The sequence below is a fragment of the Nitrosopumilus sp. genome (assembly GCA_029862745.1).
GTDB lineage: Archaea > Thermoproteota > Nitrososphaeria > Nitrososphaerales > Nitrosopumilaceae > Nitrosopumilus.
This window is the reverse complement of sequence record JAOTWS010000002.1, coordinates 114391-172061: the sequence shown is the minus strand read 5'-3', so window position 1 is coordinate 172061 and position 57671 is coordinate 114391. Positions and strand designations below refer to the sequence as shown.

At 31.0% G+C, this 57671-nt stretch carries 63 protein-coding genes and 1 tRNA gene (2 of these 64 only partly in view); 31 read left to right on the top strand and 33 right to left on the bottom strand.

Going from position 1 to position 57671, the window contains the following annotated elements; translation table 11 throughout:
* Positions 1-225 carry the final stretch of a sirohydrochlorin cobaltochelatase gene (locus OEM44_02885; protein ID MDH3515747.1) on the top strand. 528 nt of this gene lie to the left of the window's left edge, so 225 of the gene's 753 nt are visible here — the last part of the coding sequence; the start codon falls outside the window, past its left edge; the stop codon is at positions 223-225.
* On the top strand, positions 215-856 hold the full coding sequence (locus tag OEM44_02880; protein ID MDH3515746.1) for a precorrin-8X methylmutase: 642 nt from the start codon (positions 215-217) through the stop codon (positions 854-856). The genes OEM44_02885 and OEM44_02880 overlap by 11 nt, the downstream gene beginning before the upstream one ends.
* Here OEM44_02880 and OEM44_02875 read toward each other — a convergent pair.
* Positions 845-2200 (bottom strand): cobyrinate a,c-diamide synthase, encoded by a 1356-nt coding sequence (locus tag OEM44_02875; GenBank protein ID MDH3515745.1) that lies wholly within the window; start codon positions 2198-2200, stop codon positions 845-847. The genes OEM44_02880 and OEM44_02875 overlap by 12 nt on opposite strands.
* Positions 2201-2288: 88 nt before the next feature.
* Between OEM44_02875 and cobO the strand changes: the two genes are divergently transcribed.
* The 3 genes from cobO to OEM44_02860 are packed head-to-tail and all read left to right on the top strand — an operon-like array spanning position 2289 to position 3817.
* A complete protein-coding gene (gene cobO / locus OEM44_02870; protein ID MDH3515744.1) occupies positions 2289-2822 on the top strand; it encodes a cob(I)yrinic acid a,c-diamide adenosyltransferase in 534 nt (177 codons plus the stop codon).
* Between the two features lie 40 nt (positions 2823-2862).
* The gene (locus OEM44_02865; protein ID MDH3515743.1) at positions 2863-3660 is read left to right on the top strand and encodes a S1 RNA-binding domain-containing protein; all 798 of its coding nucleotides are present in this window, start codon (positions 2863-2865) and stop codon (positions 3658-3660) included.
* 1 nt (position 3661) lies between these two features.
* Positions 3662-3817, top strand: coding sequence for an RNA-protein complex protein Nop10 (locus tag OEM44_02860; GenBank protein MDH3515742.1), 156 nt, complete (start codon positions 3662-3664; stop codon positions 3815-3817).
* Between the two features lie 385 nt (positions 3818-4202).
* Here OEM44_02860 and OEM44_02855 read toward each other — a convergent pair whose 3' ends face one another.
* The 5 genes from OEM44_02855 to OEM44_02835 all read right to left on the bottom strand — a co-directional run bounded on the left by OEM44_02855 (position 4203) and on the right by OEM44_02835 (position 7108).
* Positions 4203-4658, bottom strand: a complete 456-nt coding sequence (locus OEM44_02855; protein ID MDH3515741.1) for a YbhB/YbcL family Raf kinase inhibitor-like protein — start codon at positions 4656-4658, stop codon at positions 4203-4205.
* A gap of 37 nt (positions 4659-4695) precedes the next feature.
* Entirely contained in the window at positions 4696-5064 is a 369-nt protein-coding gene (locus OEM44_02850) for a twitching motility protein PilT (protein ID MDH3515740.1), read from the bottom strand.
* Entirely contained in the window at positions 5057-6319 is a 1263-nt protein-coding gene (locus OEM44_02845; protein MDH3515739.1) for a translation initiation factor IF-2 subunit gamma, read from the bottom strand. The genes OEM44_02850 and OEM44_02845 overlap by 8 nt, the downstream gene beginning before the upstream one ends.
* Before the next feature lie 31 nt (positions 6320-6350).
* Positions 6351-6737 (bottom strand): 30S ribosomal protein S6e, encoded by a 387-nt coding sequence (locus OEM44_02840; GenBank protein MDH3515738.1) that lies wholly within the window; start codon positions 6735-6737, stop codon positions 6351-6353.
* A 197-nt stretch (positions 6738-6934) separates the two neighbouring features.
* Positions 6935-7108, bottom strand: a complete 174-nt coding sequence (locus OEM44_02835) for a zinc-ribbon domain-containing protein (GenBank protein MDH3515737.1) — start codon at positions 7106-7108, stop codon at positions 6935-6937.
* 52 nt (positions 7109-7160) lie between these two features.
* On the opposite strand from OEM44_02835, the gene OEM44_02830 reads away from it, so the two are divergent.
* Positions 7161-7234, top strand: a tRNA-Gly gene (locus OEM44_02830).
* Here OEM44_02830 and OEM44_02825 read toward each other — a convergent pair.
* The 5 genes from OEM44_02825 to OEM44_02805 are packed head-to-tail and all read right to left on the bottom strand — an operon-like array spanning position 7235 to position 13823.
* Positions 7235-8197, bottom strand: a complete 963-nt coding sequence (locus tag OEM44_02825) for a tetratricopeptide repeat protein (protein ID MDH3515736.1) — start codon at positions 8195-8197, stop codon at positions 7235-7237. It abuts the tRNA gene before it with no gap.
* 33 nt (positions 8198-8230) lie between these two features.
* Complete coding sequence (locus OEM44_02820; GenBank protein MDH3515735.1) at positions 8231-8773, bottom strand: gamma-glutamyl-gamma-aminobutyrate hydrolase family protein; 543 nt, start codon at positions 8771-8773, stop codon at positions 8231-8233.
* The gene (locus OEM44_02815; GenBank protein ID MDH3515734.1) at positions 8774-11629 is read right to left on the bottom strand and encodes a UPF0182 family protein; all 2856 of its coding nucleotides are present in this window, start codon (positions 11627-11629) and stop codon (positions 8774-8776) included.
* 47 nt (positions 11630-11676) lie between these two features.
* A complete protein-coding gene (locus OEM44_02810) occupies positions 11677-12798 on the bottom strand; it encodes a DNA primase (protein ID MDH3515733.1) in 1122 nt (373 codons plus the stop codon).
* Positions 12795-13823: a DNA primase gene (locus OEM44_02805; GenBank protein MDH3515732.1), complete on the bottom strand. Its 1029-nt coding sequence runs from the start codon at positions 13821-13823 to the stop codon at positions 12795-12797. Before OEM44_02805 ends, OEM44_02810 begins: the two co-directional genes overlap by 4 nt.
* Before the next feature lie 86 nt (positions 13824-13909).
* Here OEM44_02805 and OEM44_02800 point away from each other — a divergent pair, with 86 nt between their 5' ends.
* Both OEM44_02800 and glyS read left to right on the top strand, forming a co-directional pair.
* Complete coding sequence (locus OEM44_02800) at positions 13910-14749, top strand: deoxyribonuclease IV (GenBank protein MDH3515731.1); 840 nt, start codon at positions 13910-13912, stop codon at positions 14747-14749.
* Between the two features lie 11 nt (positions 14750-14760).
* Positions 14761-16239: a glycine--tRNA ligase gene (gene glyS, locus OEM44_02795; GenBank protein ID MDH3515730.1), complete on the top strand. Its 1479-nt coding sequence runs from the start codon at positions 14761-14763 to the stop codon at positions 16237-16239.
* Between the two features lie 283 nt (positions 16240-16522).
* Here glyS and rqcH read toward each other — a convergent pair whose 3' ends face one another.
* Positions 16523-18454 carry a ribosome rescue protein RqcH gene (gene rqcH, locus OEM44_02790; protein MDH3515729.1) on the bottom strand — a complete coding sequence of 644 codons (1932 nt, stop codon included), beginning with the start codon at positions 18452-18454 and terminating at the stop codon, positions 16523-16525.
* A 103-nt stretch (positions 18455-18557) separates the two neighbouring features.
* Here rqcH and OEM44_02785 point away from each other — a divergent pair, with 103 nt between their 5' ends.
* From OEM44_02785 to cobM, 4 genes are read left to right on the top strand one after another with little or no spacing between them, the layout of a single operon-like run.
* Entirely contained in the window at positions 18558-19034 is a 477-nt protein-coding gene (locus OEM44_02785) for a serpentine receptor Srsx (protein MDH3515728.1), read from the top strand.
* Between the two features lie 28 nt (positions 19035-19062).
* On the top strand, positions 19063-19653 hold the full coding sequence (gene cbiT / locus OEM44_02780; GenBank protein MDH3515727.1) for a precorrin-6Y C5,15-methyltransferase (decarboxylating) subunit CbiT: 591 nt from the start codon (positions 19063-19065) through the stop codon (positions 19651-19653).
* Positions 19654-19689: 36 nt separating this feature from the next.
* Positions 19690-20412, top strand: a complete 723-nt coding sequence (cobI, locus tag OEM44_02775; GenBank protein ID MDH3515726.1) for a precorrin-2 C(20)-methyltransferase — start codon at positions 19690-19692, stop codon at positions 20410-20412.
* The gene (gene cobM, locus OEM44_02770) at positions 20405-21163 is read left to right on the top strand and encodes a precorrin-4 C(11)-methyltransferase (GenBank protein MDH3515725.1); all 759 of its coding nucleotides are present in this window, start codon (positions 20405-20407) and stop codon (positions 21161-21163) included. Before cobI ends, cobM begins: the two co-directional genes overlap by 8 nt.
* Here the strand turns inward: cobM and OEM44_02765 are convergent.
* A complete protein-coding gene (locus OEM44_02765) occupies positions 21156-21920 on the bottom strand; it encodes a glutamate racemase (protein MDH3515724.1) in 765 nt (254 codons plus the stop codon). The two genes, cobM and OEM44_02765, sit on opposite strands and share 8 nt — an antisense overlap.
* Before the next feature lie 105 nt (positions 21921-22025).
* Between OEM44_02765 and OEM44_02760 the strand changes: the two genes are divergently transcribed.
* Positions 22026-22673, top strand: a complete 648-nt coding sequence (locus tag OEM44_02760; protein ID MDH3515723.1) for a Snf7 family protein — start codon at positions 22026-22028, stop codon at positions 22671-22673.
* A gap of 233 nt (positions 22674-22906) precedes the next feature.
* On the opposite strand, the gene OEM44_02755 is transcribed toward OEM44_02760, so the two are convergent.
* Positions 22907-24088 (bottom strand): glycosyltransferase family 2 protein, encoded by a 1182-nt coding sequence (locus OEM44_02755; protein MDH3515722.1) that lies wholly within the window; start codon positions 24086-24088, stop codon positions 22907-22909.
* 651 nt (positions 24089-24739) lie between these two features.
* A complete protein-coding gene (locus OEM44_02750) occupies positions 24740-25390 on the bottom strand; it encodes an endonuclease III (GenBank protein MDH3515721.1) in 651 nt (216 codons plus the stop codon).
* Positions 25391-25444: 54 nt separating this feature from the next.
* On the opposite strand from OEM44_02750, the gene OEM44_02745 reads away from it, so the two are divergent.
* Together OEM44_02745 and OEM44_02740 are read left to right on the top strand one after the other, a co-directional pair.
* The gene (locus OEM44_02745; protein ID MDH3515720.1) at positions 25445-26599 is read left to right on the top strand and encodes an aconitase X catalytic domain-containing protein; all 1155 of its coding nucleotides are present in this window, start codon (positions 25445-25447) and stop codon (positions 26597-26599) included.
* Positions 26596-26988 carry a DUF126 domain-containing protein gene (locus OEM44_02740; protein MDH3515719.1) on the top strand — a complete coding sequence of 131 codons (393 nt, stop codon included), beginning with the start codon at positions 26596-26598 and terminating at the stop codon, positions 26986-26988. Before OEM44_02745 ends, OEM44_02740 begins: the two co-directional genes overlap by 4 nt.
* An 8-nt stretch (positions 26989-26996) precedes the next feature.
* Here OEM44_02740 and OEM44_02735 read toward each other — a convergent pair whose 3' ends face one another.
* From OEM44_02735 to OEM44_02725, 3 genes are read right to left on the bottom strand one after another with little or no spacing between them, the layout of a single operon-like run.
* Positions 26997-27665: a hypothetical protein gene (locus OEM44_02735; GenBank protein ID MDH3515718.1), complete on the bottom strand. Its 669-nt coding sequence runs from the start codon at positions 27663-27665 to the stop codon at positions 26997-26999.
* 30 nt (positions 27666-27695) lie between these two features.
* Positions 27696-28838 (bottom strand): sulfate adenylyltransferase, encoded by a 1143-nt coding sequence (gene sat / locus OEM44_02730; GenBank protein ID MDH3515717.1) that lies wholly within the window; start codon positions 28836-28838, stop codon positions 27696-27698.
* Positions 28839-28852: 14 nt separating this feature from the next.
* Complete coding sequence (locus OEM44_02725; protein ID MDH3515716.1) at positions 28853-29566, bottom strand: phosphoadenylyl-sulfate reductase; 714 nt, start codon at positions 29564-29566, stop codon at positions 28853-28855.
* 83 nt (positions 29567-29649) lie between these two features.
* Between OEM44_02725 and OEM44_02720 the strand changes: the two genes are divergently transcribed.
* From OEM44_02720 to OEM44_02705, 4 genes are read left to right on the top strand one after another with little or no spacing between them, the layout of a single operon-like run.
* Positions 29650-30762, top strand: coding sequence for a THUMP domain-containing protein (locus tag OEM44_02720; protein ID MDH3515715.1), 1113 nt, complete (start codon positions 29650-29652; stop codon positions 30760-30762).
* Positions 30763-30793: 31 nt separating this feature from the next.
* Complete coding sequence (locus OEM44_02715; protein MDH3515714.1) at positions 30794-32029, top strand: glycosyltransferase; 1236 nt, start codon at positions 30794-30796, stop codon at positions 32027-32029.
* 44 nt (positions 32030-32073) lie between these two features.
* The gene (locus tag OEM44_02710; protein MDH3515713.1) at positions 32074-32493 is read left to right on the top strand and encodes a hypothetical protein; all 420 of its coding nucleotides are present in this window, start codon (positions 32074-32076) and stop codon (positions 32491-32493) included.
* 14 nt (positions 32494-32507) lie between these two features.
* On the top strand, positions 32508-32909 hold the full coding sequence (locus OEM44_02705) for a hypothetical protein (protein ID MDH3515712.1): 402 nt from the start codon (positions 32508-32510) through the stop codon (positions 32907-32909).
* A 7-nt stretch (positions 32910-32916) separates the two neighbouring features.
* Here the strand turns inward: OEM44_02705 and OEM44_02700 are convergent, their stop codons facing one another.
* Both OEM44_02700 and OEM44_02695 read right to left on the bottom strand, forming a co-directional pair.
* Positions 32917-33711: an SDR family NAD(P)-dependent oxidoreductase gene (locus OEM44_02700; GenBank protein MDH3515711.1), complete on the bottom strand. Its 795-nt coding sequence runs from the start codon at positions 33709-33711 to the stop codon at positions 32917-32919.
* A gap of 35 nt (positions 33712-33746) precedes the next feature.
* On the bottom strand, positions 33747-34763 hold the full coding sequence (locus OEM44_02695; GenBank protein ID MDH3515710.1) for a flippase-like domain-containing protein: 1017 nt from the start codon (positions 34761-34763) through the stop codon (positions 33747-33749).
* A gap of 351 nt (positions 34764-35114) precedes the next feature.
* Between OEM44_02695 and OEM44_02690 the strand changes: the two genes are divergently transcribed.
* The 3 genes from OEM44_02690 to OEM44_02680 are packed head-to-tail and all read left to right on the top strand — an operon-like array spanning position 35115 to position 37486.
* Complete coding sequence (locus OEM44_02690; GenBank protein MDH3515709.1) at positions 35115-35873, top strand: ATP/GTP-binding protein; 759 nt, start codon at positions 35115-35117, stop codon at positions 35871-35873.
* Positions 35874-36812 (top strand): homoserine kinase, encoded by a 939-nt coding sequence (locus OEM44_02685; protein MDH3515708.1) that lies wholly within the window; start codon positions 35874-35876, stop codon positions 36810-36812.
* On the top strand, positions 36812-37486 hold the full coding sequence (locus OEM44_02680) for a 7-cyano-7-deazaguanine synthase (protein MDH3515707.1): 675 nt from the start codon (positions 36812-36814) through the stop codon (positions 37484-37486). The genes OEM44_02685 and OEM44_02680 overlap by 1 nt, the downstream gene beginning before the upstream one ends.
* A gap of 2 nt (positions 37487-37488) precedes the next feature.
* Here the strand turns inward: OEM44_02680 and OEM44_02675 are convergent, their stop codons facing one another.
* From OEM44_02675 to OEM44_02645, 7 genes are all read right to left on the bottom strand, one after another.
* Positions 37489-37740 (bottom strand): hypothetical protein, encoded by a 252-nt coding sequence (locus OEM44_02675; protein MDH3515706.1) that lies wholly within the window; start codon positions 37738-37740, stop codon positions 37489-37491.
* A gap of 43 nt (positions 37741-37783) precedes the next feature.
* Complete coding sequence (gene folE / locus OEM44_02670) at positions 37784-38341, bottom strand: GTP cyclohydrolase I FolE (protein MDH3515705.1); 558 nt, start codon at positions 38339-38341, stop codon at positions 37784-37786.
* Between the two features lie 64 nt (positions 38342-38405).
* Positions 38406-39119, bottom strand: a complete 714-nt coding sequence (locus OEM44_02665; GenBank protein MDH3515704.1) for a 7-carboxy-7-deazaguanine synthase QueE — start codon at positions 39117-39119, stop codon at positions 38406-38408.
* A 40-nt stretch (positions 39120-39159) separates the two neighbouring features.
* A complete protein-coding gene (locus tag OEM44_02660) occupies positions 39160-39354 on the bottom strand; it encodes a ceramidase (protein MDH3515703.1) in 195 nt (64 codons plus the stop codon).
* A 45-nt stretch (positions 39355-39399) separates the two neighbouring features.
* On the bottom strand, positions 39400-40398 hold the full coding sequence (locus OEM44_02655) for a hypothetical protein (protein MDH3515702.1): 999 nt from the start codon (positions 40396-40398) through the stop codon (positions 39400-39402).
* On the bottom strand, positions 40395-41456 hold the full coding sequence (locus OEM44_02650) for a MarR family transcriptional regulator (GenBank protein ID MDH3515701.1): 1062 nt from the start codon (positions 41454-41456) through the stop codon (positions 40395-40397). The genes OEM44_02655 and OEM44_02650 overlap by 4 nt, the downstream gene beginning before the upstream one ends.
* A gap of 4 nt (positions 41457-41460) precedes the next feature.
* On the bottom strand, positions 41461-41748 hold the full coding sequence (locus OEM44_02645; GenBank protein MDH3515700.1) for a MarR family transcriptional regulator: 288 nt from the start codon (positions 41746-41748) through the stop codon (positions 41461-41463).
* 976 nt (positions 41749-42724) lie between these two features.
* Between OEM44_02645 and OEM44_02640 the strand changes: the two genes are divergently transcribed.
* Positions 42725-43189 (top strand): transcriptional regulator, encoded by a 465-nt coding sequence (locus OEM44_02640; GenBank protein MDH3515699.1) that lies wholly within the window; start codon positions 42725-42727, stop codon positions 43187-43189.
* 12 nt (positions 43190-43201) lie between these two features.
* Here OEM44_02640 and OEM44_02635 read toward each other — a convergent pair whose 3' ends face one another.
* Positions 43202-43843 carry a Snf7 family protein gene (locus tag OEM44_02635; GenBank protein ID MDH3515698.1) on the bottom strand — a complete coding sequence of 214 codons (642 nt, stop codon included), beginning with the start codon at positions 43841-43843 and terminating at the stop codon, positions 43202-43204.
* Positions 43844-44047: 204 nt separating this feature from the next.
* Between OEM44_02635 and OEM44_02630 the strand changes: the two genes are divergently transcribed.
* On the top strand, positions 44048-44347 hold the full coding sequence (locus OEM44_02630) for a 4Fe-4S binding protein (GenBank protein MDH3515697.1): 300 nt from the start codon (positions 44048-44050) through the stop codon (positions 44345-44347).
* 36 nt (positions 44348-44383) lie between these two features.
* Here the strand turns inward: OEM44_02630 and OEM44_02625 are convergent, their stop codons facing one another.
* Entirely contained in the window at positions 44384-45376 is a 993-nt protein-coding gene (locus OEM44_02625) for a plastocyanin/azurin family copper-binding protein (GenBank protein ID MDH3515696.1), read from the bottom strand.
* A gap of 184 nt (positions 45377-45560) precedes the next feature.
* Between OEM44_02625 and OEM44_02620 the strand changes: the two genes are divergently transcribed.
* A complete protein-coding gene (locus OEM44_02620; protein ID MDH3515695.1) occupies positions 45561-47291 on the top strand; it encodes a HAMP domain-containing protein in 1731 nt (576 codons plus the stop codon).
* A gap of 55 nt (positions 47292-47346) precedes the next feature.
* Here the strand turns inward: OEM44_02620 and OEM44_02615 are convergent, their stop codons facing one another.
* On the bottom strand, positions 47347-48501 hold the full coding sequence (locus OEM44_02615) for a J domain-containing protein (GenBank protein ID MDH3515694.1): 1155 nt from the start codon (positions 48499-48501) through the stop codon (positions 47347-47349).
* A gap of 304 nt (positions 48502-48805) precedes the next feature.
* On the opposite strand from OEM44_02615, the gene OEM44_02610 reads away from it, so the two are divergent.
* The 4 genes from OEM44_02610 (at position 48806) to OEM44_02595 (ending at position 51594) form a co-directional block, all read left to right on the top strand.
* Complete coding sequence (locus OEM44_02610; protein MDH3515693.1) at positions 48806-48943, top strand: hypothetical protein; 138 nt, start codon at positions 48806-48808, stop codon at positions 48941-48943.
* Between the two features lie 260 nt (positions 48944-49203).
* Positions 49204-49602 (top strand): CBS domain-containing protein, encoded by a 399-nt coding sequence (locus OEM44_02605; protein MDH3515692.1) that lies wholly within the window; start codon positions 49204-49206, stop codon positions 49600-49602.
* Complete coding sequence (locus OEM44_02600) at positions 49599-50282, top strand: VIT1/CCC1 transporter family protein (protein ID MDH3515691.1); 684 nt, start codon at positions 49599-49601, stop codon at positions 50280-50282. Before OEM44_02605 ends, OEM44_02600 begins: the two co-directional genes overlap by 4 nt.
* Before the next feature lie 13 nt (positions 50283-50295).
* Positions 50296-51594: an amino acid permease gene (locus OEM44_02595; protein MDH3515690.1), complete on the top strand. Its 1299-nt coding sequence runs from the start codon at positions 50296-50298 to the stop codon at positions 51592-51594.
* Positions 51595-51811: 217 nt separating this feature from the next.
* Here the strand turns inward: OEM44_02595 and OEM44_02590 are convergent, their stop codons facing one another.
* The 3 genes from OEM44_02590 to OEM44_02580 all read right to left on the bottom strand — a co-directional run bounded on the left by OEM44_02590 (position 51812) and on the right by OEM44_02580 (position 55399).
* Positions 51812-52444, bottom strand: a complete 633-nt coding sequence (locus OEM44_02590) for a hypothetical protein (protein MDH3515689.1) — start codon at positions 52442-52444, stop codon at positions 51812-51814.
* A gap of 72 nt (positions 52445-52516) precedes the next feature.
* Positions 52517-53962 (bottom strand): type I glutamate--ammonia ligase, encoded by a 1446-nt coding sequence (glnA, locus tag OEM44_02585; protein MDH3515688.1) that lies wholly within the window; start codon positions 53960-53962, stop codon positions 52517-52519.
* A gap of 72 nt (positions 53963-54034) precedes the next feature.
* Positions 54035-55399 (bottom strand): lysine 2,3-aminomutase, encoded by a 1365-nt coding sequence (locus OEM44_02580; protein ID MDH3515687.1) that lies wholly within the window; start codon positions 55397-55399, stop codon positions 54035-54037.
* A 133-nt stretch (positions 55400-55532) separates the two neighbouring features.
* On the opposite strand from OEM44_02580, the gene OEM44_02575 reads away from it, so the two are divergent.
* Positions 55533-57332 carry a mechanosensitive ion channel gene (locus OEM44_02575; protein MDH3515686.1) on the top strand — a complete coding sequence of 600 codons (1800 nt, stop codon included), beginning with the start codon at positions 55533-55535 and terminating at the stop codon, positions 57330-57332.
* A 42-nt stretch (positions 57333-57374) separates the two neighbouring features.
* On the top strand, positions 57375-57671 hold the 5' portion of the coding sequence (locus OEM44_02570; protein MDH3515685.1) for a ribose-phosphate pyrophosphokinase. Its footprint extends 579 nt past the window's final position; the window shows 297 of its 876 coding nt (coding positions 1-297); it begins with the start codon at positions 57375-57377; its stop codon lies beyond the right edge, outside the window.

Genomic DNA, 57671 nt, shown 5'->3' with positions numbered 1-57671 from the left:
AAAGGTATACAAAAATGTGAAAAGGATAATCCAAAAGTACTAGTTATTGTTTTTTATTTTCTTCATGAAGGAGCACACGTAAAAAATGATATAAATAATGATTTGATACCAGCACTAAAAAATTCTAATATAGAAAAAACTTTCATTACCAAACATTTAGGAACTGATAAAAAAATGATAGATTTGATATCAGAGAGAGCAAGAGAGGTAGAAAATGCAAACTAAAAAAGGTCAATCAATTGAAGATGCCAGTATGCAAATGATTGAAGATGAAATTGGTACACATCAATATAATGAAAAGGAATGGCCAATTGTGAGAAGAGTAATTCATTCAACAGCAGACTTTGATTTTGCAAATAAAAATAAAATTATTTTTCACAAGGATGCAATTCAAAGTGGCATGGATGCTTTAAGAAATGGCTGCAGTATAGTAGTTGATGTTAATGGAGTGATTGGAGGCCTGAATAAGCAAAATCTTAAAGATTTTAAAAACAACATAGTTTGCAATATATCCAATCCAGAAATAATGGAATTAGCAAAAAAAGAAGGGAAGACACGCTCCCAGGTATCCATGAGAGTAGCTAAATCAAATATTGATGGAGGTATAGTAGCTATTGGCAATGCCCCTACTGCTCTTCAAGAAGTAATTCAGATGGTGAAGGAAGATATTATCAGACCTGCATTAATAATTGGAATTCCAGTGGGATTCATCTGTGCTGCTGAATCAAAAGAGCAATTATCAAAGTTAGAAGGTGCTCCATTTATTACAAATATTGGTAGAAAAGGTGGTAGCTCATCAGCTTCTGCCATAATCAATGCAATTTTTAAATTAATTAGAGCAGAATCAGCTTCGTGAATAGTCTATACAATTTTTAACAAAAACTTGCGCATAATTTGAACTATCAAAATAGAGATGACCATAAGAAGCAAGTGTGTTGTGTACTAGCATCCCGTCTTGATGTTTTTTTATTCCCTCACCAATTTCTAAATCATACACAAATTTTGAATCAGATGAAATGGAATCTAATTGTGAATAATGAAATTCATGACCCTGAAAATTATGTAATTTGTCTGAGATGGGGTTTTTTTGAGTGATCTTTCCTTTAGTATAATTAAGTCTCATTTTCTTTGTCATTTTGGTTTCAGCATCAAATAAACCAACCATTTTGTGATTTTTGTTATCTGAAATAATAGATTTTGTTAGATACATCAATCCACCACATTCGGCATATATTGGAAGATTGTCTTCAGCCATTTTTTTAATTATTTTTTTCATAGTGATATTTTTTTCAAGTAAATTACTTAAAACTTCAGGAAATCCTCCTCCAATATAGAGTCCATCACATTTTGGTATTTTTTTATCATTAACAGGGCTAAAGAATTTTAGATTTGCTCCTTCACGTTGTAGTGCTTCAAGATTATCTTGATAATAGAAATTGAACGAAGTGTCACGAGCAACTGCAATTGTAGTTTTCTGTTTTTTGTGTATGTGTTTTGATTTTTGTGGTAAAGTGATTGGATTTTTTATAATTTTGATAATTTGATCCACATCTAAACATTTTGAAATTATTTTTGATATTTTTCTAATTTGATTTTTTAGTGTGTTATTATCTAGTGTGGATATCAACCCTAAATGACGTGATTCCAAATTTAGGATTGGATTTTTTGAAATAATGCCAATTATTGGAATTTTAGTTTTTTCTAGCGCAGATTTACATAAAAATTCATGCTTCTTGCTACTTATTTTGTTAAGAATAATTCCAGCAATGCGTGAATTTCGATGAAATTTTTGAAACCCAAGTGCAGTTGCAGCAATAGAACGAGCTGTTTTACTTGCATCCAAAACCAAGAGTACAGGAGATTTTGTAATTGAAGCTACATGATGAGTACTAGCATAATTTGAATTTCCACTAAAACCATCGTAGTAACCCATCACGCCCTCAATTACAGATACACTTGATTTTGAATTTACAATAAAACTATTCAAAACTTGATTTTTTCCCATTAGCCAAACATCTAAGTTATATGTTTCACGTTTTGAGATACTTGAAAGATAACTTGGATCAATGTAATCAGGACCTACTTTAAATGGTTGTACTGAGTAACCTCGTTTTTGTAAAGCATGAATAATAGAACATGTGATGGATGTTTTTCCAACTCCACTTGTAGTGCCTGCTAATACAATCCTAGGAATTTGCAATTCGTATGACTAGAATCATTTTTTATTTAAATTGATACTTTTTTAAAAAATACCGAATGTTTTTACCCATATCCTTTGAATGCTGACTATGGAAAAGTATGGATTAACTATTGTATATACAGGAAAAGGTAAGGGGAAAACAACTGCAGCATTAGGAATTGCATTACGAGCAACAGGTTATGGGAAAAAAATTTGCATGATTCAATTCATTAAAGGTTCATGGCACTATGGTGAAATGGATTCTTCTAAAAGACTTGAGCCTGAATTTGAGATGATTGCTGTAGGCAAAGGATTTGTTGGAATAATTGATGACAAAAGTCCAAAAGGAGATCATGAAAAAATTGCAAAAGAGGCAGTTAGAATCAGTAATGAAAAAATTCAATCAGGAAAATACGATATAGTAATTTTAGATGAGATTAATTATGCAGTAAATCTTGGATTGATTGCAGTAGAGGATGTTCTTAACATAATCAAATCAAAACCACAATCAATGGATTTAGTATTAACAGGAAACTATGCCACAAACAAAGTAATTGAAATAGCGGATCTAGTAACTGAAATGAAAGAGATTAAACATCCATTTCAGCATGGCATAAAAGCTAAGAAGGGAATTGATTTCTAACCAGCAACATTAAATTACGCATGAATAAGTTTTAGAAGAAATGTCTACTGAAATTCAAGAAATGCCTGAACAGGGTGAAATTGTTCTAGCTACAGTTACAAAGGTAATGGATCATGGGGCATATGTCACATTAGATGAATACGGCGGTATTCAAGGATTTTTACATATCTCAGAGATTGCTCCAGGTTGGATTAGATCAGTAAGTAGATTTGTCAGAGATGGTGAGAAAAAAGTTCTCCTTGTTAAAAAAGTAAATTCTCAACGAGGAGATATTGATTTATCATTAAAACAAGTATCAAAAGATCAGAAAAAACAAAAGCTGAAGGAAGTTAAGAAATTTGAAAAAGGTAAAACAATATTACAAAATGTTAAAGAAAAAGCAAAATTAACAGATGAAGAAATTGAAAAATTGGAAGATAGTATATATTCAAAGTTTGATTCAGTTTACGATGCATTTATAGAAATTGGAAGAAATGGAATTGAATCTGTAAAAGAATTAAAGATTGCAAAAAAAACAGTAACAGTAATTGAAGAAATTTGCTCAAAAATTAAACTTCCATCAGTTGAAATTAGAGGCATTATGGAAATCACAAGTGAAAAATCAGATGGAGTTGAAATTATTAAAAAAATATTACTAGATATATTAAAAAAAGATTCTACTATAGATATCACATATTTGGGTGCACCAAAATATAGATTGTCAATTACTTCAGAGAATTTCAAATCTGCTGAAAAATCATTAAAACCAATTATTGAAGAAATTCAAACAAATATAGAAAAGAAAAAAGGTTCATTCAAATTTACTAGAGAAGAATCAAAGAAAACAAGAGATAATTAAGATGAGATTCCTATTAAGAAAATGTTCAAAGTATAATCATTATACTTTAAAAGAAAAGTGCCCCAAGTGTGGGGAAGAGACGATTTCAGTACACCCTGCTAAATTTTCACCAGATGACAAATACATGCGATATAGATTAGCTGAGAGATACAATTAGAAATTTAATTTAATGGATTGTTCCCATTACAGAGAATTTAATATCTTTTGCATATACAACTGATAATATTGATTGTCAATATTAACAACTGTATCTGACCTGAACAAAAACTACTACATAATCAGCATATATTTCATCAAGAGCGTTACTTCTCAGATAGTTAAATAAAGGATTAGACTGATTTAGTGCCTAACCGGTAAGATTTGATTGAGAAGTAATTAAAAAAAATTGTAAAAGAATTCCTATGATTAAGATATGTTAAAACTTTAAATCAAATTTTCCAATAGAAAGTAAACTAGATTTTGAATTCAATATTTTTCATCAATTATATTTACTTTTTACTCTATCAAAAAATCTAATATTTTATTTCAAAAGCAAAATAAGATTATGGAGCATATCTTCCTTCAAGTTTTGTTTTAGCTAGAATATGATTATCCATAGATCTTTCAACATCTGCTTTAGTTGATCCTTTTTGTAGAGAAATTTCATGATCTAGAGCATAAAGTTTGAAAACGTAAGTATGTTCTTTGTCTGGTGGAGCAGGACCTCCATAACCAATTTCTCCAAAATCAGTTTTGCCTTCAATTGAATCAATTGGAATAGAATTTTCTAGAATTTCTTTAGTATTAGGAGAGATATTCCACAAAACCCAATGAACCCAAACTTTTCCGACAGCTCCCATTGCATCTGGATCATCCATGATCAAAACCAATGATTTTGTTCCTTCTGGAATTCCACTGATTTTAAGATGGGGACTATTATTTCCATGTTTATAACCATGCTTTTTAGGAATTATTTCTCCATTTTCAAATGATTTACTTTCTAAAGATAGAGATTTCATATGAAAAGCATTAAGAATCCCATGAAGTTAAATATTTCTAAGATTCTAAAACTATTGTATCATTTGAAAATGACAGTATTGAATTACCATATTCCTTAATCTGTTTTTTTAATTCTTTATCCATAGTAGCAACAATAACTTTATTGTTAGATACATAATCAAGTAATTCTTTATCAGCAAATGTGCCAAATATGGGAATGATTTTAAAATTTTTTATATAATTTAAAGTTGATTGGATGTCTTGATTTTTTTTTGGATTGGTTGCTAATTTAGATAATTCATTTTTTACAACCTGTGGCACTACAAAAGTGATCTGACCTATTTCAACATCTAAATTATCAATATTTTTGATTCTTCTAGTTGCTAGATGAATAAGAAAATTAGTATCACAGATTACTTCAACCAACTATTCCTGCACCAATTAGTCTCCATCTTTCAGCAATTCTTCTACTGATGGCAACATTCCCTCCTTCAAAGATGCATGCAGGCCTTCTAAGTTCAATTTCAATATTTTTCGATTTTACTTTGTTAACCTTACCTAATATTGGTGCAGTTCCAATGTTTAATCGAAGTAATTCTCCTGACTGAATTGGCTGAACTTTAATGTCTTCAGTTGCACCTACTGCAGAATCAAAAAGATTAACTTCTAATTTTAGATCTGTGGAGTTTTCAGGGAGTGTTCCAGGTTTACCAATAACTGAGCCGATAAATGAATCACTCCTAGTCATAGACGGATCTAATTTTGTTCCAATAGCTACTAGACCGCCAGGCTTTATAGATTCCACGATTCCCGCAGCTGTTCCTAATGAAGTGATTTCTGTTAGTAACGGTTCATATGATTTTTTTCTCTCATTCATAATACCAGGTTTTATTTCAATTTCATCTCCAACATTAAAAATTCCTTGAATAAGACTTCCCCCAATTACTCCACCTTTGATATCTTTTAGTTTTATTCCAGGCTTATTCACATCAAAAGAACGTAGAACATGCATTACAGTATCTGCTTTTTCATCTCTATCTGGAGTTTTGATTGTTGATTCTATTGAACCAATTAATGCATCAATATTTAATCCAGATTGTGCAGAGATTGGAATAATAGGTGCTTTTGCAGCATAAGTCCCTTTAACAAATTTTGTAATATCTTGATAATTTGTTAGAGCTTCATCATAAGAAAGTAAGTCAACCTTATTTTGAACTATAACTATTTGTTGAATTCCAAGAGTTTGAAGAGCTAAAAGATGTTCTTTGGTTTGAGGTTTGGGAACTTTTTCATTTGTTGCTACTAGTAATAATGCACCATCCATAAGAGCAGATCCTGAAAGCATGTTTGCCATCAAACTTTCATGCCCTGGACTATCTACAAAACTCACTACTCTAGATAATTCACTTTCTTTTCCACAATTATTACACTTTGGAGTTGTTGAATAACCTAAAGGTTCTTCACATTTTTTACATTTGTAAAAAGCTGCATCTGAGTAACCAACACGAATTGTAATTCCACGTTTTAATTCTTGACTGTGTACACTTGTCCATGAACCAGTTAGAGCTTGAATCAGAGTTGTTTTTCCATGATCTACATGACCAGCAGTACCAATGTTAACACATGGTTGATAACCATATTTTTTAATATACCAATCAGGAAGTGTTTCTCGCCAATGCATGAATCAAAATTTACAATCGGTATATGTTAAGTTATTCTTTTTTATCTTCTGTTTTTTCTTCAGTATTTTCAACTGGTAATTCTCCATCAAATTTACAATTTACTTGATAGATTTCTTCGGATAGAGTATTTCCACGCATTAATTTTCTTTTTCTTTGTCCAGTATCTGCATTTTGTAAACCTACACCTTTAGAAAGTAAAACTTGTTTTCTTGCAGCACCATGAATATCATTTCTCATTGGTACTCCAGACTTATCACTACCACCAGTAAGTTTTAATTTTCCAGACAATCCTACAATTGCAGCATCAGTTTCATTTCCTAACTGTAATCCCAATAATGCATTAGCATCACTATCTTTGAGTTCTTTTGAAACTGATTTCCCTTTAATGTCGGAGATTGTAAGTTTGAAGTTTGCCAATTATTCCAAAAAAAAGTTGAAGGACTAATTAACCTTTGGACATTATTTTTAAATCAAGATTATCAAATATAGGCATGGTAGAGGATATCAAATGTCCACGATGTAATAACAAAATGGTTGATATGCAAGCATGTCATATGTTTTGTCCCAATTGTGGAGCTCATTTAGATTGCTCAGATAAAGGGAATTATTGGTGATTAGATTCCGGGTCTATCAGGAATGTATTCAGATGACATATTGATTGCATGATCTTTCATTATTTCAAGATATGAATCATAGTCTGATTCGAAGTTACAGTGAGGGCATTTTACCACAGTAATATCATCATCTAATTTTGCAACCTTTTCACATTCAGGACATCTTGCATCCATGTAATAATACAGCAATCAAGATATTTAATCATAGTCAATGAATATTTTCTAGGCGGAGTTTGTCTAGACTGGTAAGATGTCAGCTTCCCAAGCTGAAGGTCGCGGGTTCAAATCCCGCACTCCGCATTATAATTCACGTATTGCTTGCTCTATTATTCCTCTATCAGAAGCTTTAGGAGAGTATTTCAAATAAGTTCGGAGATCTTCTTTTGTATCAGAGTTTTTATTTTGTTTTTCTCTTAGATAAGCACGATTTTTGTAAATTTTTGCAGATCTTTTTGGGTTAATTTTAATGGCCTTTGTATAACATTCTTCTGCTTTTTGAAATTGATTTGTTTTTAGATAGTAATTTCCCAGACCGTTATAACTCAAATATGATCTTTTGTTGATTTCTAGACATCTTTCATAATATTTGATACAATCAGAAGAATTTTGTTCATTCATTATTGCTCCCAAAAGATTTAATGCAGTTGAATTTTTTGCATCAAGTTTTAGAGCTTGTTGTAATGATTCAATTGTATCTTTGGAATTTTTTAGAATACGAAATTTTTCAGAAGTAAAACATAGACGATTTGATTTGTTACTAGAATCATTTTCAAGAGATACTGATGAGAAGGTGTCTGAAGGGGCTAATAGTATCAATAATTTTCCTTCTTCAGACCATTCTTTCTCAAAAATATCCTGAGGTATTGCTCCTTCTTGTTGTTCTCCTTGTTTATTACCTGTCTGAATATAATGAAGAATTGTTTTTTCTTCATCATCATATCCAGTAATTACTGAAGCATGTTGAGTAATTTCAGGAATTCCTGGAAGAATAACTATTGGAGGTATCCCCAAATCAATAATTTTTTTTAATTCTTTTAAAGACGAATTAACTATTTTACACGATAAACCATGTCTTTCAGCAGATTCAATTCCTTCAATTAGAATACTTCCATCAAATCCTAAATACTGTTTGGCAGTTTCTTCAGCCTCTACCATAGATAATTCAATATTCCAATATTTTGATACTACGTTAATTGGTAATGGAAGACAAATATTTTCTTGATCAATTAATGGTAAAATTAATTGATGATCCTCTTGCTCCATGAATTAAGAAATTCTAAGAGTTATTAATATCAATCAAAATAGACAAAATTTTTTAATTAATTCATGACCATCTTTACTCATTTCTGGGTGAAATTGTGTTCCAAAAATTGGCTTTGTTTTATGTCGAATTATTTCATATCGGCAATTTTTTGATTCAGCAAGTGGAATAAGCACATTAGGTAATTTTGATATCTCAAATCCATGACTTTCAAATACTTCTAAATAATTACTTGAGATCGAGTTATCTTTTATTATTTTAATTTTTTCATTCCCCTTTTGAGGTAATGGAATTTTTCTAATCGTACCACCCAAGGTTAGAGCTAAGATTTCTGCGCCATAGCAGATTCCAAGTAGTTTTATGTTATTTTTGATTGAATAAGTAATAATTTTAGAATTAATTTCATTGGTTTTTTTATCATTTTTCCTTCTTCCAGATAAGATGAAAGAATCATAATTTTCAAGGGAAAGCAAATCTAAAAGATGTGGGATTTGTTTCTTAAATAAAATATTTTGGTTGTTTAAAAAATCAGTTAAATTTTTTGTATAGATAGATCCATTATCAACAACAAGTAGCAATTAGTTGCCTACCTCAATCGAGACGTAATGTATCTCAGATATTCCATCTTTGTTAAAGATTGTTCCAATGTTGAGATTATTTTCTTCTTGCCACATGAATACTCTATCACTTCTTGGTTTTACAAAGTCATCAATAAAGTCAGACAAGAACTCTACAGTGCTTAGACGATCACTTTCAGTAAAGAAGAATGTCTCCCCTTCATTGAATGATAATGGAATTTGAATTGATGTTGGCTCAGCAACTGAAATTCCATTTTCTTCAAATAATAATTTAATTATTTCAATTCTATCACTTCTAATTAGTTCAACATAATTATCATCAGCAGTAGTAACAGCTGATGCAACACCAGAAACTTTCTTCAAATATGCTTCAAATGCTTTTTCTTGGGTTTCCCCTAACCCTACAAAATATTCTCCATTAAATGCTGCTCCTACTGCTGCAATCGTACCCAATTGGGCTACTACACCACCAGCACCTGCAGTATATACAGGAATAAAGTAAACATCATGATCACCTACACGATATAAAATATTATCACCAATTCTTGGATTTCTTAAGAGAGTCTTTAGTTGAGCAAATTCTGGATCTCTATCAAGCGCTTCTCGGACTGCAGTAGGACCAATTAATTTTGTTGTAGAGTTTAATGGAACCTCATAAAACTGCATATTTCCTAAACCTGTGAGATCATTTTCAACTATCATATATCCTGCAAGATTTCTGCCCTGAGATCCTCTTAATTCTAATGAAAGTAATCCCAAAAATTCAGTTTTTTCAAAACCAGGTGGTTTTGCTACAACATAATAGGTATCAAGACCACGTGGAATTTCATAAAATTCGTTTGCCTGAATAAAAGTCTCTACATTAGTCACATGATAAATATTATACATCTCGGTTTTCCAATTAAATAGTTCAACAGGATACCTAATTTGTTCTTCTAACCATGTTGGTATTGGTTTGAATTGATCAGAGTATTGACTAGAAAACATTTCTGAAAAGAAATCATCACCAGTTTTTAGTAATTGAATATCACCATTGTATGCATCCACTAGCGCATAACCTACTAAACGTAAATATGGATTACCAACTGACCATGGAATATCACTAGTATCAAATCCAATAATTAATGGAATCAACCAATAAGAATTCGTTCCATCTGTAACAGGAAGCGAATCTAATTCTTTTCCAAACAAATCATAAAGGAAATAAGGATACAAAATTTGCATTCTATCATGTACATCTTTGTATCTCATAATATGGACTGATTCAGATGGAAATGAAAGTAAAAAGTTTGGCTCAAATATCCAACTTAATGGTGGTGATATATCTAATCCACCCAAACCAGAATAGGATACTCCTCCAAGTTCTGCACTGTTAGAGCCTCTTGAATTTGGATAACCAGACCATGTTTCCGTAAAAAGGCCTCCTTCACCATAGTAAATTGCTCTTTGTTTGAAAAATTCTCCGCTATCAACAATCTGGCCATCTGTTGCTTCTAAAGTAAGGAATCCATTTGGAGCATGCGTGTATACCAGATGTTCATTATACCATTTATTTTCAAGGCTAACAGATGTTGGTAGAATAGGTTTCATAGATGCAGTCCAATACAACGTATTGTTAAAGCGCAAGATATCATTGTCTTCAAAGTCTACGTATGGAATTAGGCCTATCTCAGGCTTTAATTTTGCAAAAGCTGCCTCCCAGTCCCAGACTCGGATTACATCAAGTACATCATTATGTTGACTAACATAATTTTTGATATTATTTGAAGAAACAGATGTTAATTGAACTTTATGAATATTTTCTTGCACGTTGTTTAATTCACCAAGATGACGATTCACCCCAATTTGTTGAGCTGTATATGGTCCTAAAAATTCAATCTTCTTTGCATCAGCAATACTGTTGTTAACAGAAACAACACCTGCAACAATTATTGCAATAACAATAATTGTTAGAATTCTAATGTATACATCTCGCTTAAACATATGAGTTAGTACACGTGCACGAATTCTATCAACTATTGAAAATGTAATTAGTGCAAGACCAATAATAAGTGTACCACCAATTACATATCTTGTATTATAATCGATTTGATCAGTAAAGAAGAGATTAAATCCTACCCAAATAGTAGCAATGCCAATCATTCCTTCAATAGTTGAAACGTAGTTTAGATATCTTGGCTTGCCTTCTTTAGAATCTTGTAGATATGATGTAACTACATGAATAATTCTATGAATTCCAACGTATAATACTAAACGCAATCCAATAGCTGCAAGTAATGGTGGGATCAATATTACTAATGCAGGAATCATTGGAACCACATTTTCAACAGCATAAGTTGGATTAGTATCTGGAGTCACAAAAGGTAATGTAAATAATTTTGGCAGATATTCAATTCCTAGGTAATTTCCTTCAATAAATGAAACTGTGGCAAATCCAAACATAATATTTGCAAAGAATGCTCCAAAAAGTAATATCTTAGTAATTTGCCAAATTATAAACTGTACATAAGGAAGTTTATAATTTCTGAAACTTTGAATGTTAGTTGATATTGGTTGCTGTCCGCCGCTTCCAAGAAATCCTATTCCTGAACTGATAACATACCAGAAAATTGAAGATCTGCCTACAATATTTACGCGAATAAGAGCAATTGCAGATAGAATTATGGTTGAGACTAATGTGTAATAGAGGGGTTTACTGAATTGATCACCAAATTCGGTGAAGTTCATTGATAGAATTACTGCCTGATTTCCTACTGCGGCAAAAATTATGATTCCTATAACAGCAACAATACCTAATCTGATGAATTTTCCAGCATCAGGAGGAGGAGTTTGTTTATCAGTAGAAGCACTATACAAAATCAAGTTTTGTTAAGATTTGGTAAATTAATGTCTTACCAGTAAAATTAAGCTAATATTGCTAGTTTTTTGCAAATCATATAGACTGCTGCAAAAGTAGGAATAGTTACTTTTTCATTGTTATATGGACCAAATTTTTTGCTTTTAAGACTAAATTGAATCGGGCAGGTTGCAATAATTTCTATGGGATCATCATTGAGAAAAGATGCTTCAACGTACGGATCAAACTTTGACAAATTTTCACAATATAATTTTGTAAGACCACTTTTGCTGTTAATGGAACCTGGGAGTCTAAAAATTCTATGAACATCCATGGTTACATTAGGATCAATTTTTACACCAATATTTTGTGATGCTTCATCAAGAATCTTTTGAAAAGATGAATAACCATTAATAATTAGTTCTGAGATAATTTTTGAGCGTTTTGATTTAGAACCAAAAATATATTTAGAAAATCTTCCTCTCCAACCCTTTTCATCAAAATCTGGGAATGAGGACCTATCTTGTTTAAATTTTTTCATTCCAAATGTTTCAGGAATCACTCCACGGAACATGATATAATCTGCTAATTCGGATCTTCCTCTAGAATCAATTTGTTGAAATTGTGAGTTACGTACATAAACATGAAATCCTTCATTACCTGAAAAATATACATGAATATTTTCGGGGACTATAGCAAGATCATCAATTAAGATTTGAGATAATTTTGATACTTCTGTTTTTGAAGCATTAATACAATTTTTACATGGGAGTGATTTTTTCTCTAATTTTATAGAATTACAATTTATACATTTTGAAGAATTTTTTAAAATTTCATTGCATTGATTACATATTGATATAGTGTGATTTGTTCTACATGGTAAATCAAGATCTTTTGCATCAATATCAAAAATTAGATCTGCCTCTTGCCAATCCTTTTCATTCATTGGTAAATTAGGAAAGGAATAACATGCATTTGAACAATAAACATCAGATGGAGTATTTTGCATAAATAAAAGATGTAATTCCTTATCAGATTTTATTGAAATATGACGAATCATTCCGGAGTTAAACTTTTGATAACCAAATTCTCTTTCAGATGCCCTTTCTGGAACTTTAATAAGATCAAAGTGATCAAAATAATATTTTTTAAATGATTCCTCTACAAACTTAACATCAATTTCTTTCATGATTGTCTCTTCTTTCCAAATTGTAATGGATTAATGATGGTATCACATTCAGATATTGCATAACACAAACTTTGAGTTTTAAGTTTCTCACACGAAGGACAAGAATATTGGGTACCGCTTCCGGACATTCCAGATAAGTGATTAAGTTGGTATAGTGTAACACGTTCATTATAATCAGGCGCATTTTTAAACAAGGGTGCAATTTGCTGAACTGTTTGTCCCTTTGAAAGTAAAAATGTGGCAAGCATAAATCTTCCTGAATGAGGGAGATTTTCACCTTTCTCAAGAACTTCAATTGCATGTTTGATGCAAGGAGGATAATCACCACTAGTTACAATGTAAGAAGGAGCAAGATCTTTACCAATTGAAGTAAATTCCTTTACTATATTTTCAAGTCCAGATATCATCGGTGGAGTCGGTGCATTTGTAATTTTGGAGATAATGTAATTGCCTAATTCTTTTCGAATTAATCTAACTGTTTTATCTGGAGTAAGTAATACTTTTCCATCTTCTACATGTCGGTTGATTAATTTCCATTCTCTTTCATGAAAATCTATTGAATGTTTTAGATAATCAGATACGGATATTTTAAAAAAATCATCTTCTTTTATAACTTCAATACTAAATAAATCATAAATAATTCTTATTGCTAAATCAATTTTTGATTTATCAGAAGCTTTTCCTAAATCTTTTTCAAGATGGTTTTCTGCACGTCTAGCTTCGGCAAGAGCAAATCTTTTAATCAACGTGTGCATTCCGGTTAATTTTATCAATACTATTGCTAAGAGAAATGAAAAAATCTCTTTTTCACGAGCAGAATCAGATGCTTCTCCATTGATAATTTCAGACTTGTAGATACCTCCTTTGGTAGAAACTTTAAGTCTGTGATATGCTTTATCAACTACTGATTTAAGATCAGGATCAGTTCCAAATTGTGATAATGGGAAACCTTTGTCTTTAAGAATTTTCCCAGCACCTTCCAGAAACGGATATTTTGCAAATTCATCAGTACCCAGTTCTAACATGTTAGTAATTCACCTAGTTTACTTAAAAATCTGGTTTTTTAAATTTGGACCCTAGTTTAAATTATGTTTTAAGAAAATTAACACAAATGCAGATAGGATGCCATGTATCGATATCAGGATCAATTGACAAAGCAGTGGATAATGCTGTTGAAAGAGAATGTTCTGCTTTTCAGATATTTACAAGAAATCCGAGAGGTTGGCATGCAAAAGAACTAACCAAGGATGACATTGCTAATTTTAAATTAAAATTAAAAACAAGTAAGATTGACAGATTTGCAACTTGTGCTCATATGCCATACTTACCAAATCTTGCAACTCCAAAAGAAGATGGATTTGAAAAATCAGTTAAAACTTTGATTAGCGAAGTTGAGAGATGTTCACAGTTAGGGATTCCATATTTAGTAACTCATCTTGGTAGTCATTTAGGAACAGGTGAGGAAGCTGGAATTAAAAAATTAGTAGAGGGTTTAACTAAAGCAGGTCAAACAAAAAATGATGTGATGATTTTATTAGAAAATACTGCAGGACAAAAAAATTCTGTTGGTTCTGATTTTAAACAGTTAGGAGAGATTTTCAAACAGTTAAAACCTACAAAAAAATTTGGTGTTTGTTTTGACACTTGTCATGCATTTGTTGCAGGATATGATCTAACAAATAAAGATAGTGTAAAAGAAACATTTTTGGAATTTGATAAATACGTAGGAATAGAAAATCTGAAAATTCTGCATCTAAATGATGCTAAAGGGGAAATTGGTTGTAATCTGGATAGACATTATCATTTAGGATTGGGTGGAATTGGAGAAAAAGGAATCGAAGCTGTAGTAAAATTTGCAAACAAGAAAAAAATTCCAATAATTTTAGAGACTCCTATTGATGATGAAAGGGACGACTTTGAGAATATTAGAAAAGCAAAGGAATTTGCGTAGAAATTTATTCTATGAATATAAGGAATCAAATTATGGATTATGAAGATGTAATGAAATTAGCACTTGAACGTGGATTTTATTTTCCTAGCTGTGAGGTTTATGCAGATGCACAAGCAGGGTTTTGGGAATATGGACCATCCGGAGTTGGCTTGAAAAATAAGTTTTTAGAGTTATGGAGAAGGGAATTGATCAGACGTGATGGGATGCTTGAAATTGATGGTTCCCAAATAATGTCAAAATCAGTTTTTGAGGCATCAGGTCATTTGGGTAATTTTGCAGATCCAATAATAAAATGTACAAAATGTAATTCAACATTTAGAGCAGATAGAACGATTGCAGAGATTTCAGGTATTGAGATCCCTGAAAGTGAGGATTTGATAGAATTTGATAATGCTATTTTACAAAATAACATAAAGTGTCCAAAATGTAAAGGGAGCTTTGGTAAGACAAAGAATTTCAATATGATGTTCAAAGTTGGTATTGGGCCTGAGGAGGAGGAAGCATATCTTAGACCTGAAACATGTCAATCAATTTTTGTAGATTTTCCGAGACTGTTCAAAACTATGAGAGGGAAACTTCCTTTGGGAATTGCACAAGTTGGCAAAAGTTTTAGAAATGAGATAGCACCACGACAAAGTCTTCTTCGTTTAAGAGAATTTTATCAGGCAGAAATTGAAGTATTTTGTAATCCATCCAAATTAGATGAAATGGAGAAATTCTCAGAAATTCAGAATGTGATAATCCAAGTTCAAACAGATACATATCCTGTATCCATGACATGTAAAGAAGCAGTAGAATCAGGTATTATTCCAAACAAGTTTGTTGCATACTACTTAGCGATATTGACAGAATTTTATGAAAAAACAGGCATTGATATTACAAAAAGTAGATTCAGAAAACTAGGTGACAAAGAAAAAGCATTCTATGCTGATGTGGCATTTGACTTTGAAGTTAAGACTACAATTGGTTGGCTTGAATTAGTTGCATGCAATTATAGATCAGACTATGATTTGTCAAGTCATGCAAAAAAAAGTAATGAGAAATTCGATGTAATGGATAATGATGAAAAAGTTCTTCCTCATGTCTTTGAGATTTCAATGGGAATTGATCGTAGTCTTTATACTATCTTAGAGCACAGTCTGAGAGATGATAAAGAGCATGATAGAATAGTTTTAGCTCTAAAACCCTATTTGTCACCTGTTCATATTGGAATTTTGTCATTAGTGAAAAAAGATGGATTAAAAGAAAAGGCTGATGAGATTTATCTAAAAATTAAACGAAAATGTGATGCATTTTTGGATCATTCAGGAGCAATAGGAAGAAGATATAGAAGACTAGATGAGATTGGATCTCCGTTTGCAATTACTGTTGATCATCAAACGTTGGAAGATGAAACTGTAACAATTAGAATGAGAGATAGTATGGAACAAAAGAGAATTAAAATTTCAGAATTAGATTCTATAGTAATTAAATCAATTGCTTTTCCATAGAGATAAATCATTTAGTGTCTACAATTTATACAAATTATAAGATGATTAAATTAGTTGAAGATGTGTTTCAACTAATAGATAGATATAGAATTTTTATAATACATTAGATGACATTGTATTTTTTGTTTAAAGAAAACTTGAAAACATTGTAATTAAATCGTATAAGAAGCTCTAGGTATTCAAAACAAAATAACATTAATTCTAGCTTATATCATTATCCATGATTTTGAATAAATATCTAGGTGAGATTCTATTAAAATTATTAAACTAAATGTAATTTATTTTAATATTTAGAAATAGTAGTATAATCTCCAATATCTACTTCCTTAATTTGGCTTTTTCCAGGGGGTAGAACACGAACAAAATCATCAATAGATATTTTTTTTGTAATTTCTTCTTGTAATTTAGAGAATTCAATTCTAATTTTTTTGGCTACATCTACCATTTCAGTGCCATGAGGTTCAATAATTGCATAACAAATAGAATTTTTTTTGATTGGATCAGGGGGTCCACATGTTAAAACATAATCATCGTCTAATGGAATAATTCCAACAGCTAATCTCAAAGTATCAGATTTTATGAAATTTCTTTGTCCTTCTATAGTAAAAGAGCCTTTAGGTAGAAATTCTCCGCTAGGAGCTGATTTTTTTACTTGTTCAGGATTTACCCAATATGCACTTACTCCATACATTCCTTCTCTCCATGCACGACTAAAGCAAACTGTTGCATGTGCAACTTCATTCATACTTGTATCAGGTACATTTTCTGCTTCTTTTAAAATAAAGAATGGTGAGCCAAAAATATCTCCATGAAATATCCTATCATTTTTTACCAAATGCTTTCTAACTACGGCTGAATTTGATGCAGCATCTCTTCCACCAATTGCAAGAAACCCATCAGATGTATAGAACCATCTATATCTTTCATACCAATGTTTCTTTCTAATTTCTGAAATCATTACCAAATCTTTTTCAGAATCGGTTTTACTTTGGAATTTTTTTAGCTTTTGCTCTGTTCTTTCTTTAATTGTTTGAATTGAATTTATTGCACTTGATTGCTTTTTTGCCTCATTAAATAATAATGATGCAATTGATTGGAGTGAGGCATTAGTGTTTATCTTTATTTTTTCATCTTGAATTACAATTAATGAAAATCCTTTTTCACTAGTTAGTTTTGCATTATTACTTGCCAAAATTTCTTGCGCATTTTTATCATCGATTGACATTATTCCTTTTGACACCATTTCAAAAAGAGAATTTGCAACATTTGTGATATTTTTTGATCTTTCTTTAACGATTTCAATTGCTTTTTCTTGTTCAGATATTTGAGTTTGTAATTCTTTGATTTTTTTATCAGATCCGCTTGATTGAATAGATTTTCCTTTTTTGACTATGTTTTCTGTAAAAACAATATCTAACCCTTTAATGAAATCATCAACATTAGTAATCTCTCCTTCAGGGGTTCCTAGTTTAAGTGGAACAACTTCTGTTTTTTCATTTCTAATAATTATTGGATTATGGTTTCCGGATACTACATCTGTAACAATTTTTTTAGTAGTTTCAAAAATTTTCTTTATTTCTTTAGGTGTTAATAGATTGCCAATTTTTTTTGGATCTACATCTGCGATCTGAAAAATACCTTCAACATATTTTTTTGGCAACCCCAAAGTTCGTCCTAACCACTTAGCAGAAACTATATCTGTTGTACCAAGTTCAACAAAATCTAATTCTGATATGTTAAAAATATCTAATCCATTTTCCGGTGGTTGTGCATATTCTAAACCTACACTAAGTTTTCTATGTCTTACGTCTATCGAATGCTGTAGTGCAAGTATCTTCATATCTTTACTACAGAGTAAAATATTTCCGTCCCCAAAAAATTCTCCCACTAAAATAAACTCTTTTCCAAATCCTTCAAAAATAAAATATGCAATTCTTTCTGAACCAATTTGTTTTATTTTTTTTAATTTTAATCTAAGAAGATCACTTCGTAATCTTTTGAGCAACCTATTTGGTTCCATTTGATCAATTTTTACTGTAGTTAACCAAACACCAAATGTTGAGATCATCATAAATAAATCACTTTTTTCAGTATGGTGAAGTTTGAATAGAATACTGTCTTTTGTAATTCCGTATATATTGCTAATATAGTAATCTTGAACTTGTTCAGAAATTTTATCAACTAAATACCGTAGTTCAATTCCTGCAAGGGTCATAATCATGGTATTTATCGTCTAAAATTATACTCTTCCTTTGATGTGCTCAAATTATGACCAAAGATATTAAACATGGTTTGCTTGAGACACGCTAGAAATTTACTTGGCAAAGTTTAAAAAGAAAAAATCAGAGGCTACACCTGGACCTGATGATTCAAAAAAGGAATCTAGAGACAAAAATCCAAATGATATTCCTGAAATAGAAAAATCTGATCCTGTTCCAGATAAATCAGCAGATTCGCCTGTTAGTGTAGCTGAAAAAAGTGAGAAAGATAGAAAATTAAACAAATTATTTTGGTTACGTGTTGGGTTAGCAGTAATTGCTGGTTCTGCAGCAACTTTCATGTTTGAAGATATTGAAGGTGAAGAAAGAAGATGGGCTTCGATTGTGTTTATGATAATAGTGTTTATTGGTACAATTATTGTTGCAAAAGGTATGAAATTACAATTACCATCATCAGATAGGAAAAAAATTGTTACACAAGGTATTGGTAGCTATGTTTTTTTATACCTGTTTACTTGGATTGTAACTTATACATTACTTCATGCAGGAACTGTTTCTGCCGGCATTAATCTATAATTTGATAATTTAGAATTAATGATAGACTATGTGGAATTACAAAACTCCTGGAATTCCAGATGAACTTTTTGAGCGAACAGAAAACGTTCCAATAACAAAAGAGGAAATAAGAACTATTCAAATTAGTAAAGCAAGATTAAGGCCAGGTCAAATAGTTTATGATATTGGTTGTGGTAGTGGATCTATATCTATTGAAGCTGCACTTCAAATTGGATCATCGGGTAAAGTATTGGCCATTGATTATGATCAAAATGCTGTAGAATTAACTAAAAAAAACATAGAAAAATTTGGCATATCAAATATTTCTGTAATTTATGGTAATGCTAAAGAAAAGATGCTTGAACTTGAAGAAGCTGATACAATATTCATTGGAGGGACTGGTGGTGATACAAAAGAAATAGTTGAGCTTTCTGAGAACAAATTAAGATCAGGAGGTAGAATTGTAATTGGTATGATACTAATTGAGACATTTTATTCAGTGTTACAAGTTCTTAAGAAATTGCATTTTGAATTTGTGGATATTATTCAGATAACAGTATCAAAAAGCAGAAAAACCACTGCAGGAACTATGATGCTTGCAAGAAATCCTGTAACAATAATTTCTGCTACCAAGGTGTAATCTAGATTTTTAATTGGGATAAAATCCATACTTTACATGCCTGGATTGATTGGAATTGGAGTAGGTCCCGGAGACGTAGAATTGCTCACTGTCAAGGCTGTAAAAGCAATTCAAAATGCAGACATTATCATGTGTCCTGCCTCTAGTGAAGATAGACCAAGTATTGCATTTAGTGTTGTTTCACCTATAATTGATAAATCAAAAAATCAAAAAATTGTAAAGCTAATCTTTCCAATGACAAAAAATAAGGATATTCTTGAAGCGACATGGAAAAAGAATGCAAAAATAATGGCTGAAACAGTTCTTACTGGAAAAAATGTTGTGTATCTTACAATAGGTGATCCTTACTTGTATAGTACTTGGATCTATATGCACAAGGATCTAAAAGAAAACTATCCATATATGGATATTAATGTGATACCAGGAATTGTTTCCATGTTTACGTTTGCATCTAAAGTTGGTGTAAGCATTGCTGAAGGTGCAGAAAAAGTTGCTATTATTCCATCGTGCTATGATCTATCTAGTGTTAAAGAGATTGCAAAAAATTCTGAATCCATGATATTTCTTAAGGATGGAAGATATTTTGATAAAGTAATTGAGGTTCTAAAAGAGTCAGGATTCCCAGATAATTCAATTTTTGCGATAGGTCAAGATCTTGGAACAAAAAATGAAATTATTCGAAAAATGACTTTAGGTGAAGTAAATGATGATACGTTAACTACAAAATATTTTTCAATTTTGGTGGTAAAACGTGTCTGAGGTATTCTTTGTTGGATGTGGTCCAGGTGATCCTGAATTAATAACAGTCAAAGCCAAGAAATTAATTCAAAAAGCAGATATTGTGGTTTATTCTGGTTCTTTAATTCCTCAACCGATTTTGAAGCTTTGTAAAAAAGGAAAATTATATGATGCAGCAAAACTAGTAAGAGAAGAAATTTTTGATTTGTTGTACAAAAATGCAAAAAAAGACAAACTTGTAGTAAGATTACATGATGGGGATCCTTCAATTTACGGTGCAATCAAAGAGCAAATTGATAACTTAGAAAAAAATGGAATTAAATCTGTTGTTATTCCCGGAATAACAGCATTTTTAGCTTCAGCTGCAGCACTTGGAACTCAATTGACATTACCAGGGGTAACTCAGACAATTATTGTTACAAGAGCAGAATCTAGAACCAAGGTTCCTAAACGTGAAAAAATCTCAGAGCTCGCAAAGCATAGAGCTACATTGATCTTTTATCTTAGTGTTCATTTGATATCAAACTTAGTAAAAGAAGCAATTGCTGGTGGGTATAAAAAAACAACTCCAGTTGCTGTTGTTTATCATGCAAGCTGGAAAGATCAAAAAATCATTAAAGGAACACTTGAAGAAATAGCAAAAAAAGTAAAAAATGAACAAATTACCAGAACTGCAATTGTGATTATCAGTGATGTGATTGATCCTGAGACATACGAGTATTCTAAATTATACGATAAAAAATTTAGTCACGGTTACAGAAAAGCTAAATAGATAAAAAATTAACCTTATTTTTCAATCCTATCTTATTTAATTTATTCTGAAATTTTTTAGTATCACCTGAAGTGAAAATCTTTAATGAGTTTCTTTTTGATTGTTTATTTTTAATTTTCAGAAAAATTTTATTTGCAACTATATTTCCTGAATCTATAAATTTAATTTTTGGATATTCTTTTTCTAATAATAGTTTTAAAAATGGTAAATGTGTACTAGAAAGTGTTACTGTATCTATGGAATGTTGAGTTAAAATTTGATCAAGTATTTTTTTAATAATTTTTTTACAGTAATTTTTATTAGTAAGAAATTTCCCAGATTCAATTAATTCTACAAGTTCTGAGGCATTTACTATAAAAAACTTAAAAGATTTTGAAAGGTTATTTTTTTTGAGATATTTATTTAACCCTTTGCTCTTTATTGCATTTTCGGTTGCTAATATGGCAATTTCCTTTGACTTTGATATTTTTTTTGCATAAGCTAATGGTGGTTTTACATCAATTATTTTTCTTGATGATAAATTAAACATAAGACTAGGAGTATTTGACGCAACAACTATAATGTCTGGTAAGAATTGTTCTTGTAATAGGTTAATAGACTTTATTATAATTTTGTTTAATTGAGTTTGTGATTTTTTTCCATATGGATAATTCTGTTGATCTGCAAAATAGATAATTTCTGATTTGAATAAATCCTGCATTGCTTGAATTATAGATAAGGAGCCTAATCCTGAATCAAATACAACAATCCTTGCCACACTTGAGTTGTGAGAATCATGAATAAGAGTTTGTTAGCTAAATTAACCTCAAAGTCGATCTAAATACACACCGTCCATTAAGACTAAATTTCTAAACTTGTCATCATGCCAAACTTCAACAAGACTTGGGCTCATCAGGAGACTCAAGGCGTAACTGGCAAACTCCGTGAAGCAGTAAAGCCTCAAGGTGCATTAAAACCACGAATTCAAACGGCAGTTAACAAACTACAAGTCCAAATCTCAAAAATGGACTCTATGTTAGGTAAACTGCACGAAAGAGATGCGCAACTCTTTAAGAGAGTCGTGACTGCAATGCAGCAACATGATACTAGCACAAGTAGAGTTTTGTCTAACGAATTAGCTGAAATTCGTAAAGTTACAAAGATGCTCGGCAATGCAAGAATGTCATTAGAGCAAGTCCAACTAAGACTGACAACTATTCATGATCTTGGTGATGCTATGGTAGCAATTGGACCAGCGATGTCTACAATGAAGGGATTGAAGTCATCACTAGGAAGATTCATGCCAGAAGCAGATTCAGAATTGAATAGCATGACCCAGACACTTAATGGACTTATGATGGATTCTCTTGCAGGCGACTCATTTAGTATGGAGTCTGCTGCTTCAAGTGAAGAAACCGATAAGATTCTTCAAGAAGCATCTGCAGTAGCTGAGCAACAGATTGGAGATAAATTTCCATCTGTACCATCTTCAACTGGACTTTCGTCACAATCCTCTACTTCCTTTGAGTAGTCAGGAAAAGGCGAAGTTCATTCTTTTTGTTTTAATTTTTTTAAAAATAAAGAAATGATAGATAAGAATTAATTTATTTTTCAAACTTTAATGTTCTATCAGATTATTTTATACTATAACACAAAGTAATTCAGTTTTGGCATATTCAATAGTTAAAAGCCAATAATTATCTAAATCATACATGTTGCTATAACTGTAATAATTTCATAGAAAATTTGTTTATCAATAAATCATTAATTCCAAAGTTTTTCTTTGAAAGTAAGTTTTTTGTTCAATACAAAGTTGCTAAATGCGGCAGCTGTTATTGCTGAAATTAGGGCTAATGGATATGCAATATCATAAGAATCAACTAACCAAAACACCATTCCAAGCTGGATTAATGCACCCAATGAACTAAATAAACCAAATTTACCGTACTGAGATAAAATTTTTTTTCTTGAAAAGTCTCTATCTTCAAAAGTCCAAATTTTGTTTAAGATAAAATTGGTAGATATTGATGCAAGTATTCCAAAGATATTTGCATGTAAATACCATAATTCAGATAATCCAGATGTCAAGAGCATTGTAACAACATAGTTGACAAGAAATCCAGATGCACCAACACTAAAAAATCTTCCAGCCTTTGAAAGAACACGAACTGAAGTACGTTTTTCATTTGTTGTTTTTATTTTTTCATTCTTGTATAATTTCCATACAGATTTAATATAATCAATTACAGTTTTAGTATCTAATTTGCTAGATCCAAATTTTCTATTTTCAAAGGTATAAGGAATTTCTTTAATGCTGATTCCTTTTGTTTTTACAAGAATTTCTAATAGAAATTTGTATCCAAGTGCATCAAAATTTAATTCTTTAATAATATTTTTCTTAAATGCAAAGAATCCTGACATTGGATCTTTTGTTTTAACTCCTAATCCTTTCTTTGCAATGATTGTTGCAATTTTGCTCATTAGTTTTCTTTTAGCTGTCCAACCTCTAATACTTCCTCCTGTAATGTATCTTGAGGCTACAACTAGATCACATTGATACTGTTTGAAGGCTTCAATCATTTTAGGGATAATTTGTGGAGGATGTGAGAAGTCTGAATCCATTACAACAATTGTTTCGCCTTTAGCATTTTGTATTCCATTTAAAATTGCAGATGAAAGTCCATTTTTTGCTTTTCTGTGAATCACATCAATGGTATTTTCTGCAATTTTTTTAATACTAGAAACATAGTCCTCAACAATTTTTCCAGTTCCATCAGGTGAATTATCATCAATTACGATCGTTTCAGTTAAGATTCCTTTTGGAATATTTCTATCAATTAGTTTTAAAATGTCAATTATGTTTTTAGATTCATTATATGTAGGCAGAATAATTGAAACCTGAGGGTTTTTTTGAATCAAGTCTGTTTCACATCTACCAAGAAACAAATGAATATTAATTTATAACAAATTTTATGCCTAGACAACTCAATCATAGAATGCAAGAAAAATTGTCTGGTGTTCAATATGTAACCAAATTTATTCTTGGTAGATATTTTTATCAGATACTGAAAAATAAACTCATATTTTCCTTTTATATTGAAAATTAAATTAGAATCATAAAATTAGAACTTGGATGAGAAATTTTAGTATAATCATCATGCTATCAAATGATATTTTTTACAACAAAGTTATCTGGGTTAGTAAGTTGCTCATAACATTTCTAACTTTAAAATGGAAGAAGCTGAAGATTCAGTAAACACTACAGTCGTATCTATTGAAATAAGAGTTAATATTTTATCTATTGTTGAATGATGTTTCTTCTGATCACTCATTAATCTTAATTGATAAATCTATAACCATCATTACATTGATTCAGAAATATTCAATGCTAATTTTGTAAATACAACAGATTTATGATCTAATTGTATTGCTGGAACATTTACTACAAATATTATAATATCTTGTATTACTTGAGAAACGCTCTCAAAATAATAATGTTACATGAATAATAGATATAGATAGTCTTTCTGTAAAATTGACAATCATTAAAAAAGGATTAAGTATTTTAAAACAATTATAACTAGTATTTTTATTTTTTCAAATATTTTTTGACTTGTAATATTTACAATTTTTTTTAATTTTACATACTTTACACATTGGAGAGATAGGTTTGCAAATATTTTGTCCATACATTACAAATGTATCATTAATTTCGATCCAATATTTTTTTTGAATTTTTTTCATCAGTTCCTGTTCTGTTTCTTCAGGGGTTTTAGTTTCAACTAGTCCTAATCTATTGGAGATTCTATGAACATGAATGTCAACGGGAATTGCAGGCTGTTCAAAAGCATATACTAATACACAGTTAGCAGTCTTTCGACCTACACCAGGTAATTTAACTAGAGTTTCTAAGTCATTAGGTACAATTCCACCATACTGGGAATCAATAATCTTTGCTACCTCAATAATTCTTTTAGATTTTACGTGATAGAAACCTATTGATTTTATAATTTTTTCAATATCTTTTATCTTAGCATTTGCCAAAGATTTTGCATTTTTATATTTTGAGAATAAAACTTTGCATACTTTGGTAGTGCTTTCATCTTTTGTTCGTGCAGATAAAATAGTTCCAATAAGAATACTAAATGGACCTCCAGTTTCTACTTCATGAAGTTCTCGTAACGCAGTCATTCTTGGTGGTTTTACAGAATTCATAGTATCTATCATTCCACAAAGAATTTTTTTCATGTTAGTATGATATCCTACGTACAAGTATTATATCTGTAATACATAAGAATTCCATTGGAGTTAACAAGAGATGAAGAATTAGCACTAAAAGGTGAACACGGAGAGATTATGCAGATGGCATACAGAATTTTAGTTGCAACAGGTGAAGCAACAGATGCAGAAAAACTTATTCCAATAGAATGGGCCCATTTATCAGGTGTTAATTATAACACAATTGGTGATGCAGGGGAAGAATTTCTATCCGGAATCAGCAAGAATGCCAAGGTTAAGGTAAAAACAACTTTGAATCCAATGGGATTTGATATAGATAACGTATCAAATTATAATCTAGATGCAAACTTTATTTCAAAACAGATCTCAATAAAAAATTCTTATGAAAAAATTGGAGTTATTCCATCATTTTCGTGTATTCCTTATGAGATATTTGACATACCAAATGATGGTACACAGGTTGCATTTGCAGAAAGTAATGCTGCGATTCATGCAAATTCATATGATAATCTCAAAACAAATAAGGAAAGTGCATTTAGTGCTCTTGCAAGTGCATTAACTGGTAAAAGTCCATACTCTTCTTTACGAAAAGATGATTCATCAAATCTTACAATTAGAATGAAAGTAGATAATCCAAATGAGTTAACATATGGAATGCTAGGTTTCTTTGCAGGTAAAGTGGGAGATGTTTCTGTAAATATATCAGGATTAAAAAGGATGGATAATCGTCAATGTAAGGCTATGTGTGGAGGGATGGGAACTTCTGGAATTTGTGCCAAATTCCTTTTTGGAGAAGGAAATCCTGATTCTGAAAAAATAGATTTTGATGAAAAAGAGATGAGAGATATCTATAATGAATTAAACACAACAGAAAAAGGTGACATCATTACTCTTGGAAGTCCTCAATTAGGATTAGATGAAGTTTCAGATCTTACTTTAAAACTTAAAGGGCGTTCATTTAAAAAAAGATGTATGATCTTTACTCCTAGGATAGTTAAAGATCAAGCAAAAAAAATTGGGTATGTAAATGAACTAGAACGTGCCGGATGTGAAATTCTTTCAGATTGTTGTACATGTTTAACACCATTAATCAACAGAGATAATGTGGATTCAGTTACAACAAATAGTATCAAAGGTGCATTTTACTTGAAAAATTCTAACGGTGTTGGTGTAAATTTAAAATCATTATCACAGATAATTAAAGATGAAACAAAATGAGAAAAATTCTTGTTAAAGGTACAGCTGAAGGAATTATTTTGAAATCAGAAATGCCAATTAATTTTTTGGGAACTGTTGATAAAAAAACTGGAATTATTAATGATAAGAGTCATGATTTATTTGAAAAATCAATCAAAGACTCAATTCTAGTATTTCCTTCCGGTGTAGGTAGTAGTGTTGGTGCATATACCATTTATTCAATCAAATCAAATAATACCGCACCATTTGCAATGATCTGTAAAAAAGCTGACCTCACTGTAACTACTGGTTGTGCATTAGCTAATATTCCCCTTGTAATAGTTTCTGAAGAGGAATTTTTATCTGCTCAAAATGGACAAAAGATTTTTTTAGATACAGAATCAGAGAATCTAATTTCATCTTTAGATTAAAAATTAAATCAGGATCGCTTCTTAGTTAGAAACAACACTCCAACTATAATTCCAATTCCTGCAGCTATGTAAAATGGGAATAACGCAAATGTATTCTTTGCAGGATCACCAGATAGTATTTCAATAATCATGCTTCCAGAACTTACTGCTGGTGGATCAGTAGAGCCCTCTTTACCATATACTGAATAGGAATCAATTGCAAATTCACCAATATCCAGATTAGTAACTACAATTCTAGCTCCGTTATTTACTGTCAATCCTGCTCTGTCAGTAAAGGATATGATAGATTTTGCCTGTGGATACCAACCTCTGTCTAAGTCTTTGTGGACTACAACATATCCTTCTTTTGGAGTTTGAACTGCAACCCAAAACTTGTGGTTGGGTTGGGAACCCATTCCAACTTCAATGAATTCATCATGAGTGGTTTTATCATAAAGTCTTAGAACTGCATTTCCGTTTGGATTTGCATAAAATAGATTATTATCAATGGTGACTTGCCAGCTAATAGCATGAACATCATCAAGCATTACAATCGGTGAATCTCTTAAAAGTCTGTTAAATTCATCTGAAGTAATTTCTATTGTATTAATAATTAGTGATGGATTGGTAAGTTCTTGGGCAAATGCAGGAGATATGAAAAATCCTGCAAATAAAACTAGTAAAAACAGATACTTCACGAGCTAAGACAAATCTGATTGAATAAAAATCTAATCAACAAAAGGTTTTGGATGATCTAAGATCACTTTGGCTACTTCGGGTCTTAAAATGAATTGAGAAGGCGTCTTACCGTTTTGAATCATCTCTCTAAGTGCAGTTCCACTGATTTGCTCTTTAACATCATCACTATGTGGACATGCTTTAGGAGTAGTATAGGTAAGACATTTTTTGCAATAAAAGAATGCTGGGAAGAATACCGGGGCAATCTCTAACTCTGGATAGTCATCAAATATTTTTTGTGCCGCAAATGGATCATAGAATTTTCCAACACCCGCATGATCTCGTCCAATAATGATATGTGTACATCCATAGTTTTGTCTCATGATAGCGTGATGAATTGCTTCTTTTGGTCCGGCATATTTCATCTCAGTTTGTAAGGTTCCAAGAATACATCTATTTTCTGGATAGTATAGTTTTATCATGGTTTCATAGCATTTTATAATTACTTCATCAACAAAATCCCCAGACTTTTTCTTTCCAATAATTGGATTTACAAATATTCCATCACGTGTTGTAATTGATGTCTTTTGAAGCATTTCATGCGCAACATGTGGGGGATTTCTGGTTTGAAATGCACAGATTGTCTTCCATCCAGCTTTTGCAAATGCCTCTCTAGTTTGTAATGGAGTTAACCTATTTTTTCGAAGTTCACTTGCATTTGGTTTTTGAATATAATCAATCTTTCCACCCACTAGATAGTCATTCATTGACATTGTCTTTGCAACGCCTGGATGTGAGGGATCAGTAGTTCCATAGACTCCTTGAGTGGTTTTTTCTTTATCAAAAGAATATGTTTCCTCAACGTGTAACACTGCAACTCCAATTCCTTGTGGATTTTTTAATAATACATCTCCAGATTCTTTCATTTTTGATGCAGTTTGTTTATCAACATCAAGTATTATCGGAATGGTCCAGGCCAGATCATTTTCCAATCTTCCACGTGAAATTACGCTTTCATAGTCTTGTTTTCCTAAAAATCCCTCTAAAGGGCTAAATATTCCATCTGCAATGTTTTCAACATCATTTGCAAGATCTTCGCTAATTGTAATTGAAAATAATCCTGTAGAATTTACTTTGTTGATTCTATTAATTAGAATTCCACCGTGTGGTTTGATTGAATGATTTTCAGACATATCAATTCCTGTATTTAGGGTTCTATATGAAGGCCACATTCTTTATTGCCTCCTTGCTCCCACCACCATCTTCCTGCTCGAATATCCTCTCCAGGCTTTATTGCACGTGTACAAGGCTCACATCCGATACTTGGATATCCTTTGTCAAGTAAGCTGTTGTACGGAAGATTATTTTTTTTAATATATTCTTGAATCTGATCCCATGTCCAATCGATTATTGGGTTAATCTTTAAAATTTTACCATGTCCATGATCTAGCTGAAAAATCTTTACATTTTCTCGATTTTTGGTCTGATCACGTCTTAATCCAGTAATCCAGCCATCTAGTGTACTGAGCATTTGAGTCATTGGTTTTACTTTACGAATATCACAACACAGTTTTCTATTCTCTATACTGTCATAGAAGAGATTCATTCCTTTTTGATTAACCATTTTTTTGACTTCATTTGCATCTGGAAATAAGACTTCAATTGAAATATTGTATTTTTTTCTTACAACATCTATGATATCATAGGTTTCTTGTGGAAGTCGTCCTGTGTCTAGCGTGAAGAATCTAAATTTTGGATTGATCTTTAGCATAATATCCATTACAACTGCATCTTCTGCACCAAAACTTGATGCTTTTGCAACCTTGGGATGAAGGTTATTAGATACCCATTCAAGTGCTTCTTGAGTTGTTTTTATTTTTGAGTTAAGATCATCTACTTGTTCTTGCGTGAATTTTGGCACATTTTCAATTACAGTGATTGTTTTATATTGATTACCCGAAATTTAATCCTAAATTATAAACAAGTGGATTTGAAAGTAAAAATGTGAAGGAAATATCATATGTTGTAGTTTTTCCAACCATATTTTCAAAAAATAAAATTTCAAGGTTAATTTTAAACATTAAAAAAATTCTCAAAATAAAAAATCAGGAATTCAAATCAGTTAAATTCGATGATGGTGTGATTTTAGTTGATGCAAATGATCCTGTGTTTGCCTCATCTGCTATCAGTTTACTCTTTGGGATTGAAAAAATAGCAATTGCAAGGCAGATTAAAAACGATTTTCAAGATATCGTTTCAGAGATTACATTTGTTGGAGGTAATCTCTTACTAAAGGGAGAAAAATTTTTGGTAAGAGTGGAAGGAACCTCAAAAGGATTTGTAACAAAAGATGTTGAAATTGCAGCAACATCAAATATTATAGAAAAAAAATCAAACCTTGGAGCAACTCCAGGAACAGATAAGAATTATGATAAACTACTTTATACATATCTAACAAAGAATAATGCATACATCAGTATTTTTTCTGATAAAGGTAGGGGGGGAATTCCATATAAATCACAAAATAAAAAAGCAATTTGTGCAATATATGACGAAATTTCTGCAGTTTCCTGTTTTGAGACAATTAAGCAAGGTTATGACACAAAGATCATAGTTTGTTATAGACAAAAATCAGAACTGATGAATCTTGCCAAAATAATTAATCAAATCATTCCAATACTTGTACAAAATGAAATAGATTTGGAATTTTTGCATCTAAAAATAAAACCAAATGGAATTAGAAATTATTTGATATTTGTAAATTCTGTATTAGAGATAATGTTACAATATCCAGATACACGCGTATCACTAGCTTTGTCACCATTGATATTTTCTTCAGAATTTATCGATAGCTCGTTGATGCGTGTGTTTAAAAAAAAAAAAATTCCTCTGATTCCACTAGCCGGAGTAGATTCCAATTTATTTGATGATGTAAAAGAGATAGGATTAGAAAGAAATATGAAAAAAATAGAAAAAATGGTAAGTATGCTCTCTAATGCTATTCCTACTTTTCCAAAAAAAGATGTTGAATTAGCAATAAAAACAAAGAAAAAGATTTCAGTCATACTGGGACCTAACAACATACATGATATTTTGGATTCGTTGGAGAATCATTGAAAATTTAAGCAGGAATATTTGGTTTCATATTGTGTTCAAAATAGGAGAATTCATCTATCCGTGGGGAAGTGGTCACTATTCACGAATGATGAGGCTAAATGAAGTACTAGGCGATCATATTAAAGAAAAATTTGAGGTTCATTTTTCAAGTAAGGATCATGTATATGAAAAATTATTAAAAAAATTTCCAGATCAAAAAGAGAACATTCATGAAATTTTGATGCCAACACCAATAGATGGAAAATTTGGTCCAAGTGTTTCAATGTCATTACTTAATTTGTTATTTCCAATTGCTAAAAATCCATCATTGATTAGTCAAATTATAAACTATTTGAGAGAGGAAAAAAAACTATACAATAAAGAAAAATTTGATTTAGTAATTAATGATGGAGATATGGGATCAAACATTCTTGCAAAAAATCGTAATATTCCTAGTTTATTTGTAACAAATCAATTTAAACCAAAATTATATAATTCAAGATCGTATCTTTATCCATCATTAATTTTTATTGCAAAACAAATCGCTAAAGCATCAAAAATTCTTGTTGCAGATTCTCCACCGCCATACACAATGTGTGAATATAATTTGAATTTCACAGACGAAGTAAAAGAAAAGATAACATACGTAGGACATTTTACAAATAACAAGGAAATTAAAAAAGAAAATATTTCTGATCTTGAAAAATTAATTCAAGATAATGAATTTGGATATTGGATGAGGACTGGAAATAAGTCTACTAATGATGGCACTGGTCAGAGATATGAAGAAGTATTTATTAAAGATGAGATGAATAACGAGCAAAGAATTATCTCACATGCAAAAAATGATCCCAGTATTGATTCTGTTTTAGGAAAGAATGGTAAAAAATACTCAGTATCAGAAGCATTGGAAAAAAATATTGATTGGATACAAATTGATGTTGGTTTTCTATCAGAACAAGAAAAAGATACAGTTTTAGATTTATGCAAATATGCAGTTATTAATGGTTCTCATACTACAATGGGTGAAATAATTGGAGGAAAAAGAAAGCCAATAATTGGAATACCCATTTATGATGAACATACAAACAACATAAAATGGGCTGAAGATAGAAATCTTGGTGTATTAACAATCAAAACAAATCAAGTTATTCAAGCCATATCCAAAATTAAAGAAAATTATGAAGAATTTGAAGAAAAATTACGCGAATTTTCAATGAATTTTATTCCTAATGGGGCAGAAAATTCAGCAAAGATAGCCTCTCAAGCCTTAGAAGAAAAGAGATAATACATTATTTTGAAGATTTTTTGTATCTGGCACGCGGGATTTCGATGGGCGAACGGACCGCAAGGGATGATGAAAAAATCCGCGTGTCAGATAATATCGATCAGTTTAGAATGTGGGAACGCTTTTATGGAAAAAATTTAGCTAAAATGATAGTGCCTAACTGTCCAGAATGTACATCACGAGAGAAAAAGAAAATTGAAGCAAAGTATGAAGCAGATTTCCCAGAAGAGGAGAGAAACAGGGATGCTTTGTTTAAGTTATTTGATGAGATCGATATTCCAATGAAAATGGACGAAAAGAATAGAAGGCATTTCATTTGTAAGCGTTGTGGGTTATATGCAACACGCGAAGAAATTTCAGATATTAAATTTAAGTTAAATCAAAGAGAGAGAACACGTGATGACAAGCATGATGACTATCTTGAATGGTGGTCAAAAAGTAAAAAAGAAAAAGCAGAGAATTAGAGGGGATTTACAATATGGTAAAAAAGAAAGAAGATGATATTCCCGATTGGGTAACTGACGAAATCCAAAATGCAAAATTCAAAAAGCCTCAAGAGATGGTAAAGACAGGGTATATTTTAGAGATATATGAAAGTGATAACAAAATTGATGCACAACTGTATGAGCCTGTGGAAGATGGACGACACATAGTAACAATGGATTTATCAAAAAAGATCAAGATAGGTAGCTTAGAAAAAGGAATTGTCTATGAATTTACTTTTGATCAACATAAAGCTCCATTAAGCAAAAAAGTTTCAGAATTTCTAGAAAAGGAAAAAGAAATCGATATGAATGCAATATATCAATTTGAATTAAAATCACTTGAATTGTTAGATGTTGGCTCTAATGAATCTGTAGATAATGATTTAGAAGAATAAAATATTCTTATTTTGTAGAATTTAGATATTTTTTAAAAGACATTCCTAAGATAGGATTGATAAAATAGGGAAATGTGTTTTTAATCCATACTGCACCTCTCACTACAGACGGAACTATAATTTCCAGTCTTGGAGAATTAGCTGCCTTCAGAATTGCTTGGGCAACTGTTTTAGAATTAAGTGATGTGGGAGAATATTTTGGCATTTTAGCAAAAGAATCATGATCAAAAAAATTGCTTCTTACCATAATTGGACTGACAACAGTAACTCCCACACCAGTATTTTTTAGCTCGTGTTTAAGACCCTCTGAAAATCCAAGCATCGCAAATTTTGATGCGCAGTATGAGGCAATTCCCGGTAAACCAAAACTTGCTGCAACAGATGCTACATTAACTATGTGTCCAGACTTTCTGTTTAGCATCACTGGAAGAAAATTCTTAATGCAGTAAATCATTCCAAAATAATTTGTTTCCATCTGAGATTCAATGTCATCTATAGAAAGATCAGAAACAGAGCCATAGATTGCAAATCCAGCGTTATTTACCAAGATATCAATATGGCCAAATTTATCTAGAACTTTTTTTGACATTTCATTTACTTGATCTTTTTTTGAAACATCACATTGGCAAACTAGTGTCAAAACAGGAAATTTTTTTAATTCGCTTGCAACTTGTTCAAGCTTGTCTTTTGTTCTTGCAACTAAGACTATGTTAGCACCTTTTTTTGCAAATTCGATTGTTGTATCTTTGCCAATTCCAGATGATGCACCAGTAATTAGAACTACTTTATTTTTAAAATCCATAAGTAAAAAAAAATCATTTAAAGATAAAGTGCTTTCTATGTATCTTTTGTATTTGATATTTTACTCAAGGCTAATTTTACTAAAAGTAGCCAAGTAAAAACAATTGGGATGTAATAGGTAGCAATTCTCCAGCCAATAACTGCATCCCAAGCAACTACATCTTCTGAAATTTCAAATGCAAAAGGATCCAAATTATTCAAATATGCAACAATTCCAAATTCCGCCAAGCCAGAACCACCGATCGTAATTGGTAAGTTTCCAATTGCATTTGCACCCATAACTGCCATAATAGAATCAAATGAATTAATTACAAATCCAGTACCTATTGCAATAATCATAAAAGAAATTCCATAAAATGACCAAGAAGCAAGAGAAAATACAAATGAAATAGTAAAGATTTTTTTAGATTCAGGTGTTTTTAGATTTTCTCTACTCATAGAGCATACTTCTTTCATCCAAGTGTTTGTTTTATCAATGACTTTATTGCCCTTTTCTTTTCCAAATCTTTTTACAAGATGTGCTAAAACGTTCGGAACTTGGAACGTATGTTTAGAAGAAAGGAAGAACATTATCATCCATAAAGATGTGATAATAATGCTGGTAGCTAAAATAACAGCTCCAACTACGTATGCACCATTTAGCAATGCAATAATTCCTGCCATGATAGATAGCAAACCTGCAGCAAATACTTCAGTGACAATATCCATTATTGCAATCCATGCAGCCTTTGCAGGGTTAATTCCTTTTTTGTGTAAATAATAGATTACAACAAACTCTGCTCCAACAAACATGGGAGTTGTAAATTTAATGAATTCACTTCCTACCCTGACACCAACTAATTTGAAAAAGGAATCAAAGTTACCAAGATATTTTCTTGCAATGTATGCAAATTTAATTCCTTGAAGGCCCAATTTAATCATCATTGCAACAACTGCGCCAGCAAATGGAAAGAATCCTATAGCTAAAACATCTTCAGGTTTAATGTCAAATTGGATTGCAATAAGGAAAATTGGAATTAAGGTAACAGGGATAGCTATTAGTCTCCAATTCATTAATAATTTTTTTGAGGAATCAAATATGAAAGTTGAGTAAATTTCTAGTCATCAAAAATCCACGCCTGAAATTGGACAATGCAAAATTGATTTAATTGATGTTTTTATGTTAATTTTGCAGTTTTATCTTGATTTTATCAAATAATGATTCTAACAAAGTTTAAAAAAATTCGATCTTGGAATAATTGACTAACCAAATTTTTTGATATTATCTTCCTTTTCTAAAATATTTTGAATCATAAATCAAATGGAGTTTTATTTGATTGTTTAATACCAATTTAAAAAAATTAAGAATAAAGTATGGTAATCAAGCTAGTTTGAAATATAAGCAAATCAAGAAAATCAAATGGATTGAAATCAATTTTTATTTCTGGTACTGCAGGTTCAGGAAAAACATTACTCACATCAAAGTTACATGAATATTACACAAAGAATGGTGCGTTTGCTGCTATCTTGAATTTAGATCCAGGAGTTGATAATTTACCCTACACATGTGATGTAGATGTTAGAGATTATGTAGACTATGTATCTATAATGCAACAGTATGAACTTGGTCCAAATGGTGCTATGATAATGGCAAATGATTTGATTGCATCAAAGATAGATGATATTCAAAATCAAATAGATAGAGTGAATCCAGATTATCTGATTGTTGATACTCCTGGCCAAATTGAATTATTTGCATATCGTTCAAGTGGACGTTTTGTTGTAGAGAATCTTTCAGCAGAAGAGAAGACAAGTATTTTTATTTTTGATGGTGCGTTAATCACAACGCCAGTAAATTTTGTTTCAATTGCACTTCTTGCTACATCAATAAGATTACGTTTGAACTTGCCTGCAATTAATGTCTTAACGAAAACAGATCTTATTGGGAATAAATTAAAAAATATTTTAGAGTGGTCAACAAACATGAGGACATTAGAAAATGCCATCGCTAAAGATACTGATGGCGATACTTTTTCATTGACTACAAATATCTTACGAGGTTTAAACTTGGGTGGATTTGCACAAGGACTAATTCCTATATCTAATGTTACAGGTGAAGGTTTTGTTAATCTTGAAGGTGCTCTAAGCAGAATTCTTAATTTGGGTGAGGAAGTAGAAGATTAAATGGTATCAAAAATTACAGTTAAAGCACCATCATCTACTGCAAATCTAGGTCCAGGATTTGATGTGTTTGGATTAGCAATAGATGCATTTTATGATATAGTCACTCTAACTAAAACAAAGAATGGAATTACAATAGTAACTGATGACAATATTCCCATAAATCCTGAAAACAATACAGCTGGATTAGTTGTGAAAAACATGAAGAAAGAATTCAAAATAAAAGATGGTGTTGAAATTAAAATCAAAAAGGGAATTCCTGCTGGGTTTGGAATGGGTAGTAGTGCAGCATCAGCATCAGCGACTGCAGTTGCATTTGATAAGTTATTTAGATTAAAACTTGATGGAAATTCCTTAGTAGAATTTGCAGGATCTGGAGAAAAAGCAAGTGCAGGATCTATTCATTATGATAATGTTGCAGCCTCCGTATTAGGAGGTTTTGTAATTGTAAAAACAAACCCTTTAGATGTTATTAGAATAGAACCACCAAGTAATCTCAGAATGTGTATTGCAGTTCCAAAACTTGATGTTCCAAAAAAGAAAACAAAGGTATCAAGAGGTGTAATTCCAAAAAAAATTAATCTAATTGATAGTATTTTGAACATATCAAATGCTGCTGGAATTGTTGTAGGCTTTATGAGAAAAGATCCAGAGTTGATTGGGAATTCAATTAAAGATGTAATAGTTGAACCAGCAAGACAGCATATGATCCCAGGATTTCTTAAAGTCAAAGAAAATACCTTAAAAGCAGGGGCATTAGGTGTTACAATAAGTGGGGCAGGGCCTTCAGTAATTGCATTTTCAAAAAGTTCTGCTAATTTGAAAAAAATTAACATAGCCATGTCAAAGGGGTTTGCATCTGCAGGTATAAAATGTCAAACAATAATATGTAAACCTAGCAACGGAGCAGAGCAGATAAAAGAAAATAAATTGGAAAAATAATGAAAAAAGCTGTCATTGTTTTTAGTGGAGGAGTGGACTCTATTTGTGCAGTTTCATTTTTGAAACCAAAATATGAGTTATATGGAATTACATTTTCATATGGTCAAAAGGCAAATAGAGAGATTTTAGCTGCAAAATCATTTGCAAAAAAACTTGGTCTAAAACAACATAAAATTATAGATATTGGATTTATGAAAGATTTGTATGGTAATTCAAATGTTTTAACAAGTACAAAAAGAAAGATTCCTACAAAATTTGATTATTCAATTGTAGTACCAATTAGAAATGCGGTTTTTTTATCAATAGCATCAGCGTGGGCTTTTACACTTGATGCTTCATTAGTTGTATATGGTGCACATACTGGAGATAGTCATTATCCTGATTGTAGACCAGTATTTGCAAAAAAACTGCAATCAGCATTTAATCAAGGAGAGATTGATGGTATTAACTCAAAATTACGAAAAAGTATTGAGATTTGGTCACCATACCGTCAGGGATTGTCAAAAAGTGATTTACTAAGATCAGGTGTAAAGGTTTTGGGAGATTCAATTTTCAAAACTTGGAGTTGTTATTCTAATAAAAAATATCACTGTGGAGTTTGTGAATCTTGTAATAATAGAATAAGTGCATTCAAAAAAGCTGGAATCATAGATAAAACAAAATATCTGAAATAATTTTAGTAACTATTCCTCAGAATTTTCTTTTTTAGGATAAAGCTCCTAATGCCAACATACCAAGTTAAGAAGATCAATCCAACAATTCCCATGAACACATAATTTTGAATTTCCGGAGTAAGTCCTTCAATAGAATCAGTTATTTTACTTGATGTAATCATAGATATTGCAATAACAATTATGCACTCAATTGCATACCATGTCCAGTTCGGCCAAGATTCCTTTGGAACGTGAATGTAAGGGTTTGCTCCCATATCTATAAACAAAAATAATGATTATTTAATTTTTGAGTATTGGTTAAAAATAGGAATCTGTCAAATTTTTTCTAATTTGTGTCATTATGGCTGCTTTTTCTTCTTTATTTTCATATATTCCTCTAAATGCTGAGGACGATAGCATTGCGTCATTTTTAACACCACGCATTTTCATACAAAGGTGTTCAGCATCTACTAAAACTATAACACCATTAACTCCTTGAGCATTTAACTCATCGGCGATATTCTTAGTTAGTCGCTCTTGAATTTGAAGTCGCTTTGAATATTTTTCAACTAGTCTAACAAGTTTTGATATACCAAAAACTCTGCCATTGGGAGAGTAGGCAATATGGATTTTTCCATAGAAGGGTAGCATGTGATGTTCACACATTGAATAAAATTGAATATTACGTGCAATTACCACATCAGAGTCTTCTGAGAACTGTACAGAAAGCTCGGAATCAGAATCATAGCCTCCGAAGATTTCTTTGTACATATTTGCAATTCTTTCAGGAGTTTCTCTCAATCCCTCACGAGTAGGATCCTCACCTAGTTCAATGATTAATTCTCTAACAAGTTTTTTTACGCGTTCCTTATCCATGTAATGTTTTCAGACGATTTTTCTAGTATTTGAACCTAATCAGTTTTTTAGGAAGGGGTTAATTTTATGGTGCGCCAATTAATTTGTGTAGTTGAGGAACAACCTTAACATCAATATAATATGGGAATACTAAATCATATAAATTCAACAAAAGATCTAATGATGGTTCAGATATACCGTATGTCGGTTGAATAATAAACCCATCAATGTCATCCCTAGATACAATTTTAAAAATATCCTTTACTAGTTCTTTAAATTCATTTAAATCAGTTTTTGAACTAACTACAATTTTGATATAAGTTGTTTTCTTTGCTTTTATAGATGAATCAAGGCATTTCATTGTGTGGCTAATTAATTTATCATAGTATTGCGAAGCTATAAAATCAGAATCCTTTGTTTTGAATTCTATTTTAACAATATCAATGAACGGTAAAACGTGATTGAATCTATCAATATCAAAGCATGATGATTCAAGATATGTGTGAATTTTTTTGTCTTGAATGTGTTTTGCAAGTAATGCAACTGCTTCATGTTGAATTAGAGGATCACCTCCAGTAAAATTTACTTTGTATGTGTTATTTCTTAAATTAGAATCAATTAGATTGCTTGCATCTTCAATTGTATATTCTGTTCCAGAATCAAGTGGGAGTGACTCCTTTGTATCACAATAAAAACAAGTAAAAGGACATCCTGCAAATCTCACAAAAAGAGTCTTTGTACCATAAAGAATCCCTTCACCTTCAATTGATGTAAATATCTCAAATAACCTGACTTTCAAGTAATAATAGTAATTTTTTTCATTATTTATTCAATGACTTTTAATGCATTACAGGTTCTTTGGTATAAAATAATCCAGAAACGACAAATGCTACTCCCAAGATACCAATAGTACTACCAATAAGCTCAACTTGATTCTTAAAATCTCCTTCCATTGGAGCCCATAACCAAGCCATTAATGCACCAACAATTATCATTGGTATGCCTACACCAACAATTATCGATTTTGATGCCATGCTAAATTCTGTTTAGAAAATGTATATGAAGTTTATGATAATTTATCAAAGAGAATTTTTAATGTCTTCTAATTGTTTTGCTAAATCCCTTAGAAGATCATTTGATACTTCAAATTCTCCATTGTACAAATGACGCTTAATAATTTGAATAGTATTTGTAGCATCTTTTAAATCATCTAGATTTACTCCATCTATTTGAGATAGTCTAGATATGGTTTTTTCTAGTTGTAAAACTCTAGATTCAAGTCTATCATTTTTTGTTAATTCAAACTGATCCTTAATAGATATAATTTCTCTAATTTGTTCAATAATTTCATTTTTATCATTAGCCAAGGATAAATTTTCTTTGGCTGTTTCAAGTTGTTCTATGATTTCATTAGGAATACCCTGTTTTTTAGCATTTTCAATTAATCTATCAAGTTGTTCCAAGTATTGTTTAGCATATTGTTTAGCACGTTGAAATTCTTGTTTTGATGCTTCCTCACGAAGTTCCTTGTTTAGTTCCACAATTTTTTCTTTAATTTTAGAGAGTGTTTCTAATGCTAGAGTAAATTGGTGATCACTTATCTCCTTTCTTGCTTGACTGAATAATTCATCAAGTTCAGAAAAATCAATTATTGTATTGTATTTTTTAGCAATTGTTTTTAGGCTTGCAACGTATACTTGTAATCTTTGAATATCATTTGATGGATCTTTGACATCCTTTCTAACAGTTGTTTCTGCTTGAGGAGTAACATTAGATGAAGATTGTCTAGAAATTTCGGTAAAAATTTTCATTGCAGAGAGAAAATATTCTTTTGCAGAATTAATATCATCATTTGCAAGTGCATTTTCTAGAGCAATTACTTTTTGTGTGCCTTCTTCAAATAATTCTTTTATTTTATCTGAAGAATTATCAGAGATTTGATTGTGAATTTGTTCTTGTGCACGTTTTGCAATCTTTAGAATAGCAGGATCATCTTGAGCAAAAACATTGCTCGTCATGCCTCCAAAAACTATACTTGTAACTAAAATCAATAAGGCACAAGTTTTGATAGTCTTCATTCTTCTTCCTCCACATTTTTCTTTAATCGTATTAGATTTTGCAAATCCTTTTTAGAAGTTTCAATTACTCCTAATCTTTCTAGTCGTTTTACTGCTCTCCACATTGTAGTTCTCGGTTGTAGGAATTTTTTTCTTAGATCACTTTCTAAGATCTCTCCTCCATTTTCAGAAATAAATTTTACAATTTCTTTATCATCATCACGCATGTCAGGCCTTAGGCTAAAAATAGTTTCAATATCATTAGAGACAACATTTGTTCTAGGTTCAAAAGTATTTTCAGTTTGTATTACTGGTAAAGATTTTGTTTGTTTTCGCTTAATCATAATAATTGCTCCTGCTACAGATACTACAATAGGAACTCCAATCAAGGCAAATATTGGAATATCCACAGATTGTTGTTCTGGGGTTGGAGTAGGGGTTGGAGTAGGGGTTGGAGTAGGGGTTGGAGTAGGGGTTGGAGTAGGGGTTGTATCTAAAATATAGTTAATTTCTGAAAAACCTGTACTTAGGTCTAATTTGGTTTGTTCGTTAATTATTTTCATATTTGACGGAAGGGTAGTCATTCCTACAATAATGGAGTTTGGTGGCATTAACAATGAATAATCGGTTGGAGAGTCAAGAGAGAAAGTCCAAACTCTTCCCTCTTTTGAAATTAAGTCATGAATATCATAATCAATTGTAATAGTGAAAGAACCAAAAGTATCAATAGTTGCCTTGTCACCAACTATTTCACTAGATAACAAAAATCCATTTTCACCAACTGCCACAAAGTTATCAATAGATGAACCAAATAGATCAACTTCAAAGTCAGGATCTAATGGATCTACATCTAACTTAGATGAAACATGGGTAGAACCATCCGAATAAAGAGTAAGATCAAGAGTTCGAGTAGAACTGAATGAGGTCTGAATGGGCATCGTGAGTGCAACGATAATTAAGCTTGCAACTAGCAGTGGTGTCTTAATCATTATTTCGAGGATACCATTAGTCCTTACAAAAAGCATTCCATCTTCTCTAAGAATCTCTTTTCTATGGATTTGTACGATTTCTGGGTTCATTGGCTCAATACCTTAGATTCATGCTTTCTACCAGTCCCTGGAATCTCTTAAATTCCTGAAAAAACTGAAGTCCTTTTTCAGTAATCAAAAAGACTCTATTCCTATCATTTTTGACGGATTCGACTAAGCCTGCTTCTACCAGTTTCTCACATTTGTCTAGTACTGCGTAGTGAGATAGGTTGGCTTTGCGAGAGATTGCAGATACAATGACTCCACCACGACCGCCATCAGCGGTAACGTCTAAGATATCACCCATTATGCCCATTTCGGACCTGTATTGTTGTTTTGACATGCTCTAGTATAGAACTAATTAGTTAATGAGGAATATTTTGAAACCTCAAAGCGGAACACAAAGCGGAACAGCTGTTTCTGTAAAAAAATAGCCAACTTTTTAAAAAATTAGTGTACAATGAAAAATTCAAATAAAATTCATACCTAAAAAAGTGATAGAAAATCAGGAGTTTTTGTAGAAATATCTATAATCATCATTTTTCCAAAAATGACTGAATTTTTGGGTATTTTATGCAATTTTCAAGAAATTTTCCATATAAGGAACAAGGCGTTTCATTGCCATTACTAAATTATTATTTATACAATCTATTGATACGATAAAATTGTAAAAGTAAACTTATTGGAATTATTGTTATATTCATGAATTGATGCTTCAGCATTATCTGTAACATACTCATTTGTAGAGGATTATTAAATAGAAAATAGAAAAGTTGCTCAAAATGCAGGAAAAACCTTCAAAAAAGGAAGACAATTATTCTTACTAAAATATTTCATGAAAGGCTCGAAGTTCAACATTATATTATACAAGAATAACTCCTCGGATGGAAAAATAACAAAAATGGTAGAAAATAGTAGTAAATTTCCAGATAATCACATACTAAAGATTAGAGAAGTAAATTTGACCCAAAATTTGGTGAAATATAATAATATGACAAAGTAATGGATGTTTCAGAGCCTCAAATAAGGATCGTTATAATGTAATATTTTTTGCAAAAATTACTGAAATGATCATGAGAGTTTATTGATAAATTCCTTTATTATAAATTCTGGATTAAAATCTGAAAAAGTCAAAATATCAGATTGTCATATTGGAAATATAACCATAAATTGAGAAAAATCAATTCTTTCTACCAAGATTTTAGAAATCCAATATTATAGGTTAATTGTCATTTTTTAATTGAATAAAAATCATTCACAAGGTCAGCTTTGAGATTCATAATAACTTTTTATTCCCTTTTTAAAAGAAAAATCATAAAATGTTTGATAAATTCAAAGATGGTGATGAAGAAATGGTGGAAGAAAAAACACAAGAAAGTGAAAATATTGATTCTAGCTCTAAAGTCGAGTCATCAAACGAGATTGGTATTAGTGAGCTAATGGGAAAACGTGCAAAATTAGAAGAAGCCATAGATTATGTTGGTTTGATGATAAAGAATCTCAAAGACAAAAGAACCCTACTTGAAAAAGATATTGAAGAAGAATCAGTTGATATTAAAAATCTTAGAGAAAAATTACAAAAAGTTAGTGAATATATTGATGAAGAGAATAGAGGAATTAAGGAGCTTGCAAAAAAAAGACTACAAGTAGAAACTGAAGCTGATGAAGTAGGTTCAACTATCAAAATTTTACAAGAGAAACTTGTAGGGGTTGACAGAATAATTGATAGCGAAGGAAACAGAGTCAAAAAAATCAAAGAATCTAGAGATTCTATTGATGGTTAAAAAATTTAGATATTATAGAAATTTGGTATTAGTTGCTTGATAACTATTTGTAGGAACTGATGGAAACATCTGTCCTGCTGAGTTTTCTGCTACAGCGGCAGCTTCTTTCAAAATACTTTCAGATTCTGAATTAGTAGTTGAATCTACCCCAAATACTGAATCTCCAGAGAAACTTTCAGTCATAAAGCCTCCAAGCATTTCTGCCATTTGACCAATTTCTTGTTCTGCTCCAGGCATTATTTTTCCTAGAGATGATTTTAGATTCTTCATCAAACCCATTGTAGGTATAATTGCTACAACTGTATCTCCAAGATCACTACATGTAGTTAATCTTAATTCAATTCGTTCTAACGCGATTCTAGCATTACTCAAAATTTTTGTAACTTTTCTTACTTCAGCAAGCTCATTTCCAAGAACTTTACTAGTTTGAACATCATGTTTTTGTGTAGCATCTACAATTCTTTGAAATAGTTTAGCATCACGCTCTTTTAAGCTTGTAAGCATTGAATCTAATTTTTTAATTTGTAATTGTAATTTTCTAATTCCTTCTTGAACTCTTGGTTTTAATGCTCCCTTTGGTTTGATTGTATCATTAATTTTTTCAGTAATACCAGATTTTGGTTGTTTTGACCAATTTTTTGATAGATTCGGCAATGTATCAAATTTTATAATCTATACTTAATGTCGGGTGTGAAAAATGGTTAACAGTATATGAAATTTAACTAATGAAAATAAAACATTGGGAAAGGTTATTTATACGATCAAAATCTAAAACGCCGTTATAAAATTTGAAACGCCGTTATAAGACAATTTTTTTAGGTAAATTATATTAAGAAGAAATCAAGAAATCATATTGTTATGCCAGTAGGAATTATTCCAGACATCAGCGAACAAATGTGTATCGGATGTGCACTATGTGTAGAAATCTGTACCACATTGGGACCAGATGTCCTTAGAGTAAAACCAGTTGAAGGCTGGAAGAGAGGTAAAGCATTTGTTTTCTATCCAGAAAGATGTATTTCTGATGGTGCATGCATAGGTGTATGCCCAACAAAAGCAATTTTTTGGATGAGACCAATGGACTTTACTGTTGGACAACCAGTTCCACTCTACAAGAACTCAGTCTTCGTCAAAGGTTGGACTGAATTAATCGATTAGATTAATTCAATCAATTTTAATTTCTTTTTATTATTTTTAGAGTTTAACTGCACCAGGTTTGTTGTTTGATAGTTTTGGTTTTTTTATTATCCAAAAAAATGCAAAAAGGAATAATATCGCAGGAACAAGAATAATAATTATCATTAATTCATAATAGGTTGTAAGTCTCTGAGCTGGTTTTATATGATAAGCTTCATGAGTAATTTTTTCTGGGTTGTCATATACTACTGAAGTAAAATCAACTGATCTTTGTTCTTTATCTTTAACATCTCCTTTTACGGTTACACTTTCTTCAGCAAACATTGAAGTAGTGTGAATTCCTTCTATTCTTATTATAATTGAACCAGAATTACTAAAAATGAAATTTCTATAATCACCACCTATCTGACTCAGTCCATCATCTCGAAAAATTTCTTTACCATTTTGGAATATTATAAAATTATATTTCATTGCTGCAAGATTTGAATTTGTTTGAGGATCATAGAATTGATATACAAACTGAATTTTTTCATGAGTTTTAATAATTGGAGGTTCCCATGACAGATTAACTTCTATATCTAAATCTGGAGTATATTGTAAAAGTGGAAATTCTACTTTTGCACCAGTAGCATCATGTGGAAAATCTGGAATTAATTTTTCCACAACTATTACACCTTCCATCCAAGGATGAATAGTACAATAATATGGAAAAACACCAGAGTCTTCAAACGTGTATGACCATGATTCACCTGGCATAAATCTGCCACTGTTAAAATAATCGTCAGGGGTTCCAAAATTATCACTCATCCATCCAAATCGACCGGAACCTTCTCCACTAGTAACTGTGTGACCTTCTTTGTCATCATTATACCAAATAATGGTATCACCAACAAGAATAGACATCTGAGGAGGATCATACCACGTATCAGCAGGTGTATTCAATTCAGGATTATAGGCTCCAAATGGAATATCAACCACATATTCTTCTGCATATACAACAGATGTTGAAGCTAAAGTAAGAAATATTGAGAATAAGATGAAGAATATCATATTTTCAAAAAAAGAATTAATTAATTAAATATTTAATATGATTTTCATAAATGCTAGTGATTACCAGTTTATAGAATTACTATCAGGCACAAAAAACGTGAAAATACTAAAAGCCTTGATATTCATATAAAATAAAAACTGAAAAAAATTGTCAATCTCATTTAATATTAGTAAAAAACTCATTTTGTTAGTACTGATTGTATCAGTTATTGCCCTTTCAATAACGGGATTTCTTAGTTTCAATTATGCGGATCAAATTCTAAAAGATAGAGCAGGAGATCAATTATTCGGAGAATCTACAGTGCGAGGAGATACACTAAGATTGCTTTTTGAATCAAGAATTGAGCAGAATAATATTATTGCTAGTGATCCAATGATTCAACTTTTAATTTCAGAAATGAATGATATCCCTGAAAATGAATTTCAAGAGAACAAAGAGACTAATCGTAGAGACTTTTTAATTCAAATCCAAGCATTTCAAGATCTAATTGGATTTTCCATTGGATTTGAAGACGTTAAAATAATTGGAAAGAATGGAAAAGTTTTCTTTTCACTTGCAGGTAATTCAAATGAAGATTTTCTTGAAAATTCATTTTTTCAAAGAGGATTGAAAGAATCGTTTGTTGTATTTGAACCTACAGAGTCTGGTAAAAAAATGGTTGTTGTTTCACCTGTTTATGCAGATGAGAGTAAAAAAGGTGATGAGTCAATTGGAGTAATAATTTCACGAATGCGAACTGCTGCAATAGATAGTGTTCTTCTAAATAGAAGTGGGTTAGGAGAAACTGGAGAATCTTATATTGTAAGTGACAAATTTTTGATGTTATCTGAATCTAGATTTTATGAAGATGTAGTGTTTAATCAGAAAGTAGATACTTTAGGTGTTCAAAAATGTTTTAAGGAAGGAGAAAATTATTTAGGATTTTATGAAGATTATAGAAATATTCCAATCTACGGCTCTTCATATTGTGCAGTTGATTTAGGAATTGTTTTGTTAGTAGAAATTGATAAATCAGAAGTAGAAAAACCAATAAACATCCTACAAGAAAGAATTCTTCAGACAGGAATAGTAATTACTATAGTAATGAGTATTGTTGCTTTTGTAATATCAAAATCAATTTCAAGACCGTTAATAAAATTAAAAATTGCTGCCAATAAAATTTCAAGCGGAAATTTTGATGTTAGAACTAGTATTAAAACTGGAGATGAAATTGAAGAATTATCAAATGCATTTGATTCAATGGCACAAAAACTACAAGAGTCATTAATTGAGATCAAACAAAAAGAAGAAGTCATCAAACAGCTTAAAGGTGATATGTTAAAGTTTTCGCAACATGAACAAAATGATTGTGTTGGAGTAGTTGATATGTCAGATTCTACTAGAATAACTTCAAAATTATCTGATCAAGACATTACAAAATTATACGAAATATTTCTTAATTTTATGGCAAAAATTATTCAAGAATACAAAGGTCAAGTAGTTAAAAATATTGGAGATGCTTTGATGTTCAGATTTTCAAATGTAGACATTACAGATGATGCAGTATTGAAAAATGTTGTAGAATGTTGTTTGTCAATGATTGAATCTCACGGTAAATTACAAGAAAAGCTTAAAGCAGCAAACTTACCTAAATTAGATTACAAGATTAGTTTAACATATGGTTCAGTAAAAGTGGCAGAGAGCAATACTTCTAATATTAGTGATATTTTTGGTCCTACAGTCAATCGATGTTTTAAAATTAATTCTCTTTGTCCAAGAAATAGCTTTGTTATTGGTGAGAATATGTATAAAATGGCAAAAAAATTGACGGGGTATGAGTTTATTGAATTGTGTGTTATTGAATTAAAACAAAAGTATGATTACAATGTATTTGAAGTTAGAAGAACAGAATTAGATAGATTTGGAGGAAGGTAATCCATGTTTACCGGTATAAATTTAATTTTTTTGTAATGCTAAAAATATGAATTAGTTAATTTTTTGAAAAGCCAAGCTTTGATGCCCAACTAGTTTTTTGTTTTTTAGTTGGTTTTTTTGAGAGATTATCTAACATATCATATGTAATTGTAAATCCATGCCCAACCATAGTGGCATCTTTTGCATAATTTTCTTTATTTGGAATAAATTCATCAGGTAAATCTTTAATTCTTTTAGTTTTGAGATTAAACATTCTAATTTTTTTACCATTTTCAAGTTTGATCATTGCATCACCACTTAATCCTTGAATTGAAAAATTTTCAAAAAATCGTATTGAACCACCTTGTTTTAATTCAATTGTAGAATCATAGGTAAGCTTACTCCCGTAAAATAAAATTTCACGTGCAGATAATGTTACATCATCTTCAACATTTAGAACAATAATAGAATCAGCCTCTAATAATACAGTATTAACAACATTTTCAACAATAATTTTTCCATTTGGAGCTGAGATACATGTTTTATGTTCCTGAATTTGAAAAATTCCTACTCTTCCATCTAGATCTTCAACTCTGTATTTTCTACCATAAACATTTCCTACGATAACATTTCCATGATCAACAGTTATTCTAGCACCATTATCAATTTTGTATTTATTTTCTAAAGGATCAATGAATTTGAAATCCCCTTTAGTTAAATGTATATTTGTTTGATATTCCTGTGTCCAAGATGGGCTTGTTATACTTCCTTGCATAATTATTGGACCATCATAAGTTAGACTTCCTGCCATAAAATTTCCTTTAATTGATAAAGTACCTGTTGCTTTTCTTTCTAATTCTATTTCACCAAGAGTTTTTGATCCAAATAATCTAATTCCAGTTGAATTCGTTCTGTTTAGTGCAGCTGCCCATTCTTCAGCTGTTTTCATTTCTTTAAATAATTCTTGACCAAGTATCTGATTTTTCTTTCTAACATCAGATTCATTATCTTCAGAATACACTCTTGCATTCTTTATTTTTTCAATGTCGGTATCAGGATACTTTTTTCCAATTTTTAGATCATCATATGCTTGTTTGATTTTGATAAATTGTTCATTCTCTCCACCTCGATCTGAATGAAATTGAAGGGCTAATCGTCTAAATGCATCTCGAATCTCTTTTTCAGTAGAACCTTCTACTATTCCTAAAATATCATAGTTATTTTCTACCATCACTTACATCATCAAAGTTATTTTTTTATATTTCCCTTACTTGTAGGTTATTATACTAATAAAATATCTAGAATTAAAAACATACAAAAATGAAACCTGTTTGTTTTAGAACCAATACAAGAATCTTTGTTTTGTGCATAACATAATTTGATATGCTCCCAAGAAATGTCTCTCTAGCACCTATATGATCATGTCAAATTTTTCTTGTTGTGTAATTTAACAATTTCAGAATCAGGGTTCTGAAATCACAGGTTTTTACGTGTTTCATTTACCTCTGACTATATGAATAAAATTTACGCAGAAAATGAAAGAAAATCCACAGACAAAGCTTGTCAAAACTATTGGTTCTGCAACAAGTAAAGCTCAAAAAGATGGTGCTGTTTTTAAATACAAACTGGAGGAGAGCATCACTACCTTTTGCAATTTCAATTGCTCTATTTAATCTTCTAATTGAATTTACAAAACCATCAAAAGATGCCAAAATTTTATTGAATTTCACCATACAAAAATTTCAGTGTGTTAATGTAAAATAGATCATTAATTTTCAAGATTGGAATTATAAAATATAATCAAAATTGAAAATTATATCTTCTCTTTTTATATAAAATATCTTACAAAAAAATAATGTCAATAATTAATTTTTTAAATAAACCCATTTTGGTTCTGAAAAAATCATCAATTTCATAGTGCATTAAAATGCTATTGAATATAAAAATTTGCATATTAGTTATTGTAGATAATAGTAAGTATGTAGAAATAATCACTGAAAAAGATATTGAGTTGTTTTTATTTTCTGAAACTTTAACTCAAAGATTAGAAGATACATTGATTACAAAAATTATGAAGCCAATCAAATTTGCAGATAATGAAATTAATCCTAAGAAAGCTGCTGAAATTATGAGTCAAAATAGTATTAATTCATTAACAAGATACATAGTAACTAAAGTACTAATTATTGTAAAATTTGATAAGGAGTTATATGTTGCATGTGAAACTGTTTTAGAAAATAATGTTAATGGTTTAATTGTACATGATGATGATAATGATGTTTTAGGTATTTTTAGTAAAACCACTGTATCTAAAGTCTTAGTATCAGTATGAAATGGAATTTTGATGATTTTATTTATGGATCAATAGATGGTGCAGTAACAACATTTGCCATAGTTGCCGGTACAGTTGGAGCATCACTACCTGCAGGAATTATCTTAATTCTAGGATTTGCAAATTTGTTTGCTGATGGATTTTCAATGGCTGCTGCAAATTATCAAGCATCAAAAGCTCGAAATGAATTTGTTCAAATGAAAAGAAGACAAGAAGAATGGGAGATAGATAATTTAGCAGAACAAGAAAGAAACGAGATTAGAAAAATTTATAGAGAAAAAGGATTCAAAGATGAATTACTTGATGATGTTGTACGAATCATCACATCAAGAAGAAAAGTTTGGATAGATACAATGATGAAAGAGGAACTTGGACTAGTTGAAGACGAAAAGAATTCAATGGATAGTTCTGTGAGTACTTTTATTGGCTTTAATATGATCGGATTAATTCCACTGCTACCATTCATGATTTTTATGATAATTGGAATTGATCAAAACTCAGAAGCTTTCATATATTCTACAATTTCTGTTCTTGCTGCATTTTTCCTAGTAGGGATGATCAAAGGAAAAATAGTTAAAAAATCAATGATGAGTTCAGGAGTAACCACATTAATCATTGGTGGTATTGCAGCAGTTGTTGCATATTTGGTAGGATACGGATTAAATTTTCTGGTTTCTTAGGATTGGCAATAAAATGTCTGAATTAAAACGTCACATAGGACTTTTCCAACTTACAACGTATGGGGTTGGATTGATTCTCGGCGCAGGAATTTATGTGCTAATGGGTGAAGCTGTAGGATTTGCCGGAGATTCAGTCTGGATTGCATTTGTTTTAGGATCAATTGTTGCATTATTTGCAGGATTTAGTTATGCAGAATTATCATCGATATTTCCAAAATCTGCTGCAGAATATGTATTCATTAAAAATGCCTTTAAAAGTAATTTTTTTGCATTTCTAATAGGATGGTTAACATCAATTACATCTATTATTACTGCTGCAACAGTATCATTAGGATTTGGTGGATATTTGGCAGAATTTGCCAATATTCCAATAATAATTTCTGCTATTGGTTTGTTAGTTATTCTTTCTATAGTAAATTTTATAGGAATAAGAGAGTCAGCTTGGACAAACACTATTTTTACATTAATTGAAGCTTCTGGATTAATACTAATTATCATAATTGGTTTTACATTTAGTAATCCAGAATCAGTAAATTATCTTGAAAGTCCTTCTGGTTTTAGCGGAGTTGTTATTGCATTTGTTTTGATATTTTTTGCATTTATTGGATTTGAAGATATGGCAAATGTAGCTGAGGAGGTAAAAAAGCCCAAAAAAACAATTCCGAGAGCAATAATCTTGTCTGTTTTGATATCTGGGACAATATACATTCTAGTTTCTTTGGCAGTAGTTCGTGTAGTAAATTGGGAAGAACTTGCCACTTCAGCAGCACCGATGGCACTAGTAGCTGAAATAGGTTTAGGATCAGAAGCTCATATCATACTTTCTTTTATTGCTCTTTTTGCAATAACCAATACTGTTTTGATCACACTTGTTGCAGGATCCAGAATGTTTTATGGAATGGCAAGAGAGAGAGTCTATCCTCAAATACTTGAAAAAATTCATTTGAAAACAAAAACACCATGGATTGCAATTATTGTAATTCTGATTGCTTCAATAGCCTTTACGTTAATTGGAGATATTGTAATTGTTGCAAACATTGCAGTTTTTGCAATTGTGATAACTTTTGCTGCAATAAATCTAGCTGTAATTGTTTTACGCTATATAGAGCCTAATATTGAACGAAAATTTAGAGTTCCAATAAATATAGGTAAATTACCCATACTTCCATTATTTGGAGTAGGAATTTCAGTCTATATGGGATTCCAATTTGAAATTGAAATCATACTTGTAGGAATTTTAATAATAGGAATAGGAGGAATATTTTTTATAATTTTTAAGAATAAAAAAATCGATAGTAATATTAAACAATAAACATAGAAGAACAAAACAGGTTTTATTGTCTTGTTGTTTTTCATAGATATAGGGATAATAATTTCTAAATTTTATGAAAATTCAATAATTGTGTAATTCGTAATCGATGTTTTAATATTAAGTATAGTGTGATTATTACGTCAATAATTATAGCATTCTATAATTAATAACAAGATACAGTAATGAATTTTAAAAATAATATATTTTAAAATTCTAATTAGATCTTTTTAGATCTTATTAGTGCAATAACTGCAATACTAATACCACCAAGTGCAAGCCCAATACTTGCATATCCTATATTGATTGATTTTTCTTCAAGATTTTTTACTGATTTCTTCAAATTATGTATATCTGAAATTAATGCAGTATGGCCATCAATAATTTGATTTAATGTAAGATCTGTTGGTTCTGGAAATTCAATGTATGAACGTTCTTCAACTTTTGGAGGATGCATAGATAGACTGATTGGTGTATCTTCAATAATTCCCAAAATGTTTGCTTGATAAAATCCAGAAACTGTGGGATTGATAAATGCATAATATTTTCCCGGTATATTATGATCAGGAGATAACGGAAGCATAATACTTTCATCTTTGTATATTAGTTGAATTTTTACTGTTTTTTTTAATTCTGGAATTCCATTTTTAAATACTTGATCTTTCAGAGCTAATGTAGGTTCAAGTGGACTAACATAGAATTCAATTGCGTTGGTTTCTCCAGAAACAACTGGTTCATTCATCCAACCAATTTCTACTCTATATTCACCAACAGAATCAACTGTATGTGCAAATACGATTCCAGAAAAAAATGGTATAATTAACAATGATAATATTAAAAATTTTATTTTCAATACTAAAAAAGACAAATCTTATTTTAAAAATGTTCTACTTATTTCCACTAAAGATAATGGTAATTAGTAATATTATGCATCTGCATACATTGAAACTTCCCATGCTGTAGGAGTTTGTGCAAATGCGGTATATTCTTTATATTTTAATTCCGTATATGCATCAAGAAAATCTTTGGTGAAAACTTCTTCTAAGAAATTTGAATCACTACATAATGAATCAAGTGCACCCTTCAAAGAAACTGGCAAAGAACCAATATTATATTCTCGTTTTTTTTCTGAAGAAAGTTTGTATACATTTTCTTCAACAGGATCACCAGGATCAATTTTATTTTTTATTCCATCTAAACCTGCCAATAATAATGCAGCTTCTAAAAGATAGATATTTGCAGTTGGATCAGGTACTCGATATTCAATTCTTTTACTTTTTTCTTGATTTCTATTATACATGGGGATTCTTATCGCAGTAGATCTATTACCTAATCCCCAACAAACATTTACAGGTGCTTCAAATCCAGGAACAAGTCGTTTGTAAGAATTGGTTGTAGGATTTGAGATTGCACAAAGAGCTGATGCATGACTCAAGATCCCGCCAACATAATATCTTCCGGTTTGGCTCATTTGTGCTATGTCGTCATTACGATCATACATAACATTCGTATTTTTATTCCATAAACTTTGATGTGTATGCATTGCAGAAGCGTTGTCACCAAAAATTGGTTTTGGCATAAAGGTTGCAACTTTGTTTTTTCTTTTAGCTTTTACCTTGATCAAATTTTTAACTGCAATTACATTATCTGCCATAGCAATCATTTCATCATAAACTAAATTGATCTCACACTGACCAGAAGTTGCTACTTCATGGTGTTCCGCTTCAATTTTTATCCCAAAATAATTGTATAAATCATCACATACATCTTTTCTAAAAGAATTGAGTGTATCTTTTGGTTGTGATGGATAGTACCCTTCTTTGAGATCTATTGCAGTACTTACATTTCCTTTTGCCCAAGGTGATTCTTTAGATTCAATAGAATATCCAGATCCGCCTCCAGAATGAGTTGCAGCATAGGGTGATGGATAAACGCTGATTGCATCAAAAACAAAAAATTCAATCTCAGGGCCCCAATTAGTATGAGTTAATCCAAACTCTTGGAGTTTTTCTGCTGCCTTCTGTGCTATACCTCTTGAATCTCGATTATATCTTGACTCTTTGTTTGTACTACCATCATACAGATCACAAAATATTCTTGCGTTTTTTCTATTTCCAGGATCATATTCATTTGGAAGAATCTTAAATGAATTTGGATCTGGCATTAAAATCATGTCAGAATTATTTACTGCTTTGAATCCAACGATTGAACTTGCATCTAATTTTTCAAGACCATTTACAAAACTATTTTTATCAATTGCATATCTAGGCATTCCAACATTATGAAGTTCACCGAAAATATCTACAAACCAAAAATCAATGAATGATATCTTTTCATTTTCTATAGTCTGTAACACTTGATCTGGGTTCAATTGATATTTTTAGTAAATTAGTTTACTAATGTTATCTTGTAAGATAGATTTGTCAAGTTAGTCAGGTTAATTCTAAGATTCTGGATAATCATCAAGTGGGTTAGATTTTCGAAAATTTTTCATTTCCTCATCAAAGAAGAATTTTTCAGTAAGTGCAGGTTTCAAATCATCTAGCCAAATTGCTTTTTCGTCATACTTTGCAAAAAATGGAATTTGTATCCAATCAGGATTTCTACCTTGTAAAAATCTTAAAACAATTACTTTTTGATCACTAAGATCTGCAGTTCCAATAATGTGTACTTTACCTGGAGTTGCAGACATACTTGGTCCGCGAACAGTTTTAGCTAAACCACTTACTGATGAATACGCCTTTTTGAAAATTTGATATGCTTTGACTAGAGGGATGCCAAAGTAGTGTTGAGCACCTGTATCTCTAACCACAAACATGTAATATGGAATACATCCCAATTGAACCTGTTTACTCCACATTTTTGCCCACATCACTGCATCATCATTAATGTGTGCTAGAATAGGAGATTGAGTTCTAATTTGAGCACCAGTTGTCCGTACTGCCTTTATTGCTTGTTTTACAGCATCAGTTGATAATTCATTCAAGTGATTAAAGTGAGCCATAAATGCAAGATGTAATCCATTATCAGTAATCTTCCTAAAAACATCTAACATTTCCTGAGAATCAGAATCTGTGAGAAATTTGTAAGGCCAATATGCAAGCGCTTTTGTTCCAATTCTAATTGTTTTTAGATTTGGAAGTTTTGCATCAATTAATGTATCAACATATTTTGAGAAAATTTTTGCTTTCATAATCATTGGATCACCACCAGTAAAGAGTACATCAGAAATCTCTGGATGTTCTCTAACATATTGAACAAGTTGTTCTCCCTCTTGCATTGCAAATTTCATTTCATCCATTCCAACAAATTGAGGCCATCTAAAACAAAAGCTGCAATATGCATGACATGTCTGACTCTGACTAGGAAAAAAGAGGCAAGTTTCCTTGTATTTATGCTGCATTCCATATAATTTGGTTCCATCTTTTAGAGTTGGAACATTGAGCTCCATTTGACCTGCAGGATGTGGGTTTAGCTGTAAACGAATCTCATTTGCGATAGATGTAATTTCTTTTTTATCTAAATTATTTTTTAAAGCACTTTCCATTTTTTTATAATGCTCGGGTTTTAGCATCCCTTTTTGAGGAAAAGTTAGAACAAATATAGGATCATTAGGGATATTATTCCAATCAATTAGTTGCTCAATAACATAGTTATTTGCTTTAAATGGTAAAACGTTTCCCACAACTTCCATCTCAAATTGAGTTTTATCACCGAGATTCTGAATTTGTGGAATAGTCCGAAAATTAGATAGAGTGTATGATTTTAAAGATGGTGAATCACTCCAAATTGTGGTTTGATAGGTCACTCACCTAATAATACATTTACCATTGTTAAATGTTACAGAATTATTCAGGCACAAAAAATTTTAAATTTATAAAAATTTTCATTAGTAATAGAGGTTAACATTTGTATTCTGGAAAACACGGCATATAACATAAATGGCTGAAGATGAAATTATTGGAGCAGTTGCAGGACAAACAGATGTATTTCAGAATGTTTTTCAATTAATTGCTTCATCTGAAGCGTTACAGATTGCCTTTACAGTATTAATTCTTGGAATTGTAGGAATTGTCTTAGTATATCGTTTTTTTTCAAACTGGGTAAGGACTCAAAAATTCAGCTATGCAAGACCTCATCTTTCAAGGTTTGTTCGGGTTGGAGTTTTACCTTTTTTTGCAATTATTTTGATAACTAGCATGAATGTATACATACAATCTTTTGATCTGTTTAATGATAAAATATTATCAAATTCTGAGGATGCAGTTATAACAAATCTAGATGGGGAGATAATAATAGGAAAAAATGAGAAAAATTTAACTCCTGCTAAAACTTTTTCAAAGATTCTAAATACAATTAACATATTGGTAATTGGATATTCAATTGCCCATCTAATCCCTATCATGATTACGAAACGATCAAAATCTATTCTGGAACGAGAAGATTTTGAAGAGTGGAAAGATATGAGAGGTTTTCTTGATGATAATGGTGATTTATTTCATAAATTTTTCAAATGGGTTCCACCAAAAAAAACACCAGAAGATATTTCTGATGAAGACTTTGAAAAAAATCTCAAAACAGAAGATGGGAGAAAATTCCTTGAAGAATTTAGAACCACTAAAGGATTACCAATTGGAAGTTATGAGCAATTAGTAAAAAATCCATTTGAAGAGTGGAAAAAATCTGAGAGATTGAAATATGCAGATTATTTAGAAAAATGTATTTCTGGAGATAATCAATCTGGAAAAAAATTAAGATTAGGGCAAGAAGAAGAAGAAGTTTATCCAATAGATACATGGAGAGAAGAAAAAAGATTAGAAGGATTTGAACCAATAATACCAGGTGGAAGACCGCCAGGTTATGCAACTAGAAAAAGAAAAAATCTTCCAAAAACAATTTCTCAGATTTTACCTTTAGGAATTTTTGGTGCTGTGATTATTGCTATAGTGAGTTGGTGGGGTGTAGATTTGATAGTACTTGCTACTGCTACAGGGGGTTTAGCTATAGGAATTGGCTTGGCATTACAAGAGACAATGCAAAATTATTTTGCATATATTTTGATTCGAAAAGACAAGATATTTTCTGAAGGTGAACGTATCAAGCTTGATACTGGATATAATGGCTATGTACATAAAATTACACCAAGAGTAACATATGTTAGAGATGCACTAAATGAATCATTTGCGATAATCCCTACAAGACAACTAGTAAATGCTCAGATCATTAATTACTCTAAAGAAATTAAGATGGTTCCTGCAGTTGTGGATGTAGGTGTTTCATATCTTAATGATCCTAAACAAGTTGCAGCAATTCTTGTAAAGGTTGGAAAACGTGCCATGAAAGAAACTGTAGATAATAAAGGAAGACATCTAGTTGTACAATTACGATGTCCGTATTTAGAAGATAATAAACCAAGTTGTGGATGTGATAAAGATATTCATGTTGATATTAGCCAACCTGTTGTTAGATTTAACAAATTTAATGATTCATCCTTAGATTTTTCATTGTGGCTTTATGTAAGGGATTATGGAGCACAGTTCAAAGCTAAAACTGAGATGAGGCTAATTATGTACGAAGAATTTAAGAAATATGATATTAGAATTCCATGGCCAATTAGAACTATATATCAAGGAGATGAAAAACAAGAGATAAGTGAAATTAATAAGCTCAGTGACGAAAGAGACAAAATCATAGATAAGTATGGAATTGGAGATATTGGTCGTGGAAGTGGAGAGGATTGATCTTCTCAAAACTTAAGAATCCCTTCAAATCACGCTTTTTTGATGAGTAAACTATCTATTATTGCAGGAAAATCATCAGAGAAATTAGCAAAAAGATTATCAAAGAAATTAGAAGCGAATTTTATAAAATCAGAGATCAGAGTTTTTCCTGATGGAGAAAGTAAGATTACTTTGAGTGGAAGGTTATCAAAGAAAAAATCAATCGTAGTACAATCAATGAATCCGCCTGTAGATACTAATCTAGTTCAAATATTATCATTGATTTCAAAAGTAAAAGAAGTTTCTTCAGAAGTGATCGCAGTAATTCCATATATGGGATATGCAAGACAAGATAGAGAG

Coding starts and splice junctions, on each gene's coding strand:
- OEM44_02860 (MDH3515742.1), top strand. CDS start 3,662: ATGAGATTCCTATTAAGAAAATGTTCAAAGTATAATCATTATACTTTA.
- OEM44_02650 (MDH3515701.1), bottom strand. CDS start 41,456: ATGAACCCAGAAATCGTACAAATCCATAGAAAAGAGATTCTTAGAGAA.
- glyS (MDH3515730.1), top strand. CDS start 14,761: ATGAATATAAGGAATCAAATTATGGATTATGAAGATGTAATGAAATTA.
- sat (MDH3515717.1), bottom strand. CDS start 28,838: ATGTCTGAAAATCATTCAATCAAACCACACGGTGGAATTCTAATTAAT.
- OEM44_02760 (MDH3515723.1), top strand. CDS start 22,026: ATGCCAAACTTCAACAAGACTTGGGCTCATCAGGAGACTCAAGGCGTA.
- OEM44_02705 (MDH3515712.1), top strand. CDS start 32,508: ATGGTAAAAAAGAAAGAAGATGATATTCCCGATTGGGTAACTGACGAA.
- OEM44_02600 (MDH3515691.1), top strand. CDS start 49,599: ATGAAATGGAATTTTGATGATTTTATTTATGGATCAATAGATGGTGCA.
- OEM44_02615 (MDH3515694.1), bottom strand. CDS start 48,501: ATGGTAGAAAATAACTATGATATTTTAGGAATAGTAGAAGGTTCTACT.
- OEM44_02680 (MDH3515707.1), top strand. CDS start 36,812: ATGAAAAAAGCTGTCATTGTTTTTAGTGGAGGAGTGGACTCTATTTGT.
- OEM44_02740 (MDH3515719.1), top strand. CDS start 26,596: ATGAGAAAAATTCTTGTTAAAGGTACAGCTGAAGGAATTATTTTGAAA.
- OEM44_02695 (MDH3515710.1), bottom strand. CDS start 34,763: ATGAATTGGAGACTAATAGCTATCCCTGTTACCTTAATTCCAATTTTC.
- OEM44_02700 (MDH3515711.1), bottom strand. CDS start 33,711: ATGGATTTTAAAAATAAAGTAGTTCTAATTACTGGTGCATCATCTGGA.
- OEM44_02595 (MDH3515690.1), top strand. CDS start 50,296: ATGTCTGAATTAAAACGTCACATAGGACTTTTCCAACTTACAACGTAT.
- OEM44_02855 (MDH3515741.1), bottom strand. CDS start 4,658: ATGAAATCTCTATCTTTAGAAAGTAAATCATTTGAAAATGGAGAAATA.
- OEM44_02810 (MDH3515733.1), bottom strand. CDS start 12,798: ATGAAAGAAATTGATGTTAAGTTTGTAGAGGAATCATTTAAAAAATAT.
- OEM44_02805 (MDH3515732.1), bottom strand. CDS start 13,823: ATGTTAGAACTGGGTACTGATGAATTTGCAAAATATCCGTTTCTGGAA.
- OEM44_02645 (MDH3515700.1), bottom strand. CDS start 41,748: ATGTCAAAACAACAATACAGGTCCGAAATGGGCATAATGGGTGATATC.
- OEM44_02750 (MDH3515721.1), bottom strand. CDS start 25,390: ATGAAAAAAATTCTTTGTGGAATGATAGATACTATGAATTCTGTAAAA.
- OEM44_02880 (MDH3515746.1), top strand. CDS start 215: ATGCAAACTAAAAAAGGTCAATCAATTGAAGATGCCAGTATGCAAATG.
- cbiT (MDH3515727.1), top strand. CDS start 19,063: ATGTGGAATTACAAAACTCCTGGAATTCCAGATGAACTTTTTGAGCGA.
- cobI (MDH3515726.1), top strand. CDS start 19,690: ATGCCTGGATTGATTGGAATTGGAGTAGGTCCCGGAGACGTAGAATTG.
- folE (MDH3515705.1), bottom strand. CDS start 38,341: ATGGATAAGGAACGCGTAAAAAAACTTGTTAGAGAATTAATCATTGAA.
- OEM44_02710 (MDH3515713.1), top strand. CDS start 32,074: ATGGGCGAACGGACCGCAAGGGATGATGAAAAAATCCGCGTGTCAGAT.
- OEM44_02675 (MDH3515706.1), bottom strand. CDS start 37,740: ATGGGAGCAAACCCTTACATTCACGTTCCAAAGGAATCTTGGCCGAAC.
- OEM44_02630 (MDH3515697.1), top strand. CDS start 44,048: ATGCCAGTAGGAATTATTCCAGACATCAGCGAACAAATGTGTATCGGA.
- rqcH (MDH3515729.1), bottom strand. CDS start 18,454: ATGACCCTTGCAGGAATTGAACTACGGTATTTAGTTGATAAAATTTCT.
- OEM44_02800 (MDH3515731.1), top strand. CDS start 13,910: ATGCAGATAGGATGCCATGTATCGATATCAGGATCAATTGACAAAGCA.
- OEM44_02865 (MDH3515743.1), top strand. CDS start 2,863: ATGTCTACTGAAATTCAAGAAATGCCTGAACAGGGTGAAATTGTTCTA.
- OEM44_02625 (MDH3515696.1), bottom strand. CDS start 45,376: ATGATATTCTTCATCTTATTCTCAATATTTCTTACTTTAGCTTCAACA.
- OEM44_02655 (MDH3515702.1), bottom strand. CDS start 40,398: ATGAAGACTATCAAAACTTGTGCCTTATTGATTTTAGTTACAAGTATA.
- OEM44_02835 (MDH3515737.1), bottom strand. CDS start 7,108: ATGGATGCAAGATGTCCTGAATGTGAAAAGGTTGCAAAATTAGATGAT.
- OEM44_02685 (MDH3515708.1), top strand. CDS start 35,874: ATGGTATCAAAAATTACAGTTAAAGCACCATCATCTACTGCAAATCTA.
- OEM44_02610 (MDH3515693.1), top strand. CDS start 48,806: ATGAAAGAAAATCCACAGACAAAGCTTGTCAAAACTATTGGTTCTGCA.
- cobO (MDH3515744.1), top strand. CDS start 2,289: ATGGAAAAGTATGGATTAACTATTGTATATACAGGAAAAGGTAAGGGG.
- OEM44_02640 (MDH3515699.1), top strand. CDS start 42,725: ATGTTTGATAAATTCAAAGATGGTGATGAAGAAATGGTGGAAGAAAAA.
- OEM44_02575 (MDH3515686.1), top strand. CDS start 55,533: ATGGCTGAAGATGAAATTATTGGAGCAGTTGCAGGACAAACAGATGTA.
- OEM44_02845 (MDH3515739.1), bottom strand. CDS start 6,319: ATGCATTGGCGAGAAACACTTCCTGATTGGTATATTAAAAAATATGGT.
- OEM44_02660 (MDH3515703.1), bottom strand. CDS start 39,354: ATGGCATCAAAATCGATAATTGTTGGTGTAGGCATACCAATGATAATT.
- OEM44_02825 (MDH3515736.1), bottom strand. CDS start 8,197: ATGGAGCAAGAGGATCATCAATTAATTTTACCATTAATTGATCAAGAA.